Raw genomic sequence first — 55,936 nt, 5'->3', positions numbered from 1 at the left:
CCGCAACCCCGACAGAGGACATCCGCCGGCACCTCGCCAACCAGCTCCCCGAGCACATGGTCCCCACCTACCTCACCATCCTCGACCGACTCCCCCTCACCCCCAACGGCAAAATCGACCGACGCGCCCTCCCCGAACCCGCAACCGTCGTCTCCCAGGGCCGCGCCCCGCGAAGCCAGCTGGAGGAGACCCTGGTCGGCCTCTTCGCCCGCACCTTGGGGACCGAGGAAGCGCTGAGCATCGATGACGACTTCTTCCACCACGGCGGGCACTCCCTCCTGGGCGCCCGCCTCACCAACCACATCGCGGTGTCCCTGGACGTCCGGCTCACCGTCCGCGACATCTTCGAGCACCCGACACCGGCCCGGCTCGCCGAGCACATCACCGCGCTGAAGTCCGCGCCGGCCGCCAAGAAGGCCCGGCCCACCCTCCGCCGTCGCACCGAGACAGAACGGATCAGCTCATGACCTCCGTGTCCCCCGCCCCCGAAGACGTCGTCTGGGACCTCCCCGGTGACGGCCCGCACCGCCTGTCGCTGCTGGTGCTGCCGCACGCCGGGGGCAACGCCCACGCCTACGGCGGCTGGCGCGAGCACCTGCCGGCCGATGTGCGGCTGCTGATCGGCCAGTACCCCGGCCGTGGCGCCCGCTACTGCGAGGACCTGCCGCTGTCCGTGGACGACCTCGCGCAGCCCGTGGTGGACTCGCTGCCCGCCGACACCGGCGAGCTGGTGGTGCTGGGGCACAGCATGGGGTCGCTGGTCGCCTTCGAGGTGGTACGCGCCCTGCGGGCGGCCGGCCGCACCCCCCGGCTGCTGATCGCGTCCGCGTGCCGGGCGCCGGTGCTGCCGAACCAGTGCCCGGTACACCCGGAGCTGCTGGACGACGACGAGCTGGTCGCGGCCATCAAGGAGCGCGGCGGCACCGACGACGGCATCCTCGACGACCCGGAGTTGCGGGAGATCGTCCTGCCGTCCATCCGGGCGGACTTCGCGATCGACGACGCCTACCGGTGCACCGCCCGGGACGCCCGGCTCGACTGCCCGGTCGCCGTGTTCGGCGGGTCCGAGGACCGGATCGTCCCGGTGGACCTGCTCGCCGGCTGGTCGCGGGTGACGGGCCACGAGGTGGTGCCGCAGCTGCTGCCCGGCGACCACTTCTACTTCCAGCAGGACCTGCCGGGCTTCTTCGCCCGCCTGAACCCGGTCCTGGACTCCCTCCGCGACTCCGCCGCCGCGTCCGCGTAACCACCCACCCGACTTCGTCCGAGAAGAGGAACCATCATGACCGCTCTCGCCCAGCCGCCCGCCGCCACCGGGATCACCCCCGTCCGGGAGACCGGCAAGCCGGTGATCGTCCACACCCCGGAGTTCGGCACCATGGCGGAGGCCACCGCGTGGCTGGCCGCCCAGCGGCCCGCGATCCAGGCCGAGTTGCACAGGTCCGGCGCGGTCATGCTGCGCGGCCTGCCCGTACGCGACGCGGCGACGTTCGCCGAGGCGCGGGACGCGCTGGTCGCGAAACGGGCCGGCTACAAGGAGAAGGCCACCCCGCGCACCGACTTCGGTGAGGGCGTGTTCTCGTCCACGGACCTGCCGGCCGTCCAGCCGATCCGGCTGCACAACGAGAACAGCTACACGCTGGACTTCCCCGGTGTGCTGCTCTTCGGCTGCGTCACCGCACCCGAGACCGGCGGAGCGACGACGGTCGGCGACATGCGGGCGGCGCTCGCCAAGCTGCCCGCGGAGCTCACCGCGCGGTTCGCGGAGGCCGGCTGGCTGCTCGTACGCAACTACTCGGACCTGGCGGGCATGCCGTGGCGCAAGGCCTTCTCCTCCGAGGACCCGGCCGGTGCCGAGGAGTACTGCGACGCGCACGCCATCGGCTACGAGTGGCTGGACGAGGAGACCCTGCGCACCCGGCAGCGGCGTTCCGCGATCATCACGCACCCGGTCACCGGTGAGCGGGTCTGGTTCAACCACTTCGCCTTCTGGAACGCCCGCAGCCTGGACGAGGACGTCCGCGAGGTGCTGGTCGACACCTTCGGTGCGGACGGGCTGCCGTTCAACACGTACCTCGGCGACGGCACCGCCCTCACCGACGCGGAGGTGGACGCGATCAACGACGCGTACCAGGCGGTCACCGTACGGGAGACCTGGCAGGCCGGGGACGTGATGCTCGTGGACAACATCCTGTGCGCGCACGGTCGCGAGGCGTTCACCGGCGACCGGAAGATCCTCGTCGCGATGGGCGAGCCGGTGCCGCTGTCCGACTGCTCGCCCGCCTCCGCCCCCTCCACCACCCTGTACGGAAAGTGAGCCCCGCCATGACCGCCGTACTCCCCGAGCGTGCGACCGCCCCGGCCGCCCACCCCGCCGACTGCCCCTGCGAGATGTGCGCCGCCGCCGGGACCGGCGCGGCCGACCTGATGTCCCGGCTCGCGACCGTGCCCGGTGCCCGCACCGCCGTGGTGGCCGGGGGCCGGGAGATGACGTTCCAGCAGCTGCGGGACCGCGCCGCCTCGTTCGCGGCCGGCATCGCCCGGCTGGGTGCCGGCCCTGAGACCGTCATCGCGCTCTGCCTGCCGCGCGGGGCCGACCTGGTCACCGCGATCATCGGCACCCTCACGGCGGGCGCCGCCTACCTGCCCGTCGACCCGGCGCTCCCCGAGGAGCGGCGGCGGCTGCTCCTCGAGGACTCCGGGGCCGGCCTGGTCGTCACCGACGGCACCGCCCCCGCGCTGCCCGGCCCCCGGGCGGTCACGGTCGGCGAACTGACCGCGCTCCCGGGCGGGGCGTTCGCGCCGGTGAAGGTGGGGCCGGGGGCACTCGCGTACGTCATCTACACCTCCGGGTCCACGGGGCGGCCCAAGGGCGTGGAGATCGCGCGCGGTTCGGCCTCGCTGCTGCTGCGGGAGCTGGAGGACGAGGGTGCGGCGAGCGGTGAGATGCGGCGCGTCGGGTGGAACGCGTCGCCGTCGTTCGACGCGTCGGTGCAGCAGTGGGTGCGGCTGTCGCGCGGGGACACGCTGGTGATGACGGACGAGGAGACCCGCCGCGACCCGGCCCTGCTGGCGGCCTTCATCGACGCGCAGAGGCTCACCGATCTCGACATCACCCCGTCACACGCCGAACCGCTCCTGGACCTCCTCACGCGTGACGGCGGTCCGCGCCCGCTGACCCTGCTCATCGGCGGCGAGGCGATCGGCCCGGCACTCTGGGACCGGCTGGCCGGGGCCCACCGGTCGGGCGTGCTGCGCGCGGTGAACGTGTACGGGCCCACCGAGTGCACGGTCGACGCGACGGCCGGCTGGATCGAGGAGCCGGGCGAGCCCCACATCGGTGCCGTGCTCCCCGGGCTGCGGATGCGGCTGCTCGACACGCACCTGGCGCCGGTCGGGCCGGGCGAGGCCGGTGAGCTGTACCTCGCCGGGCCCCGGATCGCTCGCGGCTACCGGCGCAGCCCCCAGCTGACCGCCCAGCGCTTCGTCGCCGACCCGTTCGGCGCGCCGGGCAGCCGGATGTACCGCACCGGGGACCGCTGCCGGCTGCTGCCGGACGGGCGCCTCGTCCACCTCGGCCGGCTCGACGGACAGGTGAAGCTGCGCGGCCACCGCATCGAGGTGCAGGAGATCGAGGTGACTCTGAGCCGGGCCGGCGCCACCGAGGCGGCGGTGGTCCTGGGCGAGGACGCCGGGGGCACACCGTGCCTGATCGCCTATCACCGGGGCGGGGACTCCGACGCGCTGCGTGACGCCGTGGCACGGGCGCTGCCGTCGTACATGACCCCGTCCGTGTTCGTCGCGGTCGACCGGTTCGCGACGACGCCCAGCGGCAAGCTGGACCGGTCCGCGCTGCCGGCCCGGATCGAGGCGGCCGAAGCGGCGCCCGTGCGGGAGACCGGGCTGAACGGGCGGGCCGAGGAGCTGATCGCCCGGGTGTGGGCGCAGGTCCTGGGTGCCGCGTCGATCGGCCCGGACGACAACTTCTTCAAGCTGGGGGGCCATTCACTGCTCGCCATCAAGCTGGTCTCCCGGGTACGTGCCGAACTCTCCGTCGCACTGCCCGTGAAGGCGGTCTACGCCCACCCCAGGCTGCGTGACCTCGCCGCCCACATCGAGGGGCTGACGGCTGCCAAGGATGGCTGACCGCCGCCTCCGCACCGGCCCTTCCTCCCGTCCGCCCCCGTCGTCCCCGAGGAGCAGCAACCGTGATCCCCCTCTCGTACGCCCAGCGCCGGCTGTGGTTCCTGAACCGTCTCGAAGGTCCGTCGGCCGCGTACAACGCGCCCGTCGTGCTGCGTCTGGAGGCCACGCCCGACCGGCGGGCCCTGGAGGCGGCGGTCCGTGACGTGGTGGACCGCCACGAAGTGCTCCGTACGGTCTACAAGGCCGAGGACGGGGAGCCGTACCAGGAGGTCGTCGGCGATCCCGGCGTGTGCCTGGAGGTACGGGAGTGCGGGCCGGGCGACGACGTGGACGCCCTGGTCACCGCCTTCGTGCGGCTGCCGTTCGACGTGACGTGCGATCTGCCGCTGCGGGCCCGGCTGTTCACGGTGCACGGCGGAAGGGCCGTGCTGGTCCTGCTCGTACACCACATCGCGACCGACGGATGGTCCGTCGGCTGCCTGCTCAACGATCTCGACCGCGCCTACACGGCCCGGTGCGAGGGCCGCGCGCCCGGGTGGGAGCCCCTGCCCGTGCAGTACGCGGACTACACGCTGTGGCAGCGGGACATGCTCGGAGACCCCGCCGATCCCGACAGCCTGGCCCACGAACAGCTCGCCCACTGGCGTGCGGCACTGGACGGCGCACCGGCCGCGACCCGGTTGCCCGCCGACCGCCCCCGCCCCGCCGAGCCGAGCCACCGAGGGGCGCTGGTCACCGCCCGTCTCTCCGCCGCCGCCCACAAGGCGCTCGCCGCGACCGCCCGCGCCCACCGCGCGACGTTCTTCATGACCGCCCGGGCCGCCCTGTGCGCCGCGCTGCAGGCGGCGGGGGCGGGACCGGACGTGGTGGTGGGGACGCCCGTGGCGGGCCGGCCCGAGGAGGACCTGCACGACCTCGTCGGCTTCTTCGTCAACTCGCTCGCCCTGCGCGCCGACCTGTCCGACGACCCGGACCTCGGCACGCTGCTCGGCCGGGTCCGCGAACGGGACCTGGCCGCCATGGCCCACGAGGACCTGCCGTTCGACCTGCTCGTCGAGGACCTCGACCCGGAACGGTCCCTCGGCCTGCACCCCTTCTTCCAGGTCATGCTGACCACGCAGACCGCACAGGACACCACCCGCACCCTGGGGGCCGTGTCCGCCACCCTCGACGCCGCGGACCTGGCCACCGCCAAGTTCGACCTGAGCTTCAACTGTGCCGAGACGTACGGCCCCGACGGCGATCCCGCCGGGGTGCTGCTCGGCCTCCAGTACGCGACCGACCTGTACGACGAGGAGACGGCGCGGCTGCTCCTCACCCTGTTCCACCGTGCGCTGACCGCGTATGCCGAACAGCCGGCCGGCACACCCCTCAGCCGCGCCGGCCTGCTCACCGCCTCGGACCGCGAGGCGATCGACCGCCGTCACGAGGCCCTGACCCGGGCCGAACAGCGGACCGCCGCCACCCCGGGCGACCGCGACGGCGAGCACCGGCGCGCCCCCGCCGCCGACCCCCGCGAGGAGATCCTTCGCGGCCTGTTCGCGGAGGTGCTGGGCCGGGAGGAAGTCGGCCCCGACGACAGCTTCTTCAAGCTGGGCGGGCACTCGATGCTCGCCGGAAAGCTCACCAACCGCATCCGCAAGGCGCTCGGCGTCCAGGCCGCCATCCGTGACGTGTTCCTGGCTCCGACGCCCTCCCGGCTGCTGCGCCGGCTCGCCGAGCAGGGCGACGGGCCGGTCCGGCCGCCGCTGCGCCCGGTGCCCGCCGCGCTGCGGCCGAAGCGGCTCCCCCTGTCCGCCGCTCAGCAACGGCTCTGGTTCATCGGCCAGTTGGAGGGGCCGAGCGCGACCTACAACATCCCGGTGGTGACCCGGCTGCGCCGTCCGGTCGAGCCTGCCGCTTTCCGCGCCGCGCTCGCGGATGTCGTACGACGGCACGAGGTGCTGCGCACGGTGCACAGGTCGGCGGACGGGGAGCCCTACCAGGAGGTGCTGGCACACGCCGAGCCCGTGCTCGACGTGGTGCGGACGGGCGGGCCGGACGAGCTGCGGGCGGCCGTGGACGCCGCCGCCGGGTACGTGTTCGACCTCGCCGCGGAGATCCCGTTCCGGGCGTGGCTCCTGGAGGAGGCGGACGGGGGCCAGGTGCTGGTGCTGCTGGTGCACCACATCGCCGGGGACGGCTGGTCCACCGGCTGCCTGCTCACCGACCTGGACCGGGCCTACCGGGCCAGGCGCGGGGCCCGGGAGCCCGGGTGGCAGCCGCTTCCCGTCCAGTACGCCGACTACACCTTGTGGCAGCACGAACTGCTGGACGGGGAACACGGGGTGGCCGGCGAGCAGCTGGCGTACTGGCGTGCCGCGCTCGACGGGATGCCGCCGCTGCTCGCACTGCCCACCGACCGGCCGCGCGGGCCCGAGCCGGACGGGCGCGGCGCGCTCGCGCGGTTCGAGGTGGGCGCCGAGACCCACCGGGCGCTGCTGCGGTGCGCCCGGGAGAACGGCGTCACCCTCTTCATGGTGGTGCAGGCCGCGCTCGCCGCGCTGCTGACGCGGCACGGGGCCGGCGAGGACCTGGCCATCGGCACCACCGTGGCCGGCCGGGGCGACGAGGCACTGCACCCGCTCGTCGGGTTCTTCGTGAACACGCTGGTGCTGCGTACGGACACCTCGGGCGACCCGGCCTTCACGGAGCTGGTGCGCCGGGTGCGCGACGCGGGCCTGGGCGCGTACAGCAACCAGGACCTGCCGTTCGACCGGCTCGTGGAGCACCTGAGCCCGCACCGCTCGTCCGCGCACGCGCCGCTCGTGCAGGTGATGCTCCAGGTGCACGCGGCGAGGGCGGTCGAGGCGGACGCCCCCGCGTCCGCGCTGGACGGCGAGCCGGTGGCGTTCCGGGGCGCGGGCGCCAAGTCGGACCTGACGTTCGCGCTCACCGAGACGGTGGACCCGGACGGGGAGCGGGCCGGGCTGCTGGGCGTCCTCGAATACGCCACGGCCCTCTACGACGAGGAGACCGCCCGGCTGCTGGTCCGGCGCCTCGCGGAAACCCTGGACGCGTGCGCGGCGGACCCCGGGGCGCCGCTCTCCGCGCTGGGCGGCGGGCGGCCCGCGCCGGGCGGCCCGGAGGTGGTGCTCGACGCGCAGGGCCGCCGGGCCCCGGTCCGCGTGCCGGGCGAGGTGCACGCGCCGGGGCCGGACGGCGGGCTGCGGGCCACCGGGCGGCGGGCGTACCGGGGCCCGGACGGGGCGCTGCGGCCGGTGGCCGTCCAGAGCGTGCACGGCTATCCGGTGGAGCCCGGTCAGGTGGAGGGGGTCCTCACCCGTCATCCGGCGGTGACCGGGGCGCGGGTCCTCGTCCGCGACGGGCGGCTGCTGGTCTTCGTCACCTGCGCCCCGGGGACCCCGCCCGCCGAGGGCGCGTTGCGCGCCTGGGCCGCCGAGCGGCTGCCCGAGTACCTGGCGCCGGCCCGGGTGGTGCGGACGGCCTGGCTGCCCGCACCGGGCGAGGACCCGGTGGAGCTGTCCGACGAGGACGCCGCGACAGCCGCGACGCCCGCGCCGACGGCCGGCGGGGACGCGGACGGGCGGCTCATCGGGATCTTCCGGGAGGTGCTGGGCGGGCGGGAGGTCGGCGTGGACGACAACTTCTTCAGGTCCGGCGGGCACTCGCTGCTGGCGGTGCGTCTGCTGAACCGGATTCGGGCGGAGTTCGGCCAGGACCTGACGTTGCGCGATGTGTTCCGCAACCCCACGGCGGCGACGCTCTCCCGGCGGCTGGCCGGGGCCGTGGCCGACGCGGCCGAGCCGGAGGACGCCGGCCCGGTGGCCGCCCCGGCGCTGCGCCGCCGGACCAGGGCGGGTGCGCGGAGGGGGTGATCCGGCCGGGCGGGGGCGGGGGCGGGGGTGCGGAGCGGCAGCTCCGTACCCCCGTTTCTGCCGGTCCGAGCTGCCGGGCGGACTGCCGAGAGGGGCGGCCGGGGGCCTCTAGCGTGAAGGGCACGGAGGCGAGAGGAACCGTTCGCCCCGGTCTCTCGGCGCCTCAGACGGAGGAAACCCCAGGATGCCCCCCATCGGAACGGACGACCTGCTCGACGGCGGCCCTTCTCCCTCGCCCGCCCCGCCGGTGCTCGACCTCATCGCCCACCAGGCGCGTATCCGCCCCGACGCGGTCGCCCTGGTCCACGACACCGCCCGGCTGACCTACGCCCAGCTCGCCGCCGCCGTGCGGGAGCGGGCGGGCGCGCTCGCCGCCGAGGGCGCGGGCCCGGGCCGGCTGGTCGCCCTCCACCGGCCTCGTGGCATCGACGCCGTCGTCGGCCTCCTCGCCGTCCTCGGCACCGGCGCCGCCTATCTGCCGCTCGACATCCAGGCCCCCGACGCACGGAACGCGGCCATCCTGCGCGACAGCTGCGGCGACGCCGCGCCCTCGCCCGCCGAGGTGGCCGCCTCGGGCGAGCTGGTCCTGCCCGGTCCGGGCGCACCGGCCGGGGCGGCCTACGTGATCTACACCTCCGGGTCCACGGGCACCCCGAACGGGGTCGTCGTCGCCCACGACTCGCTCGCGCACTTCATCGCGGGCGCCGTCCCCGCGTACGGCATCGGGCCCGCCTCCCGCGTCCTCCAGTTCTCGCCGCTGCACTTCGACGCGAGCGTGCAGGAGGTGTTCGCGACCCTCGGGGCGGGCGGGACGCTGGTGCTGCGTACGGACGACATGCTGGACGTACGCGATCTGCTCGCCGGCTGCGCACGGCACGGGGTCACGGTGCTCGACCTGCCGGCCGCCTACTGGCACGAGCTGGTCCACGTCCTCGGCAGCGGCGCGGTGCGCCTGCCCGGCTGCCTGGACACGGTGATCATTTACGGGGAGGCGGCGCTCCCGGAGCGGGTCGCCCAGTGGCGGGAGCTGTCCGGCGAGCGGGTGCGGCTGCTGAACGCGTACGGCCCCACGGAGACCACGGTGGTCGCGACCGTCGCCGACCTGACCCGGCACGGGGACGGCCCGGTGCCGATCGGCCGGCCGCTGCCCGGTGTCCGGGCCGCCGTCGTCGGCGGTGAACTGTGGCTGCTCGGGGGCGGGTTGTCACGCGGCTATCTGAACAACCCGGAGCTGAACGCCCGCCGCTTCACCGAGCTCGGCGGGGAGCGCGCCTACCGCACCGGAGACCTCGTCACGATCGGCGGGGACCGCCAGATCCTGTACCACGGGCGGCTGGACGACGAGGTGAAGATCGGCGGGCAGCGCATCGACCCCGCCGCCGTCGACTCGGTCCTGGCCTCCCACCCGAAGGTCCGGGAGGCCGCCGTCGTCGCCCAGCAGGACGCGGACGGGGTCAAGCGGCTCGTCGCGTTCGTCGTCACCGAGGGCGGGGTGGGCGCCGAGGAGCTGCGCGGCCTGGTGCGCGAGCACATGCCGGCCGCGGCCGTGCCCGCCGCCGTGGGGATCGTCGTCGCGCTGCCCCGTACCAGCTCCGGGAAGATCAACCGCAAGGCGCTGCGGGTCACGGACCCGCGTCTGCCGGTCGTCCACGAGGAGCCGCTGCCCGCCGACGACCGGGTGCCGCTCTCGCACGCGCAGCGCCGGCTGTGGCTGCTGGACCAGCTGGACGGCCCGTCCTGCGCGTACAACATGCCGATCGTGCTGGAACTGGACGGGGTGCCCGACCGGGCGGCGCTGGCCGCGGCCGTCACCGATCTCGCCGAGCGGCACGAGGTGCTGCGGACCGTGTTCCTGGCCCCGGAGGACGAGCCGTACCAGCATGTGCTGGCCGCGTCCGCGGTGCGGGCCCGCACGGTCGAGTGCCCGGCCGGTGAGCTGCGGGAGCGCATCGCGGACTTCGTGGCCGAGACGTTCGACCTGGCGCGGGAACTCCCCTTGCGGGTGGCGCTGTTCGTGCCGGAGGGGGACGGGGGCCCGGCCGCGGTGCTGGCGGTGCTGCTGCACCATGTGGCGGGCGACGGCTGGTCGCTGGCACCGCTGATGAACGACCTGGCCGCCGCGTACGCCGCCCGTACCGAGGGGCGTGCGCCGGAGCAGGAGCCGCTCCCCGTCCAGTACGCCGACTACACCCTCTGGCAGCACGACGTCCTCGGGTCGGCCGGCGACCCGGACTCCGCCGTCGCGCGCGGGCTCGCCCACTGGCGCGCCGCACTGGACGGGCTGCCCGCCGTCACCGATCTGCCGTTGGACCGGCCGCGGCCGGCCGTGCCGGATCACCGGGGCGGTGTGGTCTCCACGCGCCTCGGCCCGGACGCGCACACCCGGCTCGCCCTGCTGGCCGACGCACACGGCGCGAGCATGCTGATGGTGGTCCAGGCCGCGCTGGCACTCGCGCTCCGGGCGGCGGGCTGCGGGGAGCGGGTCGCCGTGGGGACGCCGGTCGCGGGGCGGGACGACGAGGCGCTGGGCGTGCTCGTCGGCTTCTTCGTCAACACGCTGGTCCTGCCGACGGACACGTCGGGCGACCCGGCCTTCGCCGCGCTGCTGGAACGGGTACGCGACACGGACCTCGCCGCCTACGAGCACCAGGGCCTCCCCTTCGACCTGCTGGTGGAACACCTGAACCCGCCGCGCACGCCCGGGGTGCACCCGCTCTTCCAGACGATGCTGACCCTGCGCACCGCCGCCCCGGAGGACGCCCCCTTCGCGTTCGGCGCGCTCACCGGCCGATTCCGGGCGGAGGGCCCCGCGACCACCAAGTTCGACCTGACCGCCGCGTGCGTGGAGCACCGCACCGCCGACGGCGCGCCCGCCGGCCTCGAACTCGGCCTGGAGTACGCGTGTGACGTCCTGGACGAGGAGACCGCCCGCCTCCTCCTGGGCGCCCTGGAGCGCGCCCTGCGTACGGCTGCCGAGCGGCCCGGGGCGCCCGTCGCCGACGCCGAGCTGCTGGGCCACGAGGAGCGCCGGGCCCTGGCCGGACGCCGTGAGCGGGTCGCGGCCCTCGCCGCCCGGCAGGCCGCCGACGCCGAGGCGGCCGGGGCGGCGGGCGCTCCGGACGCGGAACACGTGGACACCCTGCGGGAGATGTTCGCCGCGATCCTGGGGCTGGACGAGGTCGGCCCGGACGAGAGGTTCTTCACGATCGGCGGCCACTCGATGAGCGGGGTGCGGCTCGCCAACCGGATCAGGGCCCGCCTGGGCGTCGACGTCCATGTGCGGGACCTGCTGATCGCCCCGACCCCGGCCGCCCTGGCCCGCCGGATCGCGGAGCGCCGGGCCACCGGGGATGAGGAGCCCGCCCTCGCCCGTCGCGCGGAGCGGCCGGAGCGCCTGCCGCTGTCCCGGGCGCAACGCCGGCTCTGGTTCATCGACGCGCTGGAAGGGCCCGGCGCCTCGTACAACATCCCGCTGGTGCTGCGCCCGGCCGAGCCGCTGGACGCCGGTGTCCTGGGCCGTGCCCTGGCCGATCTGGCGGAGCGCCACGAGGTGCTGCGGACCCGCTACCCCTCGGTCGACGGGGAGCCGTACCAGGAGATCGTGGCGGACGCCCGGCCCGTGCTCGACGTGCGTACCGTGCCGGCCGGGCGGTTGCGGGCGGCGGTCGCCTCGGCGGCCGGGCACGTCTTCGACCTCGCCGGGGAACTCCCGCTGCGGGCCGCCCTGCTCACCCCGGACGACGGCGGCGGCCAGGTCCTCGTGGTGCTCGTCCACCACATCGCCGCCGACGGCTGGTCGACGGGCCCGCTGCTCGCGGACCTGGGTGCCGCCTACGCGGCCCGCGCCGAGGGCCGCGCACCGGGCTGGGAGCCGCTTCCCGTCCAGTACGCCGACTACACGCTCTGGCAGCTGGAACTCCTCGACGGGCCGGCGGCGGACGACCACCTCGCCTTCTGGGAACGGACCCTCGCCGGGGCGCCGCCCGTCCTCGAACTGCCCGCCGCCCGGCCCCGCCCCGCCGAGGCCACCCACCGGGGCGGTCACGCGCCGCTCACCGTCGACGCCGCCACCCATGAGGCGCTGGAGGAGCTGGCCCGGCGCCACGGGGCGACGCTCTTCATGGTGCTGCAGGCCGCGCTCGCCGCCGTCCTCACCCGGCACGGGGCCGGCACCGATCTGCCGCTGGCCACCATGACGGCCGGGCGCGACGACGAGGCGCTGAGCGATCTGGTCGGCTTCTTCGTCAACACGCTGGTCCTGCGCACCGACACGTCGGGGGACCCGGCGTTCACCGAGCTGCTGGGGCGGGTACGCGACACCGATCTCGCCGCCTACGCCCATCAGCGGCTCCCCTTCGACCGGGTCGTGGAACACCTCAACCCGTCCCGCTCCACCGCCCACCACCCGCTGGCGCAGTTCGTCGTACAGCTGCACCACGACTACACGGCCGACCGCGCCGAAGGGCCGCTGCCGCGGGCCGAACCCGCCCCGCTGGAAACGCTGTCCACCAAGTTCGACCTGACCCTCTCCCTGTGGGAGCGGAAGGACGAGGCGGGGCGGCCGGCCGGTCTGGCGGGCGGGCTGGAATACGCCGCCGATCTGTTCGACGCCGCCACCGCCGAGCTGCTCGCCGCCCACGTCGGACGACTGCTGCGCGCCGTCGCCGCCGACCCGGGTGTCCGGATCGGGGCGGTGGACCTGCTCACCGGCGCCGAGCGGTTCCGGCTGCTCGCGGAGTACAACGACACGGCCACCGTCACCCGCGACCGGTCCGCCGTCCACGAGGCCGTCGCCCGCCGGGCCGCGCGCACCCCGCAGGCGCCCGCGCTGATCACCGAGGCGGAGACCCTCGGCTACGGCGAGCTCGACGCCCGCGCCGACGCCCTGGCCGCGCGGCTGCGAGCGGCCGGGGTGCGCAGGGGCGACACCGTAGGGGTGCTGCTGGAACGCGGTGCGCCGCTGGTGGTCACCGCGCTCGCGGTCCTCAAGTGCGGGGCCGCCTACGTCCCGCTGGACCCCGCCCTGCCCGGGGCCCGGATCGCGCTGATGGTCCAGGACGCGGGTGTCCGCCTGATCGCGACGGACACGGGGCGGGCGGGCGCGGTGCCGGAGGAGGTCCGCGTACCGGTCCTCCTGGCCGACGCGCCCGCCGAGGGCCCCCCGCAGGCGGACCGCGCGCCCGTGGCGGTCGACGGGGACGACCTGATGTACGTGATGTTCACGTCCGGGTCCACCGGCCGCCCGAAGGGCGTCGGCGTCACCCACCGCAACGTCACCGAGCTCGCCGCCGACCGCGACACCACCTCCGGCGGCCCCCACCGGATGCTGGTCCACTCCGCGACCGGGTTCGACGCCTCGGTGTTCGAGATGTGGGTGCCGCTCCTCAACGGCGGCAGCCTGGTCGTCATGCGCGGGGACGGCACCGACCTCGCGGAGACCGGCCGCGCCGTCCGCGAACACGGGGTCACCGCCGCCTACTTCACCGTCGGCCTGTTCCATGTGATGGCCGACGAGGCGCTGGACACGCTGCGGCTGCTGCGCGAGGTGTGGACGGGCGGCGACGTCGCCTCGCCCACCGCCGTGCAACGGGTGCTGACGCATTGCCCGGACACCGTCCTCGTCCACTCCTACGGCCCCACCGAGACGACGTTCGCCTCGCACAACCAGTGGCTCACCGGCGGACGGGGCTCGCTCGGCGCGGCCGGGCTGCACCTGGGCCGGCCCATGGACAACACCCGCAGCCACGTCCTGGACGCGGCGCTGCGGCCCGTGCCGCCCGGCGTGCCCGGTGAGCTGTACGTCGCCGGGACGCACGTGGCACGCGGGTACATCGGGCGCCCCGGCCTGACGGCCGAGCGGTTCGTGCCCGACCCGTTCGAGGCGGACGGCAGCCGCATGTACCGCACCGGGGACCGGGTCGTCTGGACCCCCGAGGGCGAACTGCGGTTCCTGGGGCGGGCGGACGGCCAGGTCAAGCTGCGCGGGGTCCGGATCGAGCCCGGTGAGGTGGAGCACGCGCTCGCCGCGCACCCCTCGGTCGGGCAGGCACTCGCGGTCGTACGCGAGGACCGGCCGGGCGAACGCGAACTCGTCGGGTACGTGGTGCCGCGCGCCGGGGCGGTGGTCACCGGGGCGGACGTCCTCGCCCTGGCCCGCACCGCGCTGCCCGCCCATCTGGTGCCTTCGGCGGTCGTCGTCCTGGACGCCGTGCCCCTGACCGTCAACGGGAAGCCGGACCGCCGGGCGCTGCCCGCGCCGGACCGGCCCGCCGTGGAGCACCGGGCGCCGCGGAACGCCCGGGAGGAGGTGCTGTGCGGGCTGTTCGCCGAGATCCTGGGCGCGCCCCGGGTCGGCCTGGACGACAACTTCTTCGCACTGGGCGGGCATTCGCTGCTCGGGGTGCGCCTGGTGAGCCGGGTGCGGTCGGTCCTCGGCATCGACCGCACCGTCCGCGACCTGTTCCGCGCCCCCACCCCGGCCGGTCTGCTGGATGCGCGGGACCCGGACGGCACGCCCGGCGCGATGGGCGTGCTGCTGCCGCTGAACACCCGGGGCACCCGCCGTCCGCTGTTCTGCGTGCACCCGGGGACCGGGGTCGGCTGGTCGTACGCGGGCCTCGCCCGGCACCTCGGGGACGACCAGCCGCTGTACGCCCTGCAGGCCCGCTCGCTGAGCGAGCCGGGCCACCTCCCGCGCACCGTCGAGGAGATGGCCGACGACTACCTGGAGCGCATCCGGCAGGTCCAGCCGTGGGGCCCGTACCGGCTGCTCGGCTGGTCCTTCGGCGGGATCGTCGCCCACACCATGGCCGTACGCCTCCGCGCGGCCGGCCAGCGCGTGGAACTGCTCGCGCTGATGGACGTCCACCAGACCGGGCCCGGCAGCGTCTCCGTACTGCCGGAAGGGGAGCGGGAGGCGGCCCCCGGGCAGGACGCGCCGCCGGAGGCGGTGGACCCGGTGCTCGACGGCTTCGACGCCGAGGAGATACGGGCTGTGGCGCGGGCCTCCGAGACCCACGCGGCCCTCATGGCGCGGCACACGCCGGAGGTCGCGGACACCGGCGCGGTCTTCTTCACCGCCCGCCGGCCGGGCGAACCGGAAGGCGCGCTGGCCGCCACCTGGAATCCGTATCTGACGGGCCCGGTCGAGAATCACACCGTGGAATCCACGCATCTTCGGATGGCCGAGGAAGAACCGCTCGCACACATCGGAAAAGTCATCGCGGAGAAACTCTCCGCACTGCAGGAAAACAGCCTGCGGGACAATGAAACGAGGAGTTATTCATGAGCGACATCGCGAACCCCTTCGACGACGCCGAGGGCTCCTTCCACGTCGTGGTGAACGACGAGGGCCAGCACTCCCTGTGGCCGGACTTCGCCGACATCCCGGCAGGCTGGGAAGGTGTCTGGGGGCCCGGCAACCGCTCCGACGCCCTGGAGTACATCACCGCGCACTGGACCGACATCCGCCCCCGGAGCCTGGTCGCCCAGTACACCTGACCGGCCGCCGCGCCCGCGCCGTGCCCCCGCAGCCACTGCGGGGGCACGGCATTTCCGTACGCCCGCCGGCCCCTTTCCGGGAAACCGCGGAAAGCATGACGCAAAGCGGAAACTGCCGCCCGTTACTGCCGCTCGACTTCCGCCTCGACTTCCGCCCGGAAGGGGTCCGGAAAAATAGTATCGAGGCATGAAGATAATCCTGAGCGGAATCGCTTCGGACTCCCATACCTGGAACCTCGTGTATCTCGGGCTGTTCCTGGAGGAGCGGGGGCACGACGTCGTCGCGCTGGGCCCCTGTGTGAGTCCCCGTCTGCTCACGGCCGCCTGTCGCCGGCATGCCCCCGACGCGGTCGTGCTCAGCAGCGTCAACGGCCACGGCTACCGGGACGCGCTCGCCGCCGTGCGCGCGCTGCGGGCCGGACCGGAGCTGGCCGCGCTGCCGGTGGCGGTCGGCGGCAAGCTGGGCACGGCCGGCCACTCCCGGGAGGCCGAGGCGGCCCGGCTGCGCGCGGCGGGCTGCGACGCCGTCCTCGGGGACGGGGCGGGCGACCTGGACGCCCTGTGCGCGTTCCTCGCGGCGCCCGCGCGGGTGGGGGCATGACCGCCGCCGCGCCGCGCCCGTTCGGTGCATTCGTCGCGGCCTCGGCCGCCGCCGGACGGCTGGTGGTCCAGCCCCGCATGGGCTTCGGCGATCCGCACGCCATGCGGGCCGGGCTGGAGCGGACCAGGGCCGCCACGGCCACCACCGTCGGCACGCTCACCATCGACAGCTACACCCGCGTCGGGGACCTCGCGGGCGCCCGGGCCGCGCTCACCGAGGGCGCCGGGCTCAACGGCTACCCGATCGCCACGCACCCGATCGCCGTCACCCGCGCCCTGCTCGACGGGGTGCGCGACGACGGCTTCCCGGTCCAGGTCCGCCACGGCTCCGCCCGCCCGCAGGCCATCGTCCGGGCCCTGCTCGCCGCCGGCCTCGACGCGACCGAGGGCGGGCCGGTCTCCTACTGCCTGCCGTACGGCCGCACCCCGCTGCGCGAATCCGTCGCCGCCTGGGCCGAGGGGTGCGAACTCCTCGCGGAGCACGCCCGCCCCGGTTCCGTGCCGCATCTCGAGAGCTTCGGCGGCTGCCTGCTCGGCCAGCTCTGCCCGCCCGGGCTGCTCGTCGCGACGAGTGTGCTGGAGTGCCTGTTCTTCGCCCAGCACGGGTTGCGCAGCGTCTCGTTGAGTTACGCGCAGCAGACGGACCCGGGCCAGGACGAGGAGGCGGTACGGGCCCTGCGCCGGCTGGCCGGTGAGCTGCTGCCGGCGGGCGTCGACCATCACGTCGTCCTCTACACCTACATGGGCGTCTACCCGCGCACCGACCGCGGAGCGACCCGGCTGCTCGAAGCGTCGGCGCGGCTCGCGGTGCGGGCGGGGGCCGACCGGCTCCTCGTGAAGACGACCGCCGAGTCCCGCCGTATCCCGACCGTCGCCGAGAACGTCCGCGCCCTGGAGACCGCCGCCGCCACCGCCGCGCTGGCCGGTCCGCCGTCGCCGGGCGGCCGGGAGGACTCCGAGGTCTACGCGGAGGCCCGGGCCCTGGTGGAGGCCGTGCTCGGGCTCCACCCCGACCTGGCCCGCGCGCTGCCCGCCGCCTTCGAACGCGGCCTGCTCGACGTGCCGTTCTGCCTCCACCCCGACAACGCGGGCCGTTCCCGCAGCGTCATCGGCGCGGACGGGCGGCTGCGCTGGTCGGACACCGGCGCGATGCCGATCCGCCCCGACGCCCCGCCCGACCTGGCACCGCTCACCGCGAACGGCCTCCTCACCGCCCTCAACCACATGGCCGACCGCTACGACCGGCCGCCGCCCGACCCCGTGACCACGTACCGGCCCCGCACCGCCGCCCCTCACCACCGCCACGAACAGGAGTCCGTCATGGACCACGCCCCGCAGCCCACAGGCACCGCCCTGCCGCCGCCCCTCGGTGAGCACTTGCGCTCCCCGCGGCTGCGCGCCGCCATGCTCGTCCAGCAGGAGGCCCTGCACGCGGCGCGCGAGTACCTGCGCCGGGCCGGCTTCACGGAGCTGCTGCCCCCGCTCGTCGGCCCCGTCACCGACCCGGGCGGCCGGGGCGCCAAGGCCCTGGACGTCGACTACTACGGGCGCCCGTACAAGCTGATGACCAGCGCCATCCTGTACAAGCAGGCGTCGCTGCACGGCTTCCCGAAGCTGTTCTACATCGCGCCCAACGTCCGCGTGGAGCCGGAGGAGACCGCCACCACGGGCCGCCATCTGGTCGAGTTCCACCAGATCGACGTGGAGATCGCCGGCGCGAGCCGCGAGGACGCGCAGGAGGTCGCCGCCGGGCTCCTCACCCATGTCGCCGAGCATGTGTGGACCGCCGTTCCCGGTGTCCTGGCCGGACTGGGGCGCCAGGAAGCCGATTTCGCGGATGTGCGCAGCGGCAAGTACGACGTGTGCACCCACCAGGAGGCCGTCGCCCGGCTCCTGGCCTCGGGGCACCCGCAGAGCGCGGACAGCGAGATCGACTGGACCGGCGAACGGCTCCTCTCGCTGGAGAGCGACCGGCCGTTCTTCATCAACGACTACCCGAAGGGCTCGCGCGGTTTCTACGACCGCGAGGACCCCGAACGCCCCGGTGTCCTGCGGAACTTCGACCTGATCGCCCCGCACGGCTTCGGCGAGCTGGTCTCGGGCAGCGAGCGCGAGTCGGACTACGCGACCATCGTCACCCGGATGCGCGAGAGCGGCGAGAACCCCGCCAAGTACGCCTGGTATCTGAAGGAGGCCCGCGAGGGCATCCCGGCCAGCGCCGGCTTCGGGATGGGGCTTCAGCGCCTCGTCCGCTTCCTCACCGGTCTCGACTCGCTGTGGCAGGTCAGCGCCTACCCGAAGCTCCCCGGGGTGGTGGCCCCGTGAGCGCCCTCACCGCCCCCGGTTTCCCCGAGCGCGAGATCCGCGCCCGCGCCCGGCGCGGCACCGCCGAGGTGTTCCCGGACCCCGGCGCGTACGGTGGCGAGCTCTTCGGCCCCGGGGGTGCGGCCGGTACGGACGCCCTCGACCGGGCCAGGATCGTGCCGCCCGTCTTCATGCCGGAGCGGCTGGAGAAGCTGATCGCCCTCGCCCGCGAGCCGGAGTTCGGTGACGTCGCACTGGCCTGCCGGATCGGCGGGTTCACGTCCTCGTTGCCGCTGTATCTGTCGGCCTTCGGGTCCACCAGGGCGGGCAGCGGCGACCTGGCCGTGCAGGCGTCCCGGCAGGCCGGCCGCCTCGGCATCCCCATGGTCATCGGCGAGAACATGGTCCCCGTGCACGGCTACCGGCGCGGCGGAGACGCCGCCCGCTCCGCGCTCCTCGCGCGCATCGACGCGTACCTCGAAGCGGCGCCCGAAGGGGCCGGCGGGATCGTGGTCCAGCAGTCCACCGAGGACGCCGACTCGGAGGTCTGGAACCTCCTCTACAGCGACCCCGCCACCCGGCCGCTGCTCGCGTCGGGGCGCCTGGCTTTCGAGTTGAAGACCGGCCAGGGCGCCAAGCCCGGACTCGGCGGCATGACCGTCGTCGGGAGCGCGGAGGCGGAACAGCTGGCGGACCGGTTCACGGTCACCGACGCGTTCGGCGCGGGCGGCGGGCTCCGGTTGCGCTGCGCCACGCCCGGCACCTTCACCGACGAGATCCTGCGCCAGCAGCTGCGCTTCATGCGGAACAACTTCCCCAGGGCCCGGACGTGGGTGAAGTTCCACCCGGGCCGCGACATCGCGCACGCCGCCCGCACCGCCTGGGAGGCCGGGGCCGACTCCGTCACCGTGGACGGCGCGGAGGGCGGTACGGGCTGGGCGCCCCGGGTCTTCCTCGACCAGGTCGGGCTGCCGCTCGCCGAGTGCCTGCGCCGGATCGGGCGGCCCGGGGGGTGCCTGCTGACGAGCGGCGGGATGTGGGAGGGCGGACGCGTCCTGCGCGCCCTCGCCCTGGGCGCCACGGGCGTCGGCCTCGGCCGCGCCGCGCTCGTCGCCGTGGACGAGGACCCGGAGCGGGGGCTGGTGCGGCTCGCCGAGAGCATCGCGCTCGAACTGCGGCTGCTGGTCAGCGCGTTGGGCAAGTACGACGTCGGCGCACTGGGCCCCGAGGACCTCTGGTGGCCGGACGGCGGCCCCTTCGGCGCCGGGGCGCCGTTGCCCGGCGACCCGGCGGCCGTCGGAGCGACGCGGTGAACGGGCGGGCGAGGTCCGCGGCCCGGCACGGAGCCGGGGGCCGGTCCTCCCCGCCCGGCCGGCTCCCCGCCGTCACCGGCCGGCACCGCACCGTCCGGGCCAGGTTCGTGCTGCGGGAGGCCCCCGGCGTCACCGTCGGACCCGCCGGCCACGCCGTGCGCCACGCCGGCGGGCGGGACTCCGTGGACGACGCGGCCCTGCTGGCCGTCCAGCGTGCCCTGGCGGAGGCGGGCCGGGGCTACCTCGGTGGCCGCCTGGAACTCCGCGCCCCCGGGCGCACCCGTGCCGCACGCGACCGGCGGGCCCTGCGGCGCGCCGTCGGCCGGGCCGCCGCGCTGGCCGTCGCGGCGACGCTGCGGGGCGACGACACGGGCGTCGACGTCCGCGTCACGCGCCGCTGAACCACTCGCGCGACGAGCCGTACTCCCCTCTCCGCAGATTGCCGACCCAGGAAGCCGAACCCCATGACAACGAATCCCACCGCCCCGCCGTCCGAGGCGGGCCCCGCTCCCGACTGGCGGCGCATCGGCAGCTTCGTCACCGGCCAGGCCGCCGTGCAGTGCGGCAGCTTCGCGCTGATCATCGCCATGAACTGGACGGCCGTGCAGCTCGGCGGCCGGTCCGCGGTCACGCTCGTCATCCTCGCCTCCACGCTGCCGCGTGCCCTGATGCTGCTGTTCGGCGGCGCCCTCGCCGACTCCCTCGGCCCGCGCGCGGTCCTCCTCCGGGCCACCTCCACCCGGCTCGTCGTCCTGGCGGTCGGCGCCCTGGTCACCGCGGGCGCCCACAGCGTCTGGCCGTTGATCGCCGTCGCCGTGGTCGAGGGCTCGCTGCTCGGCCTGACCGGCCCGGCGTCGGGCGTCCTGCTCACCCGGCTGGCCCCCCAGGAGCACCTGGGCCGCGCCAACTCGCTGTTCTCCATGGTGATGCGGCTGGCGCCGATCGCCGGATCACCGCTGGGCGCCTGGCTGGTGGTGGCGGGCAGCCTGTCCGGGGTCATGCTCGTCGCGGCGGCCGGGTGCGCCGTCTGGCTGGTCTGCGCGTTCCACGTCACCCGGGGCATGGCCCGGCCGGAGCACGGCACCGGGCCGCGCCCGTCGTTGTTCCGGCGCTCCGGCGACGGGCTCCTGCTCCTGGGCGCCCACCCCAGGCTGCGCTGGATGTTCATCGCCTGCTTCTGCATGGACTTCGCGTTCCTCTGGCCGGCCGAGGTGGCCCTGCCGCTGCGCGCGTCCGGCGAGGGCTGGGGCATCGGCTCGGTCGCGGCGGCCCTGACCGCGTTCAGCGCGGGCGCCCTGGCTTCGGCGGCGGCCGGTGCCGCTCTCGCCCACCGCATCCCGGTCCCGGTCAAGCTGGTGGTCACCGGCACCGGGCTCGCCGTGGGCATGGGCTCCATGGCCCTGGTGCCCTCGCCGGCCGTCCTCGCGGTCACGGCGTGCGCGGTCGGCCTGTTCTCGGGGCTCAACGGACCCGCCCTGGTCACCGCGTATCAACAGGCCGTCCCCGAGGGGAAGGTGGGCGCCGCGATGTCCACGTTCTCGCTGTCCAGCATCGGGGCCGCGCCCCTTTCCCTGGCCGTCTTCAGCTCGCTCTCCGCGTCCCTGGGCGTGACCGGCACCTGGCTGCTGTGCGCCGGCGTCGCACTGTTCTCGCCGATCGCCGCCACGCTCGCCCTGCGCGCCCCCACGACGCGGAAGGCCCCCGCCACGGCGGAGGTCTCCGCCGCCCCCGAGCCCACCGCCACCGCCGTGTGAGGCAGCCATGTCCCTGCTGGACCCCCGCCCGTCACCCGTCCTCCGATCCGTCCTCCTGCCCACCCCACTCCCCCCGCTGCCCGCCGCGCTGCCCCCGCCGGCCGGGCCGGACCCCGGCCGCCCGCAGCTCTGGCTGGTGGCCACCGCCGCGCACGAGGAGACCGCGAGCCGGTACGCCCCGCTCGTGCTCTGCCCCGCCGAACTGGCCCGGGCCGAGGAGTTCCGCCGCCCCGCCGACCGCGCCACCTATCTGTGCGCCCATGTCGGACTGCGCCGGGTCCTCGGCAACCACCTGGGCGTCGCCCCGCGCACGGTCTCGGTGGCCCGGGCGCCCTGCCCGGGCTGCGGCGAACCGCACGGGCGGCCCGTACTCCCGGACGGGCCCCTGCACTTCTCGCTCTCGCACTGCGAGGGCCTGAGCCTGATCGCCGTCGCCGCCGCTCCGGTCGGGGTGGACGTCGAACCCGTACCGGACCCGGACACCCTCCTGGAGGCGGCCGATGTCGTCCACCCCCTGGAGGCGGCGGAACTCGCCGCGCTGGCGCCCGCGCTGCGGCCGGCCGCGTTCGCCCGGGTGTGGACCAGGAAGGAGGCGTACCTGAAGGGGCTCGGCATCGGCCTGGGCGACGACCCGTCGGCGGAGTACGTGGGCGCCGGGCAGGCACCGGCCGGCCCCGGCGGCTGGCTGCTGGCCGACATCGCCGTCCCGGCCGGCCACCGGGCCGCGGTGGCGCTCCGCCGCGACGAGGCGGGCGGCACCGGTCCGGACTGAGCCACTCCGCCCCGTAACGCCCCCGGTGGGACCACCGCCGGGGGCGTCCCCCTGCCGTACGGGCGGTGCCCGGCACTACGTTGTCCCGAGAACGTCAACCGACTTCCAGTATCCGGAACAACGCGGGGGTCCTCGACGGGCTCGGCCGGGCGGAGGCGGAGGCCCGGTTCGCAGCGGTGCGCGGGCGGGCGACGTTGCTCAGCCGGCCGGCCGACGGGGCCCCCGTGACGCTGGACGCCGACGCCGTCGGGGCCGGGCTCACCGCCCTGGTGGAGCGGGTGGAGGCGGAAGGGGCGGACGTGGTGGTGCTCCTGTGCACCGGGGAATTCCCGGGGCCGCGGACGCGGCGGGCGCGGCTGGTCGAGCCGGACGCGCTGCTCACGGGATACGTGGGCGCGGCGCTGCGGGGCGCCCGCGTCGGGATCGTCGTCCCGCTGCCGGAGCAGGTGGCCGAGGCCCGGACGAAGCGGCGGGCGCTCGGCGGCCCGCGCCCACCTGGACGCGGGGGCGGACGCGCTGGTGCTCGACCGCATGGGCTGCGGGACCCGGCACCGCGAGGCGCTGCGCGCGGCCGGGATCACCGCCCCGGTGCTGACGCCGGGCGCGGTGGTGGGGGCGATGCTGGGGCCGCTGCTCGCCTGAGGGGCGGTCCCGGGCCGGGCCGGGACTATTCGGCCACGTAGCGGAGCCAGTACGGATCGCCGATCCGTTTGCCCACGCGCCGCGCGGCGTCGCGCACCGCCCGTCCGTAGCGGGTTTCGTTCTCGTGGCGCAGTTCGGGGGCGGGCAGGGCGATCCCTATGCCGAAGACCTGGCCCGTGTCGCCGTCCACCACGGCGGCGGAGATCCCGGCGACGTTCGGCACGAACTCGCCGCGCGAGGACTCCCAGCCGTCGGCGCGCACCCGGGCCAGCGAGGAGACCAGTTCACCGGGGGTGCGGGGCGCCGACCCGGTGGCCTGTTCGAGGCGGGCGTCGACCAGCCGCAGCACCTGCGCGTCGTCGAGGCGGGCGAGCAGGGCGCGCCCCATGGAGCTGGCGTAGGCGGGCGCGCGGGTGCCGGCCGGGGTGTACGCCTGGAGGGCGCCGGCGGTGCCGATCCGCATGTGCAGCACCAGCGATTCGGCGCCGTCGAGCACGTCCACGTATCCGGTGTAGCCGATGTCGGCGACCAGCCTGGCCAGCTCCTCCTCCAGGAGCGAGGCGGTGGAGCGGGAGGCGCGGAAGTGGTACGAGGCCTCCATGACGAGTTCGCCGGGCCGGTAGGCGCGGCTCACCGGGTCGCGGTCCAGGAAGCCGTACTCGGCCATCATGCTCAGCGTCCGCGACACGGAGCTCTTCGGCAGGTCCAGGGCGCCCGCCACGTCCGTCACGGTCAGGTCGCGCTGAAGGCGCGCCAGCAGCCGCAGGACGTCCCGCGCGTTGGCGAGTGTGCTCACCGTTCTCCTGCCTCCCCCGGGCCCCGGGGCCCGTGCGTCCGATCGTAAGGGGCGTCCGCATACCGAGACCGCCGCCCACCTCCTTGACGGGCGGGCGCGCCCCCCGGGATGATCCAGCACATCCAGATATTCACACACGGTTCCATATTTTAGAACTCCTGGAGTGGTGGAAACGCCGCCCCGCACGGAAGCACCGGAGATCCATGAGCACCGACGCGACGAGCCGGGCCGCCACCGGCGCCCCGCACCCCGCGCCCGAGGAAGCGCGCCATCCCCGCGCCCTCGCGCCCGGCAATCTGATCCTCACCGTGGTGCTCAGCGTGTTCGGCGCGGTCGTCGGTGTGCAGTTGCTCGCCACCCTCGGCGTCACACCCAGCACCTCGCTGATCGGCGCGCTGGCCGCGATGACGCTGGCCCGCGTGCCGCTCGTCGCCTTCCGCGGCTTCCGCTCGGTCCACGCCCAGAACCTGGCGCAGACGAGCATCTCGTCGGCCACCTTCGGCGCCGCGAACAGCCTGTTCCTGCCGATCGGCATCCCGTTCCTGTTCGGGATGGACGACATGGTCGTCCCGATGCTGGTCGGCGTCTCGGTCGCGATGCTGGTGGACGCCTGGCTGCTGTACCGGATGTACGACACCCCGGCCTTCCCCGCGAAGAACCCGTGGCCGCTCGGGCTGGCCGCCGCCGAGGCGATCCGGGCGGGCGACGAGGGCGGCCGGCGTGCCAAGGTGCTCGGCCTGGGCCTGGTGACCGGTCTGGCGGGCGCGGTGTTCTCGCTGCCGATGTCCGCGTTCGGCGTGGCCCTGATCGGCGGCTTCGGCGCGATGGCCGCGTTCGGCGCCGGCCTGCTCTTCACGCAGTACGCGGACCCGCTGTTCGGGCTCGACCTGAACGGGATGTACCTGCCGCACGGCATGATGATCGGCGCCGGTCTGGTCGCCCTCGTGCAGGTCGGCCGGGCCATCCTCGGTGCCCGGCGGACGAACGCGGCGCGGGCCCGCTCGGCCGGTGCGCCGGAGGGCGCGGAAGAGGGCGCGCGACGGCTGGGGCGTTCGATGCGGCTGGGGTTCGGCGCCTACCTCGTGATCTCGGTCCTGCTGGCCTTCGGGACCGGCGCGGCCACGCACATGAGCCCGGGCATGCTGATCGGCTTCCTGGTGTACGCGTCCGTCGCGGCGTTCCTGCACGAGCTGCTGGTCGGCATCGCCTCCATGCACTCCGGCTGGTTCCCGGCCTTCGCGATCGCCCTGATCACGCTGCTGCTCGGCATCCTCATCGGCTTCCCGCCGGAGGCCCTGGTCGTGCTCTCCGGCTTCACCGCCGCGACCGGTCCCGCGTTCGCGGACATGGGTTACGACCTCAAGACCGGCTACCTGCTGCGCGGTGAGAACGCCGACCCGGCCTTCGAGCTGGAGGGCCGCCGCCAGCAGCTGATCGCCGCGATGATCGGCTTCGGCGTCGCGATCGTCGTCGTCCTCGTCTCGTACCGGATGTTCTTCGACAACGGGCAGACCGCCCCGATCGACGCCGCGTACGTCGCCGCGATCAAGGCGGGCCCGTCCGTCGAGACCGCGGAGCACCTCGCGCTGTGGGCGGTCCCCGGTGCGATCGTGCAGCTCATCGGCGGGTCGAAGCGGCAGCTGGGCATCCTGCTCGCGACCGGGCTGCTGATCACGACCCCGATGGCCGGCTGGATGGTCGCCGCCGGCATCGCGGCCCGCGTCCTCGTCCCGCGTCTGCTCGGCCGGGACGTCAAGGGCGACCTGGAGGTGTTCGCCGGCGGTGCGATCGCCGGGGACGCCCTCTACTCCTTCGGCAACGGCGTGTTCAAGGCCGCCAAGTAGCCGGACCTCCTCTCCACCCTCTCGTCCACCCGCACAGCACCACCCTGGGAGAACCCCGTGAAGCGACAGCTGACCCATGACGACATCCGCGCGGCCGTGTACGGCGGTGCCGTGCTCGGCGGAGGCGGCGGCGGCTTCGTGGAGCGGGGCCTGCGCACCGCCGAGCTGGCCCTCCAGGTCGGCACGCCCGAGCTGTGGAGCGCCGACGAGTTCGCGGACGGCGACCTGACCGCGACCGTGGCCCTGGTCGGCGCCCCCGCCGCGCCCGACCCGCAGGTCCTGCCGACGCACCTGGTGCGCGCGCTGGAACTGCTGCGCCGCGAGCTGCCGGGCGACCTGGTCGCGCTGCACACCAACGAGAACGGCGCCGAGACCACGGTCAACGGCTGGTTCCACTCCGCGCTCACCGGCCTGCCCGTCATCGACCTGGCGTGCAACGGCCGCGCCCACCCCTCCAGCCAGATGGGAGCGATGGGGCTGCACCGCCGCGAGGGCTACCGCTCCAGCCAGGGTTACGCGGGCGGCAAGCCCCACGCCTACGTCGAGGGGGCCGTCTCCGGCGGCCTGGACGCGACGTCGAACGTGGTCCGGCGCGCGTCCGTGGAGGCGGGCGGCTGGGTGGGCGTCGCCCGCAACCCGGTCGAGGTCGGCTACGCCGTCCGCAACGGCGCCCCGGGCGCCATCGGCTTCGCGATCGAGCTGGGGCACCGCTTCCTGGCCGAAGGGCCGGCCGGCGCGGCCCGGCAGCTGGGCGGCGAGATCGCCGCGGCGGGGACCGTGCGCGAGTACCGCTGCGAGCAGCGGGAGGGCCTGGACGTGGGCGTCGCGGTCCTGGACGACGCCGACGGCACCACGCTGCACTTCGTCAACGAGTACATGGCGCTCGACCTGGCCGGCGGCCGGCGGGCCGCGTTCCCGGACCTGATCACGACGTTCGACGAGGCGGGGCAGCCGCTCGCCTCCGCCGACGTCGAGGTGGGGCGGCGGGTCGAGGTCCTGGTCGCCCCGGCGGAGAACCTGCTGCTGTCCCCGACGATGTACATGCCCGAGGTGTACGCCCCCGTCGAGGCGCTGCTCGGCCTGGAGTTCGCGCCCGCCGGGAAGGCGCTCGCCGATGTCTGAGCCGACCGTCGCCGACCCGGGCCCGGTGCGGGAGTTCTGCGACGCGCAGTGGGAGGCCGAGGTCCTGCCGCTGGTCCGGGAACACATCAGGATCCCGGCGGTCAGCCCCGCGTACGACCCGGAGTGGGAGGCCCGCGGGCACCTGGACCGGGCCGTCGGGGCGGCGGCGGACTGGCTGCGCGAGGTGCCGCTGCCGGGCCTGCGCACCGAGGTCCTGCGCGCCCCCGGCCGTACGCCCCTGATCTTCTTCGAGGTCCCCGGCGCGGGCACCCGGTCCGACGAGACGGTCCTCTTCTACGGCCACCTCGACAAGCAGCCCGAGGGCGGGGGATGGACCGGGGGGCGCACCGCGTGGGAGCCGTCCTTCGACGGCACCCGGCTGTTCGGACGCGGCGGCGCCGACGACGGGTACGCGCTGCCCGCGTCGGTGACCGCGATCCGGGCCCTGGCCGAACAGGGCGCCGCCCGGCCCCGGTGTGTCGGGGTGTTCGAGGCCGGGGAGGAGTCGGGGAGCCCGGACCTGGACCACTGGTTCGGAGTGCTGGCGGACCGGATCGGCGAGGTGGGCCTCGTGGTGTGCCTGGACTCCGGCGCGGGCGACTACGAACGGCTGTGGCTGGTCACGTCGTTGCGCGGGGCCTGCGGCGGCACGCTCGACGTGCGGGTCCTGGGCGACGGCGCGCACTCCGGGGACGCCGGGGGCGTGGTGCCGTCGTCGTTCCGGGTGCTGCGGCAGCTGCTCGACCGGGTGGAGGACGGGGCGACGGGCACGCTGCGCCCCGCCGCCCTGCACGGCGTGGTCCCTCCGGAGCGCCGGGAGCAGACCCGGGAGGCGGCGGCGCTGCTCGGCGACGGGGTCCGGGAGCGCTTCGACTGGTACGGAAACACCTCGGCCGTGTCCGACGAGCCCGGGGAGCTGCTGCTCAACCGGGCGTGGCGGCCCAGCCTGGAGGTCACCGGGGCGGACGGGCTTCCGCCGGCCGCCTCGGCCGGCAATGTGCTGCGCCCGCACACCCGGGTGAAGCTGGCGCTGCGGCTGCCGCCGACGGTGGACGGCGCGGCGGCCGTCGCGGAGCTGGGCAGGCTGCTCGAGGCGGACCCGCCGTACGGCGCGACGGTCCGCTTCACGCCCGACCGGGTCCTCGCGGACGGCTGGCACGCGCCCGCCGAGGAGCCGTGGCTGAGCGCCGCGCTCTCCGGGGCGAGCCGGGCCTGCTTCGACGGGGCGGACGTGGCCCGGATCGGGCAGGGCGGCACGATCCCGCTGATGGGGAAGCTGTCCCGGCGGTTCCCCGGGGCCCAGTTCCTCGCCTGCGGAGTGCTGGGCCCGGGGGCGAACGCCCACGGTCCGAACGAGTCGCTGCACGTCCCGTACGCGCGGCGGCTCACCGCGAGCCTGTCCCTGACCCTGAACGCCTTCGCCGTACGGGAGCGGGCCGCCGGGTGAGGGGGCGTCACACCTTTTTCAGTGACGTGAGGTGGGCGAAGACGACGACGTTGGCCGAGTAGCCGGCCTTCTTGTCGAAGCGTCCGCCGCACGTCATCAGGCGGAGCTCCGGCCGGCCGGTGCTGCCGTACACCTTGTCGTCGGGGAACTTGTCCTTGGTGTAGGTCTCGACCGCGTCGACCGTGAAGACGGCTTTCTGCTTGTCGGCCCGGGTGACGGTGACCTTGTCGCCCTTGTGCAGGGCGTTGAGGTTGAGGAAGATCGCCGGTCCGGTCTCCGTGTCTCGGTGACCGACGATCAGCGAGGTGCCCTTCTCGCCGGGCGAGGGCCCGTCGCGGTACCAGCCCACCTCCCTGGGCCTGCTCATGGGCGGGGCCCCGAGGTGCCCCTTCTTGTCGAGTCCGAGGCCGGTGACCGGCGCCTCGATGAAGATCGCGGGTACCGCGACCTTCACCGGCCGCGACGGGGACAGGGGTGCGTGCGAGACCGGCCGGTCGCCGCCGCCCGCGGCGTCGTTGCCGTGGGCGGCGGCGACCGGATCGCCGGACGAGTCGGAGCTCGCCCAGACGATGCCGGTCACCAGCGAGGAGGTCACGCTCAATGTCATCGTGAGACGACATGCCCGGCTCGGGCCCCGTCGGCGTCTTCTGCGCGGGTTATGCCTCGTTGCGGGCACGGCGGCGTGCGGCTCGGCGGACCATGATCAGCCCGGCGGCGCCGGCGGCCCCGGCCGCCAGGGCGGCGGTGGTCGCGACGTTCGAGTCGCTCTCGGAGCTGACGCTCTCCATGTCCGGGACGCCGCCGCCACCGGCGGGGACGCCGCCGGACGGCTGCTCGTAGTCCGCCTCGGTGCCCGAAGCCGCGGAGCCGCGCTCGGCGTGGCTGCTCGACCCGTTGTTACCGGCCGGCTTGGTGCAGTCGACCTTGAACGCCTTGTTCTTCGGGCCGGACGGAACGATCCACACCAGCTGGTACGTGCCCTCGGGGAGCAGGTACTCCTGGCTGCGCGCCGAGCCGTTCACCAGGGGCAGGGTGCTGGAGAGGGTGTCCCCCGGGGGGACGGTCGGGGGCTGCGCGGTGATGGTCCACGGCACGGCCGGCATGTCGCCGAAGTTGCTGGCCTGGAGGACGAACTTGCAGACCTCGTTGCCGTCGCCGCCGCGCGCCGCCCAGCCGCCGGGGCGGACGTCGATGTCGCCGCTGTCGCCGGGGGCGGCGAAGGCGGCCGACGCCCCGCCCAGCGTGGCAGCGGCGGCGGCGACCGCGGCGGCCGCGACGGTGCCCGCGCGGACGCTGCGGGCACGGAGAGAAGCGGACATACGCATGCTGAACTCCTTCGAGCCGGGATGATTGTCGTACTGATCAATCGATCGACCTAAGAGATGCCATGACCCGCGGGATAAAAGCCGCGTAACACTCTGAAAAAGTGCGACAAGTACCCTGAGTAGCCGATAGCGATCCGCCCCGAAGAACCCTTTCGGACACGCGAACGGGGCGCCCGAAGGCGCCCCGTCCCGGTGCCCGCCGCGCGGATCAGGCGGCCACCCCGGCCGCCGCGCGCCGGGGGCGGCCCCTCACACCTCCACCCCGAGCAGTTCCCCGAACGCCGCGCTGCCCTCCGGTGTCACCTTCACCGCGCGGCCCGAGCCGACGCGCCGCACCCACCCGCGCTCCAGGGCCGCCGTGCACAGCGCCGCGCCCAGCGCGCCGGCGAGGTGGGAGCGGCGCTCGGTCCAGTCCAGGCAGGTACGGACGAGGGGGCGCCGGGCCCCGGCGGGCTGCCGGTAGTCCAGGGCGTCGGCCAGCCAGGTGCGGCCCGCCGGGGTGACGGCGATCCCGGAGCCGGTGTCGACCAGGCCGCGCGCGCTCATCGCATCCGCCAGGGCGACGCCGAGCCGGCCCGCGAGATGGTCGTAGCAGGTGCGCGCCCGGGCCTCGGCGTCCTGGCGGACCGAGGCGCGCAGGGTGCGCGGGCGGGAGCTGCCGGGGGCGTACGCGGCAAGCGCCTCGGTCAGCGCGGCGGCTTCCGGGCCCGCGAGCCGGACGTAGCGGTGCCGGCCCTGGCGCTCCTCGGCCAGGAGCCCTCCGGCCACGAGGCGGGAGATCTGCTCACTGGCGGCGGACGCGCTGACGCCCGCGTGCCGGGCCAGCTCGCCGGACGTCCAGGCCCGCCCGTCGAGCAGCGCCTCGCAGAAGGCGGCGCGGGTCCGGTCGGCGAAGAGAGCGGCGGTGTCGGCGAGAGAGGACATGGCTCCATGGTGGCGCAACGACGGTTCGGCGGACGCCGAAGTGTTCCGGGCCTACGGTCGGGGCCATGAGCCACCCCATCACGCACGAGTTCAGCCAGTACGCGCAGATCCGAGCGGCCCTCGCCGACCCCGCGCTCGTCCCTCCGGCACCGGACCCGGCCGACGGCCCGCCCGGCGCGAGCGTCGCCTGGCTGCGGGCCACCGTGGCGAGGTTCGCCTCCGGTGAGCCGCACAAGCGGCGCCGGGCCCTGGTGGAGGCCGAACTCGACCGCCTGGCCCCGGCCGATCTGCACCGGGCGGCGTCGGCGCCCGGCGGGGAGGGCGATCTGCGGACGCGTGTGGTGAGCCGCCTGGCCGCCGCGCTGGACATGCCGCAGCCGGACCGGATCGCCGGGGAGGTGGCGCTGGTGGCGGACGCGTACTTCGGCGAGGACGGCGGGGGCGACGCCGACCGGGCCGTAGCCCGGCTGGTCGCCCTGCTCGCGCCGGAGCCGGCGGACGACGCCGAGCTGGAGGCCGTCGCGAATCGCGTCGGGCTCCTGGCCCAGGCGTGCGCCGCGACCGCCACTCTGGTCGAGTCCGTCGCGGCGGCCGGGGCCGGGGCGCCGGTGGCCCGGGTGCTGCGGGACGATCCGCCGGTGCGGGTCATGCGCCGGGTCGCCGCGCACGCCACCCGGGTCGCCGGACGGGAGATCGCCGAGGGCGACGAGGTGGTCCTCGACCTGGTGGCCGCCCGGCAGGACCACCCCGTGCCGCTCACCTTCGGCGCGCCGCCCCGGGTCTGCCCGGGCCGGGCGCACGCCCTCGCGCTGACCGAGGGGCTGCTCGGGCGGCCGATGACCCCGTTCGCCCGGCTGCACCACCAGGGGCGGGCCCTGCTGCTGCCCAACGCCTGGGACTACGCGTCGGCCGCCGCGCTGGCCGCCGAGGGGTTCGAGGCGGTGGGGACCACCAGCCTGGGCGTGGCGGCGGGGCTCGGGCTGCCGGACGGGGCGGCGGCGACGAAGGAGGCGACCGCGGACCTGGCCCGGCGGCTGGGCCGGGGGCCGTTCCTGTTCAGCGTGGACGCGGAAGGCGGGTTCAGCGACGACCCGGCGGAGGTCGCCGTCTTCGCGCGCCGGCTGTACGAGGCGGGGGCGGCGGGGATCAATCTGGAGGACGGGCGGGCCGACGGCACCCTGGCACCGGTGGAGCTGCACGCCGCGAAGATCGCCGCCGTGAAGGAGGCGGTGCCCGGGCTGTTCGTCAACGCCCGCACGGACACGTACTGGCTGGGGCTCGGACAGGAGCGGACCGCGGCCCGTCTCGCGGTCTACGAGCAGGCCGGTGCGGACGGGGTGTTCGTGCCGGGTCTCTCCGACCGGGCGGGGATCGCCGAGCTGACCGCCGTCCTCTCGGCCCCGCTGAACGTGCTGTACAGCCCGGCCGGTCCCGGCATCGCCGAGCTGAGCGCCCTGGGGGTGCGCCGGGTCAGCCTGGGCTCGCTGCTCTACCGGGAGGCGCTGGCCGGGGCCGTCTCCACGGCTGCCGCGATCCGGGACGGCGGCCCGGTGCGGGGCGGAGCACTCCCGTACGCCGCGGTGCAGGCGCTGGCGCCGGGCGACGGGTCAGGGGGTCGCGGCGGAGACGACGTAGACGACGGGTGACATCGGGTCCGTCATGTCCACGGTGATGTCCTGGGTGGGGCGCGGGTCCTTGTTGGTGTGGGTGGTGCCCGCCCAGGAGACGCCGTCACCGAAGTACCAGCCGGCGATCTTGGTGTCGCGCTTGCTGATGGTGACCTTGCCGGGTTCCAGGGCGGCGCGGCCGGTGCCGATGTCGGTCAGGAAGGCGTCCAGGCCGTTGGACGTCGTGCGGAACTGCACGTACATCCGGCTGGCCTTCCAGTTGTTCGTCTCGTAGTACTGCACACCGGTCGCGTAACCGGGGATCGGGACCTCGAAGATGCGGCGCAGCATCCGGGACGGCCAGCCGGGGCGCAGCCCCTGCGCGGCGGCCTCGGCGGCCTTGTCCTGGCCGGAGCGGCGGCTCTGGCCCGCCGAGATCAGCAGGTAGCCGGCGGGGACGCCGATGAGCAGCACGATGATCGTCGCCGTGATCAGGCGCCGGCGGATCAGATGGCGGCGGGTCTCGGGGGGCGGCCCGTCGCCCTCGTCCGGCGGCGGGGACTGGCGCGGCACGACGGGGTGCTCGGCTGCGGTCATGGGTGTGGGGCCCCTAGGAAGTGCGGGTGTTGCGGTTGCTGCGGAGGGTGCTCGCCGCCTGGTCGTAGATCTGCGCGTACCGCTCGTACCGCTCGACGCGGCGGCGGTTGGTGCGGCGGAAGCGCCGGGCGACCAGCCGGGCGAGGTCCGCCGCGCCGACCATACCGGCCTCCGGGCCGAGCTGCGCCTTGGCGATCCGGGCCTCGGGGCGGTAGCCGCGCCCGGTGAGCTGGCGCTTGAAGGCGTCCCGGGCCGGGCCGATGAGCAGGTCGTCGGCGGCGCTGACCCCGCCGCCGATGACGAAGCAGGAGGGGTCGAGCGCGGCGGCCAGATTGGCGATGCCGACGCCGAGCCACTGGCCGATGTCCTGGAGGAGCTCGACGCACATCGCGTCGCCCTCGCGGGCCAGTTCGGTGATGAGCGGTCCGGTGATGTCCGGGACGTTGCCCTTGACGCGCTCGATGATCCCGTGCGCGACCGGCGAGTCGGCGGCGGCCAGCTCGCGGGCCTCGCGGACCAGGGCGTTGCCGGAGCTGTACTGCTCCCAGCAGCCGCGGTTGCCGCACGGGCAGCGGTGGCCGCCCGGCACCACCTGCATGTGGCCGAACTCACCGGCGACGCCGTACTTGCCGCGCTTGACCTGGCCGTCCTCCAGGATCGCGCCGCCGATGCCGGTGCCGAGGGTGATCATGACGAGGTGGTCCTCGCCGCGCCCCGCGCCGAAGCGCCACTCGGCCCAGGCGGCGGTGTTGGCGTCGTTGTCCACCATGACGGGGACGACGAGCCGGGAGGCGAGGGCGTCGCGCAGGGGCTCGTCACGCCAGGCCAGGTGCGGGGCGAAGAGGACCTTGGAGCGGTCGGCGTCGACCCAGCCGGCCGCGCCGATGCCCACCGCGTGCACGTCGTGCCGGTCGGAGAGGTCGAGGACCAGCTCCACGATGGTGTCCTCGACGACCTTCGGGCTCTTGGACTTGTCCGGGGTCTCGGTGCGCACGGTCTCCAGGATCGTGCCGTCGGCGTCCACGACGCCGGCCATGACCTTGGTGCCGCCGATGTCGATGCCGACCGTGGGGACCCGGGGCGCCGTGAGGTGCGAGCGCCTTTCCCGGGTGCCCACGGTCCGCAGGACGGTCGCGCGGGCGGAGCCGCGGTGTGCGAAGTCGCGGTACGTGCTCATCGTCCCTGAAAGGTCTGGGGTAACCGGGTCAGGAGTGATCCCGGTGGCGGACGGCGCCCGTCTGCCCCGATTCTGCCATTGCCCGGAGGGCCGGGGCGCCGGGCGCCTTCGCTACACGGTGTCGCCGGTCCCCGGTCCGGAGGTGCGCTCCAGCTCGTGGCTCAGCTCCTCCAGCTCGCTGCCGCCCGCCATCTGCCGCGTCAGTTCGTCCAGCGTGACGCCGTCCTTGGTGTGGCTGCCGGCCATGGCGCCCCGCTTCAGGAGGACGAAGCGGTCACCGACGAGGTACGCGTGGTGCGGGTTGTGCGTGATGAGGACCACGCCGAGGCCGGCGTCCCGGGCGGCCGCGATGTACTTCAGGACGACTCCGGACTGCTTGACGCCGAGCGCGGCCGTGGGCTCGTCCAGGACGAGCACCTTGGCGCCGAAGTGGACGGCGCGCGCGATGGCCACGCACTGCCGCTCGCCGCCGGAGAGGGTGCCGATGGGCTGGTCCACGTCGCGCAGGTCGATGCCCATGCGCAGCAGCGCCGAGCGGGTCGTCTCGCGCATCAGCTTCACGTCGAGGCGCTTGAAGGGGCCGGCGCCGGTGGTCGGCTCGGAGCCCAGGAAGAAGTTGCGCCAGACCGGCATCAGGGGGACGACCGCGAGGTCCTGGTAGACGGTGGCGATGCCCCGGTCGAGGGCGTCGCGCGGGTTGGCGAGGGTGGTCTCCTCGCCGTCGATGAGGAACCGCCCGGCGTCGTGCCGGTGCAGCCCCGCGATGATCTTGATGAGGGTGGACTTGCCGGCGCCGTTGTCACCGAGCACGCAGGAGATCTCGCCCGCGTGGACCTCCAGCGAGACGCCTTCCAGCGCCTTGATGTTGCCGTAGTACTTGGCCACGTCGTCCAGCTCGACGAGGGCCTGCCGGCCGGTGTCCTCGGGCCCTTCGGGGGCCTTGGGGGCCTGGGGGGCCGTCATGTCGTCGCCTCCGCGCGCTTGCGTACCCATGCGTTCAGCAGGGTGGCCAGGAGCAGCATCGCTCCCAGGAAGAACTTGAACCAGTCCGGGTTCCACTCCGCGTACACGATGCCCTTGCTGGTCATGCCGAAGATCAGGGCGCCGACCGCCGAGCCGATCGCGGAGCCGTAACCGCCGGTGATCAGGCAGCCGCCGATGACGGCCGCGATGATGTAGATCAGCTCGTTGCCCACGCCCTCGCCGGACTGCACGACGTCGTAGCTGAACAGCAGGTGCTGGCCGGAGACCCAGGCGGCGAAGGCGACGCCCAGGTAGAGCCCGATCTTGGTACGGACGACCGGGACGCCGACCGCGCGGGCCGCGTCCGCGCCGCCCCCGACGGCGAAGATCCAGTTGCCGAAGCGGGTGCGGAGCAGAATCCAGGTGGCGACGGCCACCAGTCCGGCCCACCACAGGAGCGTCACCTTGAGCTCGACGCCGCCGACGGTCCAGTACGAGGCGAAGAGCTTGCGGGCGGAGGGGAAGCCCTCCATGTCGCCGATGCCCTTCGTGGACACGGTGCCGCTGATCAGCTTGGTGAGGCCCAGGTTGAGCCCGGTCAGCATCAGGAACGTGCCCAGCGTGATGATGAAGCTGGGCAGTTTCGTACGGGTCAGCATGAAGCCGTTGAACGCGCCGAAGGCGAGCGTGACCAGCAACGACACGAAGACGCCGACCCAGACGTTGGCCGTCATCTGGTAGCTGAACATCGAGGAGACCAGCGCGGAGCTGGTGACCATCACACCGGCCGACAGGTCGAACTCGCCGCCGATCATCAGGAGCGCGACCGGAGCCGCCATGATCCCGATGGTGGAGGCCGCGTAGAGCACCGTGCCGAAGCTGGTGACGCGCAGGAAGCTGTCGGCGACGACGGCGAAGAAGAGGAAGACGGCGAGCGCGCCGACGACCGAGCCCAGCTCCGGGCGGCCGAGGAGCCTTCGCAGCGGTGAGGTGCGCAGCAGCCGTTCGTCGGTGACGGCGGTCGATCCGGGCCCGGCGGTCATCGGGTGCCCCGGTCGGCGTACTCGGCGAGTGTTCCGGCGTCCTTCGCGGTGATGATCTGCGGGCCGGTGAGGACGGGGCGGCCGCCGCCGAGGACGTTGCGGTTGTAGCGGTAGAGCCAGAGCAGGTCGACGGCCTCGTAGCCCTGGAGGTAGGGCTGCTGGTCGACGGCGAAGCCGAGGGTCTCGGACTTCAGCCCGGCGGCGACGGTGGCGTTGAGGTCGAAGGTGTCGACCTCGGCCTTGCTGCCGGCGGTCTTCTTCGCCTTGACGGCGGCGTCCGCGAAGGGCGCGCCGAGCGTGACGACCGCGTCGATGTCCTTGTCGGACTGGAGCTTCGCCTCGATGGACGCCTGGACGTCGGGCATGTTGGTGCCCTCCACGTACAGGTTCTGCATCTGGCCGTCGAAGGTCTTCTTCGCGCCGGCGCAGCGCTGCTCGTGGCCGACGTTGCCCTGCTCGTGCAGGATGCAGAGGGCCTTCTTGCGGCCGCGCTTGTTCAGCTCGTCGCCGACTGCCTCACCGGCGATGGACTCGTCCTGGCCGATGTGGGTGAGCGCGCCGTACGCCTTGGACTCGGCGGAGCCGGAGTTCACCGTGATCACGGGGATGCCGGCGCGGACGGCCTTGGCGACGACGTCCTTCATGGCGTCGGGCTTGGCGAGCGTGACGATCAGCCCGTCGACCTTCTTGTCGATGGCCGCCTGGACCAGCTGGGCCTGCTGCTGGCCCTCGTCGCTCTTCGAGTACAGGAAGTTGATGTTGTCCTTCTTGGCCGCCATGTCGGCGCCCTTCTGGACGATGTCCCAGAAGGTGTCGCCGTCGCCCGAGTGGGTGACCATGGCGAAGGTCCAGCGGGGCGTGTTCACCGCGGCCCGGCCTTCGGCAGCGGCCTCGGCCGCACGCTCCTCCGCCCGCTTGCCGCCGGTGCTGCTGCATCCCATGAGGGACACCCCCAGCACCGCCGCAAGCACGGCGCCCATCGCACGTACCCCTGTCCGAACCCTTGCCACGACGCCGTGCCCTTCTTGTGCTGCTCGCTGTGCTGCTGCCGGTGGAGCCGGGGCCTGTGGTCCCGGCCCGGCTGGGCAAGTATCCCCGAGCGTGTGCCGCCGCGACCCGGAGGGGCATGCGGAGGGCGGCGGCGCGTCGCTCACCAGCGCACCGGCAGGCGGCGCACCCCCCGGATCAGCGTGCCGGGCAGCCAGTCGAGCGGGGCGGCCTCCGGGTCGGCCTCCAGGCCGGGGCAGCGTTCGAGCAGGGCGCGGATCGCGATGCGGCCCTCCATCCGGGCCAGCGGGGCGCCCAGGCAGAAGTGGATGCCGTGTCCGAAGGCGAGGTGGCCGCGGGTGTCGCGGCGGATGTCGAAGCGGTCGGGCCCTGGGTAGCGGGCCGGGTCCCGGTCGCAGCCGGCGAGGGAGACCAGGATCGCGTCGCCGGTCCCGATGGTCCGGGAGCCCACCTCGACCGGTTCCCGGGCGAAGCGGAGGGTGGCCGTCTCGACGGGTCCGTCGTAGCGCAGCATCTCCTCGACCGCGCCGTCGAGGAGCGAGAGGTCGGCGCGGAGGGCGGCGAGCTGGTCCGGGTGGGCGAGGAGGGCGCGTACGCCGTTGGAGATGAGGTTGACCGTCGTCTCGTGGCCGGCGACGAGCAGCAGGAAGGCCATGCCGACCAGCTCGTCGGGCGAGAGCGCGTCGTCGTCCTCGTGGCGGGTGGCGATCAGGGCGCTGAGCAGGTCGTCGCCGGGTGAGCGGCGCTTCTCCTCGATGAGCTCCGTGAGATAGCCGCCCATGGCGCGGACCGACTCGCCCTCCTCCTCCGCGTTCACGGGGGCGACGACGCCGTTGGACAGCTTGCGGAAGGCGGAGCGGTCCAGGTCGGGGACGCCGAGCAGCTCGCAGATCACGGTCATGGGGAGCGGGAAGGCGAGCGCGTCCACGAGATCGGCGCGGCCTTCGGGGACCATGAGGTCGAGGAGTCCGCCGGTGATCTCCTCGACCCGGGGGCGCAGCGCCTCGATCCGGCGCGGGGTGAACTCGCGGGCGACGAGCTTGCGCAGCCGGGTGTGGTCGGGGGCGTCCGTCTCCAGCATGTTGGCGTTGATCGGGTCGCCGCCGGTCTCACCGGGCAGCGCGCGCCAGTCCTTGCCGAAGCGCTGGTCGGCCAGGACGGCCCGGCCCTCGTCGTATCCGACGACGAGCCAGACGCGGTCGAACTCGCCGGTGCGGACGAGGTGCACGGGTCCGGCCGCGCGCATCCGCTCGTAGTAGGGGTAAGGATGCGCGGTGAAGTCGGCCAACCCGCTGAGATCCACATCGACTTCGGACATGGGCCCGCCCTCCCGGTCGTGTCGTCCCCGCTGCGAGGACCGGCCCGTTCAGCGTATGCGGGGCGCCTGCCGGGAACGCCGGACCTCAGGCCGGATTCGATCCGCTCTCGTCGTCGAGCAGGCCGGCGTCGTGGACGAGCAGGGCGATCTGGACGCGGTTGTTGAAGCCGAACTTGGCGAGGATGCGGGAGACCTGGGTCTTCACCGTGGCGACGCTGAGGTAGAGCGCCGCGGCGATCTCCGCGTTGGACCGGCCCCGTCCCACGGCGACGGCCACCTCGCGTTCCCGGTCGGCGAGCAGCGCGATCCGCTCGCGCGCCCGGGCGGCCCGGTCCACGCGCTCCTCCTGCCCGGCGCCGGCCGCCCGGGCCATGAGCTGCCGGGTGACGGCGGGTGAGAGGACCGGGTCGCCGGCCGCGACCCGGCGCACCGACTCCACGATGCGGGCGGGCGGGGTGTCCTTGAGGACGAAGCCGGCGGCCCCGGCGCGGATGGCACGCAGCACCTGCTCGTCGGCGTGGAAGGTGGTCAGGACGACGACCTCCGGCGCGTCGGGCCGGGCGCGCAGCGCTTCGGTGGCGGTCAGGCCGTCCACGACCGGCATCCGGATGTCCATCAGGACCACGTCGGGCCGCAGCCGGTCGACAAGCTCCGCCGCCTCGCCGCCGTCGGCGCCCTCGCCCACGATGTCGATGTCGTCGGCGCCGCCCAGCATCAGGGTCAGCCCGGCCCGGACGAGCGGGTCGTCGTCGATGATCAGGAGCCGGACAGGCGTGTCGGTCATGACGCCCACGGTAGCCAGGCCCGCACCGCGAACCCGCCGCCGGGGGCGGGCCCGTGGTCGAGGCGGCCCCCGGCGAGGGTGGCCCGTTCGGTGAGGCCGATGAGCCCCTGGCCGGAGCCGGGGACCGGGGTGAAGGGTTCGGTGGGGGCCGGGTTGCGCACGTCCACGGTGATGCCCTCCCCGGGTCCGCCGGTGACGGCGACGGTGACCTCGGTGCCGGGGGCGTGCTTGCGGGCGTTGGTCAGCGCCTCCTGGGCGATGCGGTAGACGGTGCGCCCGGAGGCGGCGGGCACGGCGTCGGGGTCGGCGAGGCGGTTGTCGAGGACGACCTTCATGCCCGCCTCCCGGGACTCGGCGACGAGCGCGTCGAGGGTGGCGAGGGTGGGCTGGGGGCGGTTGCCGTCGGGGTCGCCGTCGCGGGGGCCGCGGAGTACGCCGATGATCTCGCGGAGGTCCTGGAGCGCCTCGTGCGCGCTGTCCCGGATGACCCCGGCGGCGCGGCCGACCTCGGCGGGGGGCGCGTCGGGCCGGAATTCCAGGGCGCCGGCGTGGACGCTGAGCAGGGTCAGCCGGTGGGCGAGCACGTCGTGCATCTCCCGGGCGATCTCCTCGCGGGCGAGCCGCTGGGCCTGCTCGGCGCGGAGGGCCGCCTCGGTCTCGGCGCGGACGGCGCGTTCCCGGAGGGAGACGACGAGCTGGCGCCGGGAGCGCACGATCATGCCCCAGCTGAGGACCAGCAGGATCAGCAGGAGCCCGATGACGGTGGACTCCAGGAACGACGAGTTCGGGTCGGGGCGCAGATACGGCTGTACGGGGGTGACGGCCAGGGCCAGGGCGCCGACCAGGGCGGCCGGGCGGAACGGCCGGTGGACGGCCACGCTGAACAGCGCGACCAGCAGGGCGCCCGCCGCGACCGGCTCGATCGTGGACAGCAGGGTCAGGGCCGCGGCGAGCCCGACCGGCCAGCGGCGCCGGAACCACAGGGCGCAGCAGGCGGCGGCGCCGACGAGCGAGTCGACCAGCACGAAGGCGTTCGGGGTGGTGGGGTCGGCCTCGATCGTGGCGAGCGTCGCCAGGCCGATGCCGGCCGCGCAGAGGAACGCCGTGAGGTCGACGGCCCAGTCCCGCACGGTGCGGCGGGACCGGCCGCGGTCGCCCGGCAGCTCGGGTCCGGCCATCGCCGAGGGCAGCAGCCAGGGGTACTCCGTACGCGTCATGTCGACAAAGCTACGCACGTGGGCGGCGGGTTTTGGGTCTCCGGGGCGCGGGAGCGACCGAAGTCGCGGAGACGGAGACTTTCGGACCCGGCGGGCAGCCCACCGGCCGACGCGGTGGCGGTGCCCCGGCGGCCAGGCTCGGGGCATGAAGAAATTCTGCGAGACGGTGGGCTTCCTGGTCTTCGTCCAGGGGGTCGCCGGGCTGCTGCATGTGTGGCTGGACTGGTTCCGCTTCTTCAACCTGTGGCGGCGGCTGCCGTTCGCCTCGGAGTATCCGCTCTTCGTGTCGATCGTGCTGGTGGTGGCGGGCGCGGCCGTGATGGTCGCGGCGGACGCGATCAAGGAGTGAGCCGGTCAGCGCGCGCCCCGGCCCGCGCTGCGCCGCCCCCAGGCCGTTCCGGCCAGCACCAGCACGGCCCCCGCCGCCCCGGCGAGGCCCGGGCGCTCGCCGCCGATCGCGATGCCGGCGGCGGCGGCCCACAGCGGTTCCGTACCGAGCAGCAGGCTGACCCGGGAGGGCGAGGTGCGGCGTACGGACCACATCTGGACGAAGAACGCGAAGAGCGTGCAGAACACCGAGAGGAAGAGCAGTCCGCCCCACTCGCGGGCCCCGAATCCGGCGGCGACCGTCCAGGGCGCCTCGCCCGTCCCCGGGGCGGCGGCCAGCAGGGCGAAGACGGCGACGGCGCTGCCGAGCTGCACGGTCGTCAGGGACAGCGCGTCCGCGCCCTCGACCGACTTGATCCGGGCCATGAGCAGCACGTGCAGGGTCCGGGCGAGGGCGGCGGCCAGCATGAGCAGGTCACCGGCCGAGGGGCTGGTGAATCCGCCGCTCTGGGTCAGCAGCACCACCCCGGCCACACTGAGCCCGGCGGCGGCCAGGAAGGACCCGGTCGGCCGGGTGCGGGTGACGGCGGCCTCGGCGAGCGGGGTGAAGATCATGGTGAGGCTGATGATGAGCCCGGCGTTGGTCGCCGAGGTGTGCACGATGCCGTACGTCTCCACGAGGAAGATCCCGCTGAGCACCAGGCCCAGCAGCCCGGCGCCCCGCCGCTGCGCGGCGCTCAGCGCGCGCAGCCCGCGCCACCCCGCGACCGCGAGCACGGGCAGCACGACGGCGAACCGCAGCACGAGCACGGCGACGACGGTCCGCGGGGTGGTGATGCCCTTGGCGGCGAGATAGCTGGACCCCCAGACCACCGCGACCAGCAGGACGGGCAGATCGGTGAGCCAGGCCCGGCGCGGCGGGGCCAGGACGGGGGCGGGGACGGCGGCGGAGGACACCTGGGCTCCTGCTCTCTCCACGGGGACGACGTGGAGACGGCACCGGCTCGCACGGGGGAAGGCTCACGCTACCGGGCGGCCGGGGACGATCCGGCGGCCCGGCGCCTCCACGCCTACGCTGGCAGCAAGGCGTGTCCGTAACGGCAGGCGACGAGAAGGGACGATCATGTCCGGTATCCCGGTGCACACCCTGAACGACGGCCATACGATCCCGGCGGTCGGGCTCGGCACCTACCCGCTGGACGACGACGCGGCGGAGAAGGCGGTGTCCGGGGCCCTGGACCTCGGCTACCGGCTCGTGGACACCGCGCTGAACTACGGCAACGAGACCGGTACGGGGCGCGGCGTCGCCCGTAGCGGAGTCCCGCGCGAGGAGGTCTTCGTCACGACCAAGGTGCCCGGCCGGCACCACGGCTACGAGAAGACGCTGGCCTCCTTCGAGGAGTCCCGGAGCAACCTCGGCCTGGACTACGTGGACCTCTATCTCATCCACTGGCCGCTGCCCAGGGTGGGCCTCTACGTGGACACCTGGCGGGCGCTCGTCAAGCTGCGCGAGGACGGGCTCGTCCGGTCGATCGGGGTCTCCAACTTCACCGCCGGGCATCTGAGGCGGCTGGAGGAGGAGACGGGCGTGGTGCCCGCGGTCAACCAGATCGAGCTGCACCCCCGGCTGCCCCAGGAGGAGCTGCGCGCGGCGCACGCCGCGATGGGGATCGTCACGCAGAGCTGGAGCCCGCTGGGGCGCGGCCGGGACCTGCTGGCCGACCCGGAGGTGGTGGCGGTCGCCGAGGCGCACGGCGTCACCCCGGGCCAGGCGGTGCTGCGCTGGCACACCCAGCTCGGGGCCGTACCGATCCCCAAGTCGGCCGATCCGGGGCGGCAGCGGGAGAACCTGGACCTGTTCGGCTTCGAGCTGACGCCCGAGGAGCTGGGGCGGATCTCGAACGGGCGGCGGGAGCGGTTCGGCGGGGACCCCGAGGAGCACGAGGAGTTCTGACGCCCCGGGGCCCCCGGGAGGTCAGCCGCCGTGTTCGGTGTGGCGGGCCGTCATGCTCGGGGGTCCCTCGTCTGGAGGCGGCCGGTGGGTTCGGAGAGGACGCCGTCGGCGGCGATGCGTACGCCGCGCAGCCAGGTGGAGCGCACCACTCCGTGCAGGGTGCGCCCGGCGTAGGCGGTGACCTGGTTGCGGTGGAAGAGCTCGGCCGGGTCGACGGTGAAGGTGGCGTCCGGCGCCAGGACCGCGAAGTCGGCGTCGCGGCCCGCCTCGATGGCGCCCTTGTGGTGCAGCCCGGCCAGGGCGGCGGGGGCGGCGGACATCCAGCGGGCGACGTCGTCCAGGGTGTGGCCGCGCCGGCGGGCCTCGGTCCAGATGGCGGGCAGGCCGAGCTGGAGGGAGGAGATCCCGCCCCAGGCGGAGGCGAAGTCCGGGGTCTTGAGGTCGGTGGTGCACGGCGAGTGGTCGGAGACGATGCAGTCGATGGTGCCGTCCGCGAGCCCCTGCCACAGCGCGTCCTGGTTGACGGCCTCCCGGATGGGCGGGCAGCACTTGAACTCGGTGGCCCCGTCCGGGACCTCCTCGGCGGTGAGGGTGAGGAAGTGCGGGCAGGTCTCGACGGTGAGCCGGACACCCTCGCGCCGGGCGGCGGCGATCAGCGGCAGCGCGTCGCTGGAGGAGAGGTGCAGGACGTGGACGCGGGCGTTCAGCCGGCGGGCGTGGGCGATCAGGCCCTCGATCGCGGTGTTCTCCGCGTCGCGCGGCCGGGACGCCAGGAAGTCGGCGTAGGCGGGGCCGCTCCGCTGCGGCGCGGCGGCCAGGTGGTGGGGGTCCTCGGCGTGCACGATGAGCAGCCCGCCGAAGCCGGCGATCTCAGCCATGGACCGGGCCAGCTGCTCCTGGTCCAGCTCCGGGAACTCCTCGACGCCGGACGGCGACAGGAAGCACTTGAAACCGAACACCCCGGCCTCGTACAGCGGGCGCAGGTCCTTGACGTTCGTCGGGATCGCGCCGCCCCAGAAGCCGGTGTCGACGTGCACCTTGGGCTCGGCGACGCCCTGCTTGATCCGCAGGTTCTCGACCGTGGTGGTGGGCGGCAGCGAGTTGAGCGGCATGTCGAGCAGCGTGGTGATGCCGCCGGCCGCCGCCGCGCGGGTGGCGGTCCAGAAGCCCTCCCACTCGGTGCGGCCGGGGTCGTTCACATGGACGTGGGTGTCCACGAGGCCGGGCAGCAGGACGTCGTCCCCGAAGTCCTCGACGCGGGCACCGGCCGGGGCCCCGGTGTCGTACGGCAGAACGGCGTCGATGGTCCCGCCGGTGACGGCGACCGATGCGGGCCGGGTCCCCTCGGGGGTGACGACGCGCGTCGAGCGCAGTAGCAGCTTCACGTCGGGACCGGCCACCGGTGCTCCTCACTTCGCACTTTTCAACGAACTGTTGAAGGAGTCTTCACTCGGCGGCGCGGCCCGTCAAGACCTCTCCCCGGCAGCCCGCCGGCTCCGGGCCCGCTCTGGAGGTTTCCACAAAGTAGAAGGATGTTTTCGGAGTACGGAACGTAGAATGGGCCAGGCGGTCCGCGGCCGGGGTGCCGCGCGGCCTGCGGACACCCGGACAAACGGGCGCTGACCGGCCATGACGGCTGCCATCGGCTGTGGGCCGGCCGGAAAGGGCCCGGTAGGCTGCTGCCTTGCTCCTCCGCTTCGAAAGGACCGTTGACGTGCCGCCGTCCCACGCCAGCACTTCCGACTCCAAGCCCGCCGGTTCCAGCGGTGGTGTGCAGTCCCTTGAACGCGCCTTCGACCTGTTGGAGCGGATGGCCGACGCGGGGGGCGAGGTCGGCCTGAGCGAGCTCTCCGCGAGCAGCGGACTCCCGCTGCCCACGATCCACCGCCTGATGCGCACGCTGGTCCTGTGCGGTTACGTACGTCAGCAGCCCAACCGGCGTTACGCGCTCGGCCCCCGCCTGATCCGCCTCGGCGAGTCCGCCGCCCGGCTGCTCGGCACCTGGGCCCGCCCCTATCTGGCCCGGCTGGTCGAGGAGACCGGCGAGACGGCCAACATGGCGCTGCTCGACGGCGACGAGATCGTCTACGTGGCGCAGGTGCCGTCCAAGCACTCGATGCGCATGTTCACCGAGGTGGGCCGCCGGGTGTTGCCGCACTCCACGGGCGTCGGCAAGGCGCTGCTCGCGCACACCCCGCCGGACGAGGTGCGCGCCCTGCTCGCCCGCACCGGGATGCCCGCCGCCACCGAGAAGACGATCACCACGCCGGACGGTTTCCTGGAGGCGCTGGAGCAGGTGCGCCGGGTGGGTTACGCGGTGGACGACAACGAACAGGAGATAGGGGTCCGGTGCCTGGCGGTCTCGGTGCCCGACTCCCCCACCGCCGCCGCGATCTCGATCTCCGGCCCGGCGGGCCGGGTCACCGAGGCGGCCACCGAGCGGATCGTGCCGATCCTCCAGCAGGCGGCCAGGGAGCTGTCGGACGCGCTGGCGAGCAGCGGGGCGGCGGGCTGAGCGGCCGTGCGGCGGGCCCGCCGCCGTTCCGGGCCGGCGCCGGCTCAGGCCGGTGCCGGTGCCGGTGCCGTCAGGCGGCCGTCGCGCATCGTGACCGTCCGGTCCGCCCGGTCCAGGTGGGCGCGGTCGTGCGTGACCAGGACCGTCGCCGTGGACCGCTGCCGGGTGAGCGTCACCAGCAGGTCCAGGACGGCCGCGCCGCGCTCGTGGTCCAGGGCGCTGGTCGGCTCGTCCACGAGCAGCAGGGCCGGGTCGTTCATCAGGGCCCGGGCGATGTTGATCCGCTGGCGCTGCCCGCCGGAGAGCTGGTGGGGCCTGCGGCCGGCCTGCCCGGCGAGACCGACCGCTTCCAGCAGGTCCAGCGCCCGGGCCCGGGCGGCCCCGGCCCGGCGGCCCGACAGATGGGTCATGACCTGGAGCTGTTCGACGGCGGTGAGGGACGGGAGCAGGTTGGGCTGCTGGAAGACGACGCCGACGCGCTCCCGGCGCAGCGCCGCCTTCTCCGCGCGCCCGAGCCCCGTGGTGGCCGTGCCGGCGACGACGACCGCCCCGTCGTCCGGGGCGACCAGGGTGGCCGCCACCGCGAGAAGGCTCGACTTGCCGGAGCCGGACGGGCCGACGACGGCGGTGAGGGTGCCGGCGGGCACGTCGAGCGCGACGCGGTCCAGCGCGGTGAGCCGCCCGTCGCCGTCCGGGTAGGTGAGGGTGACATCGGTGAGCGTGAGGGTCATCGGGCACTCCCGAGCGCGGTGAGCGGGTCGACGGCGGTGATCCGCCGGATGGACAGGGCCGCCCCGGCCGCGCCGAGGGCGATCATCACGGCGGCCGGGACGAGGACCGTCGCCGCGTCCAGGACGAACGGCACGGCCCCGCCGGAGACCAGGGCGCCGATGCCGGAGGCGAGGAGGGTGCCCAGGCCCGTACCGACGACGAGCATCACGACGGCCTGGCCGAGCGCGTCCCGCAGGAGATACGGCGTCGAGGCCCCCAGCGCCTTGAGCACGGCGACGTCACCGCTGCGCTGGATCGTCCAGACGGTGAAGAACGCGCCGATGACCAGGGCGGAGATGGCGAAGAGGAAGCCGCGCATCAGCTGGAGGGAGCCGTTCTCCGCCTGATAGGAGCCGATGGCGGTCAGCGAGTCGTCCAGCGAGAGCGTGCGGGTGCCGGCCGCCCGGTCACCGGCGGCCAGGTCGGCGCCATCGGTGGACAGGGCGATCACGGTCGCGCGCCCGTCCCCGTCCCCGCTCGCGGACCGCCGCCAGTCGGCGAGGTCGGTCCAGACGACCGGGGTGTGGCTGTACGAGGCGTCGCCCGCGACGGCGGCCACGGTGACCGCCCGCCCGCCGAGGGCCAGCCGGTCGCCGGGGCGCACGCCCAGCTCGTCGGCGCCCCCGCGCGAGAGCACGACCTCGCCCGGGCCGATCCGGGCGGGCGCCAGGCCGCTGCCGGGCTCGACGCCGAACGCGGAGACGGCGGCGGTGCGCTTCCCATCGGCGGTGGCGTGCAGGGTGCGGATGCCGAGCGGGTGCGCGGCGGCCACTCCGGGCTGCCCGGCCCATGCGCGTACGGCGTCCTCGCCGACGGACGAGTCGGTGAAGGACACCGCCCGGCCGTCCGGCGGGGCGGCGAACGCCAGGTGGTCGGCGTCCAGCCCGGTGACGGCCGAGGTGTTCTCCCGGGCCAGCCCGGCGGTCAGGCCGGACAGCAGGCCCACGAGCAGGGTGATCAGCACGATCACCGTGCCCATCAGGGCGAACCGGCCCTTGGCGAACCGTAGGTCTCTCCATGCGACGAACATGGACCCAGCGTCGTTTCCGCCCGCTCCGGAAACATCGCCCCCGGGCTGGTGACGACATCAACCTTTCGGTTGACCGGCCCCGGGCGGCCTGCGCCTACGCTGAATTCATCATGGAAACGCGTGTCCATCCCCCGGTCGCCGCCGCGCTGCGGCTGTGCCTGCACGGGCTGATGCTCGGCCTGCTGGCGCTCACCGCCGTCAAGGCGTTCTCCGACGGCGGTGCGCGCCCCGGCGCGGTCACCGCCGTCGCCGGGGTGCTGGCGGCGGTGTACGCGGCGGGCGCGGCGGCCGGGGCCGTGCGGCCGGGGACCCGGGCGGGCGCCGAGTGGCTCGCGGTGCTCGGGGGGCTGTGGGCGGCGCTGCTGGTGCTGTCGCCGGACGCGCTGTGGGTGGCCTTCCCGCTCTACTTCCTCCAGTTGCACCTGCTGCCGACGCGCTGGGGCCTGCCCGCGGTGGCGGTGACGGCGGGCGCCGCCATCGCGGGCTTCCTGCTGCACGGGCGGGCGGTCACGCCCGGCACCTTCATCGGCCCGCTGCTCGGCGCGGCCGTCGCCGTCGCCACGGTCCTCGGCTACGAGGCGCTGTTCCGGGAGAGCGAGCGGCGCCGTGAGCTCATCGAGGAGCTGGTCGCGACGCGTGCGGAGCTGGCCGGGGCGGAGCGCGCCGCCGGCACCCTCGCGGAGCGCGAACGGCTGGCCCGGGAGATCCACGACACCCTCGCCCAGGGCCTGTCCTCCATCCAGCTGCTGCTGCGCGCGGCCGAACGGGTGCTGCCCGAGGACGCCCCGGCCGCCGCCCATGTGCACCGGGCGCGCGAGGCGGCGCAGGACAACCTCGCCGAGGCCCGTCGCTTCGTCCGCGCGCTGACCCCGCCGGACCTGGAGAACGGCTCGCTGACGGCCGCCCTGGAACGGCTGTCGGTCCGCTCCACGACACCCGCGCTCACCGTGCGGTTCGCGGTCAGCGGCACGCCGGTGGAGCTGCCCACGCCGTACGAGGTGGCGTTGCTGCGGGCCGCCCAGTCGGCGCTGGCCAACACCGTGCGGCACGCCGGGGCGGGGCGGGCGGAGATCACGCTGAGCTTCATGGAGACCTCGGTGTCGCTGGACGTGGTGGACGACGGACGCGGCTTCGCGCAGGATGCCCCGGCGGCCGGCGCCACGGAGTCCGGCGGCTTCGGGCTGCCCGCGATGCGCGCCCGGGCCCGGTCGCTCGGCGGCACCCTGAGCGTCGAGTCGGCGCCCGGCCAGGGCACCGCCGTCGCGCTGACGCTGCCGCTGGACCGGACCGGGCGGGAGGCGGCGTGAGCGCGACGCCCGTCCGGCTGCTGCTCGCCGACGACCACCCGGTGGTACGGGCGGGGCTGCGGGCCGTCCTGGACACCGAGCCGGACTTCCGGGTCGTCGCGGAGGCCGCCACCGCCGAGGAGGCGGTCGCCCGGGCGGCGGCGGGCGGGCTGGACGTCGTGCTGATGGACCTCCAGTTCGGCGCCGGGATGCACGGCGCGCAGGCGACCGCCGCGATCACGGCGGCGCCGGACGCGCCCCGGGTGCTGATCCTGACGACCTACGACAGCGACGCGGACATCCTGGCGGCGGTCGAGGCGGGGGCGGCGGGCTATCTGCTGAAGGACGCGCCGCCCGAGGAGCTGGCGGCGGCGGTCCGTACGGCGGCCGCCGGGCGTTCGGCGCTGGCCCCGGCCGTCGCGCACCGCCTGATGGACCGCATGCGCACCCCCGCCCAGGCGCTCACCAAGCGCGAGCTGGAGGTGCTGCGGCTGGTCGGCGAGGGCCTGTCGAACGCGGAGATCAGCAAGCGGCTGTTCCTGAGCCAGGCGACCGTGAAGTCGCACCTGGTGCACGTCTACGCGAAGCTGGGCGTCGACTCGCGCACGGCGGCGGTGGCGGCGGCGACGGCCCGCCGGCTCATCCGCCGCTGAGCGGGCCGGCCCGGCCCTGGTCAGCGCTGCGGCGGCTCGCCGAAGAGGTCGACGGCGACCCGGACGTCCCGCAGGGCGGCGGCCAGCGCGCTGACCGAGCCGATCGCCCCCGCGATCAGCAGCAGCGAGCGGCGCAACCGGGGGATCTCGGGCGCCCCGCCGCGCGCCATCGCGTCCAGCGCCGCGAGCTCGTCCTCGGCGACGGCCCGGTCGGGGAACTGCCCGGGATACCCGGCCAGGGCCCGCCGGAGCCGGGAGACCGCGGTACGCAACTCCACCACTCTGGGGTCCTCACCGCTGCCGGTCACCCGCTCCTGCCCGACGCTCTTCAACAAAGCTCCCCCTCGCACGTCCTCGTGCCGTGTCGTTCCGACCAGTCCCCGGACCATGGTCAAGTGTCCCGGTATGCGGGCAAGTTAACGCCATAAAAGGTGCCGGGCGCCACTCCGTGTACGTAACACACCCCGTAGCGGCACGAGGCGGTGGGCGGGAGCGGCCGCCGTGGGGTATCCAGGCGGCATGACACATGCGCAGATCGCCGGACTGCTGCTCGCCGCGGGCGGGGGCCGCCGGCTCGGCGGACGCCCGAAAGCCCTGTTGGAACACCGCGGCGGACTGCTCGTCGAGCACGCGGTGCGCACGCTCCGCGAGGGCGGCTGCGGCCCGGTCCACGTGGTGCTCGGCGCCTCGGCCGGCGAGGTGCGCGCCCGGGCGGCGCTGGACGGCTGCGCCGTGAGCGTCAACCCGGAGTGGACCGAGGGCATGGGCTCCTCGCTGCGGACGGGACTGGGCGCGCTCGCGGGGACGGGCGCGGACGCGGCGCTCGTGCTGCTGGTGGACCAGCCGGGCATCGGGGCGGAGGCGGTGGCCCGGGTGGGTGCGGCGTACCGGGACCGGATGAGCCTGGCGGCGGCCTCGTACGCGGGGGAACGCGGCCATCCGGTGCTGTTCGGCGCGGACCGGTGGGCGGACATCGCCGCGGGCGCGGTGGGCGACCAGGGGGCGCGGGCCCATCTGCGGGCGCACCGGGCGGCGCTGACGCTGGTGGAGTGCGGGGACGTGGCACAGGCGTACGACATCGACACTCCGGCGGACCTTTCGCACCTGGAGTGAACGGCCTGGCACTCTGCGCCGAGGCCCCGGCCGTTCTGTCGACCCGAAGAATCTCGACATCAACAAACCATTGAACTTCCACCATGAGGAAACTACTATCCACTGATCAGAAGCCCTCTGCACCTCAGACGGCGGCCACAGCCGTATCCCGGAGCCCTGGCACGCCGTGCCGAATCGGGCGGCCCGGCGGCCGTGACGCCGTCCGCACCGCCCGCTGAAGGAGTGACAGCTCATGTCCGCACCAGCGCCGTCCCCGCTGGCCATCGTCGATGCCGAGCCCCTGCCCCGGCAGGACGAGGTCCTCACCCCTGCGGCCCTCGCGTTCGTGGCCGAGCTGCACCGGCGGTTCACGCCCCGGCGCGACGAGCTGCTCGCCCGCCGCGGGGAACGCCGCGCCGAGATCGCCCGCACCTCCACGCTGGACTTCCTCCCGGAGACCGAGGCGATCCGTGCGGACGACTCCTGGAAGGTCGCCCCGGCCCCGGCCGCGCTGAACGACCGCCGGGTGGAGATCACCGGTCCGACCGACCGCAAGATGACCATCAACGCCCTGAACTCCGGCGCGAGGGTCTGGCTCGCCGACTTCGAGGACGCCTCCGCCCCCACCTGGGAGAACGTCGTCCTCGGCCAGCTCAACCTGATGGACGCGTACAACCGCTCCATCGACTTCACCGACCCGAGGTCCGGCAAGTCGTACGCGCTGAAGCCGGCCGAGGAGCTGGCGACGGTCGTCACCCGCCCGCGCGGCTGGCACCTGGACGAGCGCCACCTCCAGCTCGACGGCACCCCCGTGCCCGGCGCGCTGGTCGACTTCGGCCTGTACTTCTTCCACAACGCCCAGCGCCTGATCGACCTCGGCAAGGGCCCGTACTTCTACCTCCCGAAGACGGAGTCGCACCTGGAGGCCCGCCTCTGGAACGACATCTTCGTCTTCGCGCAGGACGAGCTGGGCATCCCGCGGGGCACCGTCCGCGCCACGGTCCTGATCGAGACGATCACCGCCGCGTACGAGATGGAGGAGATCCTGTACGAGCTGCGCGACCACGCCTCCGGGCTGAACGCGGGCCGCTGGGACTACCTCTTCTCCATCGTGAAGAACTTCCGCGACGGCGGCGCCAAGTTCGTCCTGCCGGACCGCAACGCGGTGACGATGACCGCCCCGTTCATGCGGGCGTACACCGAACTCCTCGTCCGCACCTGCCACAAGCGCGGCGCGCACGCGATCGGCGGCATGGCGGCCTTCATCCCGTCCCGCCGCGACGCCGAGGTCAACAAGGTCGCCTTCGAGAAGGTCAAGGCCGACAAGGACCGCGAGGCGAACGACGGCTTCGACGGCTCCTGGGTGGCCCACCCGGACCTCGTCCCGATCGCCATGGCCTCCTTCGACGCGGTCCTCGGCGACAGGCCGAACCAGAAGGAGCGGCTGCGCGAGGACGTCTCGGTGGCGGCCGGCGACCTGATCGCCATCGACACCCTGCACGCCAAGCCCACGTACGAGGGCCTGCGCAACGCCGTCGCCGTCGGCATCCGCTACATCGAGGCGTGGCTGCGCGGCATGGGCGCGGTCGCCATCTTCAACCTGATGGAGGACGCGGCCACCGCCGAGATCTCGCGCTCGCAGATCTGGCAGTGGATCAACGCGGACGTGGTCTTCGAGAACGGCGAGCACGCCACGGCGGACCTGGCCCGCAAGGTCGCCGCCGAGGAACTGGCCGCGATCCGCGCGGAGATCGGCGACGAGGCGTTCGCCGCCGGCCAGTGGCAGGAGGCCCACGACCTCCTCCTCCAGGTCTCCCTGGACCAGGACTACGCGGACTTCCTGACCCTGCCGGCGTACGAGCGGCTGCGCTGACGGCCCGTACCGCTGCGCGAAAGCCCCACCCCTGGCGTACGCCTCCGGGGGCGGGGTTTCCGCGTTCAGCCGGCGCGGATCGCGGTCACCTCGTGGACCATGGCCGCGCTCGTCGCCGGGCCGTTGCAGGTGAGTTGACGCGGTGCGGCGCGGTGGGCGGTGACCTCCACGTCGTAGGCGGTGGCGCGGGGCGGGGGGCCGGTGAGGCGGATCAGCCAGTGGGGGCCGGCCCGGGAAGTGCCGGTGACCGTGTAGTCGTGGCGGCCCGCCGGGCCGTAGCGGGCGAGCACCGCCGCGACCGCCGCCTGCTGGGCCGGGAAGAGGTCGGTGTATCCGCGCAGGTGCGCGGCGTGGACGCGGCCGGCGAGGTGCTGGCCGACGACCGTGACGGACGAAGTGGCGTCCAGGCCGCCGTAGTACACGCCGTCGGGGGCGACGAGCACGTTCGCGGCGAAGCGGTCGCCGCCCACGTGGGTGCACTCCCACACCTGGTCCGGCCACCGCTCGGCCAGCGCGCGGGCCGCCGGACGCCCCCGCAGGGCGCAGCAGGTGTCGTGCCGGCCATGGGCGCAGACGAGGACGACCGGCGGCTGTCCGGGCTCCCCGGGCGTGCCGAGCGCGGCGGCGGCGAGTGCCAGGTCCTCGTCGCGCTCCCAGGTCCCCCACTGCTGGCGGTGCGCGCCGCTGGCGTCGTATTCGAGGACGGCCCAGCGCCGGGGGCCGGCGTCCTCGGGGCGGCGGCCGTGGCGGCGGATCAGGAGGATGCGGGCGCGCACCGCCCGGGCCGCCTCGTAGAGCAGGGCCTTGGTCACGGGTTCGACCGCGAGGCCGTCGTAGCCGTTGGCCGGCCAGGGCGCGTGCTGCTCGACGAGGACCCACACCAGCCCGTACGGGGCGGTTCCCGGGAGCGCGTCGCCGCGGGCCCGGGCGGCGTCGGCGCAGAAGAAGCGTTCCGCTGTCACCGGAGGCGTTCCGCGCTCACCGGGCGGTTGGGACTCACCGGACGGCCGGGGCTCACCGGGCGGCCGGGACGAGGACGCCGGCGCGCAGCAGCCTGCCCGCGCAGGCGAGGCCGAGGTCGCCGGCGGTGCGCACCTCGCCGGCGAGCAGCCGGGCCAGGGCCGGGAGGTCCGCCTCCGGGAAGTCGAGCCAGCCGACCCGGGTGACCAGGCGGCGGCCCTCCAGGCGGGCTTCCAGCGCGGCCCGCAGGCGGACCGGGGTGCCAGGGCCGAGTCCGTCGACGGCGGCGAGCTGGGCGAGCGGGCCGAGCGGTGCGGGGCGGGCCTGGGCGCGCCGCGCGCGGTGGAAGTGCGGGGCGGGGTCGGTGCCGGCCAGGGCCGCGATGAGTCGTTCGCGTACCGGAGGGGCTTCCTCGTCCGGGCCGGCCACGCCCAGCGGCAGGGAGCCGCGCGCCCAGGGGTCGTCGCGCAGCTCGGCGAGCGCGGCGCGCATCAGCTGTTCGGCGAGGGCGTACCGGGTCCAGGTGTGGACGCCGAGCGTCAGGTGGATGGCGACCTCGCCCTGGGCCTCGGCGGCGTGCAGCCACCCGCGCGGCAGGTAGAGGACGTCGCCGGGTGCGAGCACGGCGTCGAGGTGCGGTTCGCCCCCGGCGGCCTCGGCCACGGCGCCTCGGTGGTCGGTCCAGGGCTGGTCGCGCAGCGGGTCGGGATGCACGGGGCGGTGGACGGTCCAGCGCTTGGTGCCCTCGATCTGGAGCACGAAGACGTCGTGGACGTCGTAGTGCGCGTCGAAGCCGCGGTTCTGCGGCGGGGTGACGTAGGCGTTGGCCTGGACCGGGTGGCTCAGTTCGGCGGCGAGCGCGTCGGTGAGCTCGCCGACCGGGGCCCAGGTGCGGTGGAGCGCCTGCAGGACCAGCGTGGCGCCGTCCGCGAACTCCCGCCACAGCGCGGTGTCGTCGGCCTGGTCGCCGATCGTGGCGCCGACCCCGGCGGGCGAGGTGAACGAGGCGTCGGGCAGCGTGGCGCCGTTCTTGGCGACGCGGAGGAAGGGCGTACGCAGGCCGCGCCGCGAGACGAGTTCGTCCACGGCGGCGGCGGAGAAGAGGTCCGAGAAGTCACCGGCCCGGCGGGTGAGCAGGGCCTCGCGGCCCCAGAAGTCGCGGGCGAACGCGGCCCGGCCCGTGCCGGGGGTCAGGCGCGACTCCAGGACCCCGGGGGCCGCCTTCGCGGCCAGGGGGTCCTGGGTGCCGGCCGGTGATGTGCTCAAGAACGGTCCGCGCCGCCGTCTGCCCCGCCGTCCTGGACGCCGGGCGTGCCCGCCGCGCCACCGTCGGCCGGACCCTCGGCGCCACCGTCCGCGCCGCCGTCATGGACCCCCGGCGTGCCCGCCGCGCCACCGTCGGCCGGACCCTCGGCGCCACCGTCCGCGCCGCCGTCATGCACTCCCGGCGTGCCCGCCGCGCCACCGTCCGCAGGGCCCTCGGCCCCTCCGTCCGCGCCGCCGTCGTGGACGCCCGGCGTCCCGGCCGCGCCACCGTCCGCGGGGCCTTCCTGCTGGTTGGGGTCCTGCTCGGGGCTGGTCATGGTTCCTCCCGCGCGTCGAACGGCTGGGGCCGGACCCGTGACCGGGTCCGGTGGTGAGGCACGGCGGTGCCACGGGGGCACCGCCGCGACCAGCCTACCGCTATGGGCGGTAAGTCTCGATTTGGGGAGAATCAACCGATGGCGGGCTATTTCAGCCCGTTGTCGAGGGCGCCCATCAGCGTGCCCTGGGTGGTGTCGCCCGACATCTCCCAGACCATGACGCCGAGCAGCCCCTTGTCCTTCACGTAGTCCGTCTTCTTGCCGATGGACCAGGTGTCGTCGAAGGACCACCACTGGCTGCCGGTGTAGCCGTACGTGGAGATGGACTGCTCGTCGTGATGGACCGTCATCGTCGGATAGGCGCCGATGAGGTTCGAGTAGCCCCGGGTGCCGGCCTCCTCGGCGAACTGACCGGGGGCGGCCCCGCCCGCCGGCTGCCACTCGCCCGCGGCGCCACCGTCGGTGACACCCTGCCAGCCCCGGCCGTAGAACGGGATGCCGAGGGTCAGTTTGCGGGGTTCGACGCCCGCGTCGGTGTAGGCCTTGATGGCGCTGTCCGCGCTGAAGTGGAAGTCGTACGGGTCCTGGGCGTCGTTGTAGAGGTTGGCCTGGTGGCCGGTGCGGTTCGGCTCCCAGGAGTTGTCGCTGCCGGAGCCGTGGAAGTCGTAGCCCTGGACGTTGGCGACGTCGAGGGAGTCGAAGACCTTGGACAGGTCCCAACCCTCGTCGATCTTCTGCGGGTCGGCGGGGGTGAAGGCGGTGAGGAGCCGGTGGCCGCCGCCCAGCGCGTCGAGCTGCCTGCGGAACTCGGCGAGCAGCAGGGTGAGGTTGTCCTTGTCGTCGGGCGAGTAGTGGTTGCCGGGGTGCCCGGTGCCGGTGCCCGGCCACTCCCAGTCGATGTCGAAGCCGTCGAAGATGCCGGCCGCGCTGCCCGGGCCGCCCGCGCCGTTGTACTCGGGCAGGTTGCCCTTGATGTACATGTCGATGCAGGAGGAGACGAACTTCTTGCGGGCGGCGTCGGTGGCGGCGACGTCGGAGAAGTACTTGGAGTACGTCCAGCCGCCGAGCGAGACCACGATCTTCAGGTCGGGGTGGAGCTTCTTCAGCTTCTTGAGCTGGTTGAAGTTGCCGCGCAGCTTGGCCCAGCCGTCGTCCGCGACCCCGTCCACGGACTGGGCGGCGCTGAACGGGCGGGCGTAGTCGGCGTCCGCGTCACCCGCGCCGGTGCCCTGCTCGGGGTCCTGGGGGTCGGCGGTGGTGCCCTTGGTGACGCCGTTGAGGCAGGTGAGGTTGTTGGGGTCGATGTTGGCGAAGGCGTAGTTGATGATGTCGAGCTTGTCGGCGGCGCCGGAGGTCTCCAGGTTCTTGACGAAGTACTGGCGCCCGTAGATGCCCCACTGGACGAAGTAGCCGACCTTGGCGTAGTTGCCGGCGCCGACGATGTCGTCGGTCTTCACGGTGAGGGTGTTGCTCGCCGGGGAGGCGTTGTCGGCGGCGTCGCGGGCCTTCACGGTGAAGGTGTACGAGGTGGAGGGCGAGAGGCCGCCGACCGTGGCGGTGGTCGTGGTGCCGGAGACCGTGGTGGCCAGGGCGGAGCCCCGGTAGATGTCGTACGCGGCGACGCGCTGGTTGTCCGTCGCGGCGTTCCAGGCCAGGGTCACGGAGGAGGAGTCGGTGGCGGTGGTGCGCAGGGCGCCGGGGGCCGTCGGGGCCGAGGTGTCGGTGGCCGGGTCGACGGTCGTGACGGTCAGCGGGGCGCTCTCGGCGGAGACGTTGCCCCGGGTGTCCTTGGCCCGGACGGTGAAGGCGTA

The 55,936-nt window shown here is 74.5% G+C and carries 46 protein-coding genes and 1 pseudogene (1 of these 47 cut by a window edge); 27 read left to right on the top strand and 20 right to left on the bottom strand.

What is annotated here, in order from left to right; all coding sequences use genetic code 11:
- From FKN01_RS09325 to FKN01_RS33050, 15 genes and pseudogenes are all read left to right on the top strand, one after another.
- On the top strand, window positions 1-467 hold a 467-nt coding region (locus tag FKN01_RS09325), incomplete at its 5' end, for a phosphopantetheine-binding protein (RefSeq protein ID WP_143618412.1).
- Window positions 464-1,246: a thioesterase II family protein gene (locus FKN01_RS09320; protein WP_143618410.1), complete on the top strand. Its 783-nt coding sequence runs from the start codon at window positions 464-466 to the stop codon at window positions 1,244-1,246. The genes FKN01_RS09325 and FKN01_RS09320, both read left to right, overlap by 4 nt.
- A 36-nt stretch (window positions 1,247-1,282) precedes the next feature.
- Entirely contained in the window at window positions 1,283-2,317 is a 1,035-nt protein-coding gene (locus tag FKN01_RS09315) for a TauD/TfdA family dioxygenase (RefSeq protein WP_143618408.1), read from the top strand.
- Between the two features lie 8 nt (window positions 2,318-2,325).
- Window positions 2,326-4,146 (top strand): non-ribosomal peptide synthetase, encoded by a 1,821-nt coding sequence (locus tag FKN01_RS09310; protein ID WP_143618405.1) that lies wholly within the window; start codon window positions 2,326-2,328, stop codon window positions 4,144-4,146.
- Between the two features lie 62 nt (window positions 4,147-4,208).
- On the top strand, window positions 4,209-8,024 hold the full coding sequence (locus FKN01_RS09305) for a condensation domain-containing protein (RefSeq protein WP_143618403.1): 3,816 nt from the start codon (window positions 4,209-4,211) through the stop codon (window positions 8,022-8,024).
- Window positions 8,025-8,208: 184 nt separating this feature from the next.
- Window positions 8,209-15,312: a non-ribosomal peptide synthetase gene (locus FKN01_RS09300; protein WP_143618401.1), complete on the top strand. Its 7,104-nt coding sequence runs from the start codon at window positions 8,209-8,211 to the stop codon at window positions 15,310-15,312.
- Complete coding sequence (locus FKN01_RS09295; protein ID WP_143618398.1) at window positions 15,309-15,524, top strand: MbtH family protein; 216 nt, start codon at window positions 15,309-15,311, stop codon at window positions 15,522-15,524. The genes FKN01_RS09300 and FKN01_RS09295 overlap by 4 nt, the downstream gene beginning before the upstream one ends.
- A 187-nt stretch (window positions 15,525-15,711) precedes the next feature.
- The gene (locus tag FKN01_RS09290) at window positions 15,712-16,125 is read left to right on the top strand and encodes a cobalamin-dependent protein (protein ID WP_143618396.1); all 414 of its coding nucleotides are present in this window, start codon (window positions 15,712-15,714) and stop codon (window positions 16,123-16,125) included.
- On the top strand, window positions 16,122-18,449 hold the full coding sequence (locus FKN01_RS33530; RefSeq protein WP_143618394.1) for an amino acid--tRNA ligase-related protein: 2,328 nt from the start codon (window positions 16,122-16,124) through the stop codon (window positions 18,447-18,449). The genes FKN01_RS09290 and FKN01_RS33530 overlap by 4 nt, the downstream gene beginning before the upstream one ends.
- The gene (locus FKN01_RS09280) at window positions 18,446-19,741 is read left to right on the top strand and encodes a glutamate synthase-related protein (protein WP_143618392.1); all 1,296 of its coding nucleotides are present in this window, start codon (window positions 18,446-18,448) and stop codon (window positions 19,739-19,741) included. Before FKN01_RS33530 ends, FKN01_RS09280 begins: the two co-directional genes overlap by 4 nt.
- Window positions 19,738-20,142: a hypothetical protein gene (locus FKN01_RS09275; RefSeq protein ID WP_143618390.1), complete on the top strand. Its 405-nt coding sequence runs from the start codon at window positions 19,738-19,740 to the stop codon at window positions 20,140-20,142. Before FKN01_RS09280 ends, FKN01_RS09275 begins: the two co-directional genes overlap by 4 nt.
- 63 nt (window positions 20,143-20,205) lie before the next feature.
- On the top strand, window positions 20,206-21,495 hold the full coding sequence (locus FKN01_RS09270) for an MFS transporter (RefSeq protein ID WP_143618388.1): 1,290 nt from the start codon (window positions 20,206-20,208) through the stop codon (window positions 21,493-21,495).
- 7 nt (window positions 21,496-21,502) lie between these two features.
- Window positions 21,503-22,267 (top strand): 4'-phosphopantetheinyl transferase superfamily protein, encoded by a 765-nt coding sequence (locus FKN01_RS09265; protein ID WP_143618386.1) that lies wholly within the window; start codon window positions 21,503-21,505, stop codon window positions 22,265-22,267.
- 65 nt (window positions 22,268-22,332) lie between these two features.
- Window positions 22,333-22,674 (top strand): annotated as a pseudogene (locus FKN01_RS33055) (AroM family protein); the annotation flags it as partial.
- A 112-nt stretch (window positions 22,675-22,786) separates the two neighbouring features.
- Window positions 22,787-22,909, top strand: a complete 123-nt coding sequence (locus FKN01_RS33050; RefSeq protein ID WP_260696830.1) for a hypothetical protein — start codon at window positions 22,787-22,789, stop codon at window positions 22,907-22,909.
- A 25-nt stretch (window positions 22,910-22,934) separates the two neighbouring features.
- Here FKN01_RS33050 and FKN01_RS09255 read toward each other — a convergent pair whose 3' ends face one another.
- On the bottom strand, window positions 22,935-23,705 hold the full coding sequence (locus FKN01_RS09255; RefSeq protein ID WP_143618384.1) for an IclR family transcriptional regulator: 771 nt from the start codon (window positions 23,703-23,705) through the stop codon (window positions 22,935-22,937).
- Between the two features lie 203 nt (window positions 23,706-23,908).
- Between FKN01_RS09255 and FKN01_RS09250 the strand changes: the two genes are divergently transcribed.
- The 3 genes from FKN01_RS09250 to FKN01_RS09240 are packed head-to-tail and all read left to right on the top strand — an operon-like array spanning window position 23,909 to window position 28,118.
- Window positions 23,909-25,549: an OPT/YSL family transporter gene (locus FKN01_RS09250; RefSeq protein WP_143618382.1), complete on the top strand. Its 1,641-nt coding sequence runs from the start codon at window positions 23,909-23,911 to the stop codon at window positions 25,547-25,549.
- A 57-nt stretch (window positions 25,550-25,606) separates the two neighbouring features.
- The gene (locus tag FKN01_RS09245; RefSeq protein ID WP_143618380.1) at window positions 25,607-26,671 is read left to right on the top strand and encodes a DUF917 family protein; all 1,065 of its coding nucleotides are present in this window, start codon (window positions 25,607-25,609) and stop codon (window positions 26,669-26,671) included.
- Window positions 26,664-28,118, top strand: coding sequence for a M20/M25/M40 family metallo-hydrolase (locus FKN01_RS09240; protein ID WP_143618377.1), 1,455 nt, complete (start codon window positions 26,664-26,666; stop codon window positions 28,116-28,118). The genes FKN01_RS09245 and FKN01_RS09240 overlap by 8 nt, the downstream gene beginning before the upstream one ends.
- Before the next feature lie 7 nt (window positions 28,119-28,125).
- Here FKN01_RS09240 and FKN01_RS09235 read toward each other — a convergent pair whose 3' ends face one another.
- The 3 genes from FKN01_RS09235 to FKN01_RS09225 form a co-directional block, all read right to left on the bottom strand.
- The gene (locus tag FKN01_RS09235; RefSeq protein ID WP_143618375.1) at window positions 28,126-28,725 is read right to left on the bottom strand and encodes a class F sortase; all 600 of its coding nucleotides are present in this window, start codon (window positions 28,723-28,725) and stop codon (window positions 28,126-28,128) included.
- Window positions 28,726-28,774: 49 nt separating this feature from the next.
- On the bottom strand, window positions 28,775-29,443 hold the full coding sequence (locus FKN01_RS09230) for a hypothetical protein (protein WP_143618373.1): 669 nt from the start codon (window positions 29,441-29,443) through the stop codon (window positions 28,775-28,777).
- Window positions 29,444-29,692: 249 nt separating this feature from the next.
- The gene (locus FKN01_RS09225; protein WP_143618372.1) at window positions 29,693-30,367 is read right to left on the bottom strand and encodes a helix-turn-helix transcriptional regulator; all 675 of its coding nucleotides are present in this window, start codon (window positions 30,365-30,367) and stop codon (window positions 29,693-29,695) included.
- Between the two features lie 65 nt (window positions 30,368-30,432).
- On the opposite strand from FKN01_RS09225, the gene FKN01_RS09220 reads away from it, so the two are divergent.
- Window positions 30,433-32,013, top strand: coding sequence for an isocitrate lyase/phosphoenolpyruvate mutase family protein (locus tag FKN01_RS09220; protein WP_143618370.1), 1,581 nt, complete (start codon window positions 30,433-30,435; stop codon window positions 32,011-32,013).
- Here the strand turns inward: FKN01_RS09220 and FKN01_RS09215 are convergent.
- The 8 genes from FKN01_RS09215 to FKN01_RS09180 all read right to left on the bottom strand — a co-directional run bounded on the left by FKN01_RS09215 (window position 31,975) and on the right by FKN01_RS09180 (window position 40,081).
- Window positions 31,975-32,571 carry a hypothetical protein gene (locus tag FKN01_RS09215; protein WP_143618368.1) on the bottom strand — a complete coding sequence of 199 codons (597 nt, stop codon included), beginning with the start codon at window positions 32,569-32,571 and terminating at the stop codon, window positions 31,975-31,977. The two genes, FKN01_RS09220 and FKN01_RS09215, sit on opposite strands and share 39 nt — an antisense overlap.
- A 13-nt stretch (window positions 32,572-32,584) precedes the next feature.
- Window positions 32,585-33,748, bottom strand: a complete 1,164-nt coding sequence (locus FKN01_RS09210) for an ROK family glucokinase (RefSeq protein WP_143618366.1) — start codon at window positions 33,746-33,748, stop codon at window positions 32,585-32,587.
- Between the two features lie 111 nt (window positions 33,749-33,859).
- The gene (locus FKN01_RS09205) at window positions 33,860-34,711 is read right to left on the bottom strand and encodes an ATP-binding cassette domain-containing protein (RefSeq protein ID WP_143618364.1); all 852 of its coding nucleotides are present in this window, start codon (window positions 34,709-34,711) and stop codon (window positions 33,860-33,862) included.
- On the bottom strand, window positions 34,708-35,754 hold the full coding sequence (locus tag FKN01_RS09200) for an ABC transporter permease (protein WP_143618362.1): 1,047 nt from the start codon (window positions 35,752-35,754) through the stop codon (window positions 34,708-34,710). The genes FKN01_RS09205 and FKN01_RS09200 overlap by 4 nt, the downstream gene beginning before the upstream one ends.
- Window positions 35,751-36,734: a sugar ABC transporter substrate-binding protein gene (locus FKN01_RS09195; protein WP_143618360.1), complete on the bottom strand. Its 984-nt coding sequence runs from the start codon at window positions 36,732-36,734 to the stop codon at window positions 35,751-35,753. The genes FKN01_RS09200 and FKN01_RS09195 overlap by 4 nt, the downstream gene beginning before the upstream one ends.
- A 170-nt stretch (window positions 36,735-36,904) precedes the next feature.
- Window positions 36,905-38,080: a cytochrome P450 gene (locus FKN01_RS09190; RefSeq protein WP_143618358.1), complete on the bottom strand. Its 1,176-nt coding sequence runs from the start codon at window positions 38,078-38,080 to the stop codon at window positions 36,905-36,907.
- A gap of 85 nt (window positions 38,081-38,165) precedes the next feature.
- Window positions 38,166-38,864 (bottom strand): response regulator transcription factor, encoded by a 699-nt coding sequence (locus FKN01_RS09185; RefSeq protein WP_143618356.1) that lies wholly within the window; start codon window positions 38,862-38,864, stop codon window positions 38,166-38,168.
- On the bottom strand, window positions 38,861-40,081 hold the full coding sequence (locus FKN01_RS09180) for a sensor histidine kinase (protein WP_143618354.1): 1,221 nt from the start codon (window positions 40,079-40,081) through the stop codon (window positions 38,861-38,863). Before FKN01_RS09180 ends, FKN01_RS09185 begins: the two co-directional genes overlap by 4 nt.
- A gap of 145 nt (window positions 40,082-40,226) precedes the next feature.
- Here FKN01_RS09180 and FKN01_RS09175 point away from each other — a divergent pair, with 145 nt between their 5' ends.
- A complete protein-coding gene (locus FKN01_RS09175) occupies window positions 40,227-40,430 on the top strand; it encodes a hypothetical protein (protein ID WP_143618352.1) in 204 nt (67 codons plus the stop codon).
- Window positions 40,431-40,435: 5 nt separating this feature from the next.
- On the opposite strand, the gene FKN01_RS09170 is transcribed toward FKN01_RS09175, so the two are convergent.
- Window positions 40,436-41,365 carry a DMT family transporter gene (locus tag FKN01_RS09170; protein WP_143618350.1) on the bottom strand — a complete coding sequence of 310 codons (930 nt, stop codon included), beginning with the start codon at window positions 41,363-41,365 and terminating at the stop codon, window positions 40,436-40,438.
- Window positions 41,366-41,531: 166 nt separating this feature from the next.
- Here FKN01_RS09170 and FKN01_RS09165 point away from each other — a divergent pair, with 166 nt between their 5' ends.
- On the top strand, window positions 41,532-42,362 hold the full coding sequence (locus FKN01_RS09165; protein ID WP_143618348.1) for an aldo/keto reductase: 831 nt from the start codon (window positions 41,532-41,534) through the stop codon (window positions 42,360-42,362).
- A 50-nt stretch (window positions 42,363-42,412) separates the two neighbouring features.
- Here the strand turns inward: FKN01_RS09165 and allB are convergent, their stop codons facing one another.
- On the bottom strand, window positions 42,413-43,762 hold the full coding sequence (gene allB / locus FKN01_RS09160; RefSeq protein WP_143618346.1) for an allantoinase AllB: 1,350 nt from the start codon (window positions 43,760-43,762) through the stop codon (window positions 42,413-42,415).
- 314 nt (window positions 43,763-44,076) lie between these two features.
- Between allB and FKN01_RS09155 the strand changes: the two genes are divergently transcribed.
- A complete protein-coding gene (locus FKN01_RS09155; RefSeq protein WP_143618344.1) occupies window positions 44,077-44,877 on the top strand; it encodes an IclR family transcriptional regulator in 801 nt (266 codons plus the stop codon).
- Window positions 44,878-44,921: 44 nt separating this feature from the next.
- On the opposite strand, the gene FKN01_RS09150 is transcribed toward FKN01_RS09155, so the two are convergent.
- Window positions 44,922-45,608 carry an ABC transporter ATP-binding protein gene (locus FKN01_RS09150; protein ID WP_143618342.1) on the bottom strand — a complete coding sequence of 229 codons (687 nt, stop codon included), beginning with the start codon at window positions 45,606-45,608 and terminating at the stop codon, window positions 44,922-44,924.
- Window positions 45,605-46,678: an ABC transporter permease gene (locus tag FKN01_RS09145; RefSeq protein WP_143618340.1), complete on the bottom strand. Its 1,074-nt coding sequence runs from the start codon at window positions 46,676-46,678 to the stop codon at window positions 45,605-45,607. The genes FKN01_RS09150 and FKN01_RS09145 overlap by 4 nt, the downstream gene beginning before the upstream one ends.
- Window positions 46,679-46,788: 110 nt before the next feature.
- Here FKN01_RS09145 and FKN01_RS09140 point away from each other — a divergent pair, with 110 nt between their 5' ends.
- Together FKN01_RS09140 and FKN01_RS09135 are read left to right on the top strand one after the other, a co-directional pair.
- Window positions 46,789-47,985 (top strand): sensor histidine kinase, encoded by a 1,197-nt coding sequence (locus FKN01_RS09140; RefSeq protein ID WP_143618338.1) that lies wholly within the window; start codon window positions 46,789-46,791, stop codon window positions 47,983-47,985.
- Entirely contained in the window at window positions 47,982-48,617 is a 636-nt protein-coding gene (locus tag FKN01_RS09135; RefSeq protein WP_143618336.1) for a response regulator transcription factor, read from the top strand. The genes FKN01_RS09140 and FKN01_RS09135 overlap by 4 nt, the downstream gene beginning before the upstream one ends.
- Before the next feature lie 20 nt (window positions 48,618-48,637).
- Here FKN01_RS09135 and FKN01_RS09130 read toward each other — a convergent pair whose 3' ends face one another.
- Window positions 48,638-48,952, bottom strand: coding sequence for a DUF5955 family protein (locus tag FKN01_RS09130; RefSeq protein ID WP_185992798.1), 315 nt, complete (start codon window positions 48,950-48,952; stop codon window positions 48,638-48,640).
- 184 nt (window positions 48,953-49,136) lie between these two features.
- On the opposite strand from FKN01_RS09130, the gene FKN01_RS09125 reads away from it, so the two are divergent.
- Both FKN01_RS09125 and aceB read left to right on the top strand, forming a co-directional pair.
- Entirely contained in the window at window positions 49,137-49,730 is a 594-nt protein-coding gene (locus tag FKN01_RS09125; protein ID WP_143618332.1) for an NTP transferase domain-containing protein, read from the top strand.
- Between the two features lie 232 nt (window positions 49,731-49,962).
- Window positions 49,963-51,582, top strand: coding sequence for a malate synthase A (gene aceB / locus FKN01_RS09120; RefSeq protein WP_143618330.1), 1,620 nt, complete (start codon window positions 49,963-49,965; stop codon window positions 51,580-51,582).
- Between the two features lie 65 nt (window positions 51,583-51,647).
- Here the strand turns inward: aceB and FKN01_RS09115 are convergent, their stop codons facing one another.
- Together FKN01_RS09115 and FKN01_RS09110 are read right to left on the bottom strand one after the other, a co-directional pair.
- Window positions 51,648-52,544 (bottom strand): sucrase ferredoxin, encoded by an 897-nt coding sequence (locus tag FKN01_RS09115; RefSeq protein ID WP_143618328.1) that lies wholly within the window; start codon window positions 52,542-52,544, stop codon window positions 51,648-51,650.
- Window positions 52,545-52,596: 52 nt separating this feature from the next.
- Window positions 52,597-53,808 (bottom strand): cupin domain-containing protein, encoded by a 1,212-nt coding sequence (locus tag FKN01_RS09110; protein ID WP_143618326.1) that lies wholly within the window; start codon window positions 53,806-53,808, stop codon window positions 52,597-52,599.
- Between FKN01_RS09110 and FKN01_RS32835 the strand changes: the two genes are divergently transcribed.
- Window positions 53,799-54,182, top strand: a complete 384-nt coding sequence (locus tag FKN01_RS32835) for a hypothetical protein (RefSeq protein WP_221939360.1) — start codon at window positions 53,799-53,801, stop codon at window positions 54,180-54,182. The genes FKN01_RS09110 and FKN01_RS32835 overlap by 10 nt on opposite strands.
- 89 nt (window positions 54,183-54,271) lie before the next feature.
- On the opposite strand, the gene FKN01_RS09100 is transcribed toward FKN01_RS32835, so the two are convergent.
- On the bottom strand, window positions 54,272-55,936 hold the 3' portion of the coding sequence (locus tag FKN01_RS09100) for a glycosyl hydrolase family 18 protein (RefSeq protein ID WP_143618310.1). 624 nt of this gene lie beyond the right edge of the window; only the last 1,665 of its 2,289 coding nucleotides appear in the window; the start codon falls outside the window, past its right edge; the stop codon is at window positions 54,272-54,274.

The sequence above is a fragment of the Streptomyces sp. 130 genome (assembly GCF_007096885.1).
Taxonomy (GTDB): domain Bacteria; phylum Actinomycetota; class Actinomycetes; order Streptomycetales; family Streptomycetaceae; genus Streptomyces.
This window is presented reverse-complemented; position numbering and strand designations above follow the sequence as displayed.

Excerpts from the sequence above, each read along its gene's own strand:
- FKN01_RS09320 (WP_143618410.1), top strand. The coding sequence starts at position 464 with ATGACCTCCGTGTCCCCCGCCCCCGAAGACGTCGTCTGGGACCTCCCC.
- FKN01_RS09315 (WP_143618408.1), top strand. The coding sequence starts at position 1,283 with ATGACCGCTCTCGCCCAGCCGCCCGCCGCCACCGGGATCACCCCCGTC.
- FKN01_RS09310 (WP_143618405.1), top strand. The coding sequence starts at position 2,326 with ATGACCGCCGTACTCCCCGAGCGTGCGACCGCCCCGGCCGCCCACCCC.
- FKN01_RS09300 (WP_143618401.1), top strand. The coding sequence starts at position 8,209 with ATGCCCCCCATCGGAACGGACGACCTGCTCGACGGCGGCCCTTCTCCC.
- FKN01_RS09295 (WP_143618398.1), top strand. The coding sequence starts at position 15,309 with ATGAGCGACATCGCGAACCCCTTCGACGACGCCGAGGGCTCCTTCCAC.
- FKN01_RS09290 (WP_143618396.1), top strand. The coding sequence starts at position 15,712 with ATGAAGATAATCCTGAGCGGAATCGCTTCGGACTCCCATACCTGGAAC.
- FKN01_RS33530 (WP_143618394.1), top strand. The coding sequence starts at position 16,122 with ATGACCGCCGCCGCGCCGCGCCCGTTCGGTGCATTCGTCGCGGCCTCG.
- FKN01_RS09270 (WP_143618388.1), top strand. The coding sequence starts at position 20,206 with ATGACAACGAATCCCACCGCCCCGCCGTCCGAGGCGGGCCCCGCTCCC.
- FKN01_RS09265 (WP_143618386.1), top strand. The coding sequence starts at position 21,503 with ATGTCCCTGCTGGACCCCCGCCCGTCACCCGTCCTCCGATCCGTCCTC.
- FKN01_RS09250 (WP_143618382.1), top strand. The coding sequence starts at position 23,909 with ATGAGCACCGACGCGACGAGCCGGGCCGCCACCGGCGCCCCGCACCCC.
- FKN01_RS09240 (WP_143618377.1), top strand. The coding sequence starts at position 26,664 with ATGTCTGAGCCGACCGTCGCCGACCCGGGCCCGGTGCGGGAGTTCTGC.
- FKN01_RS09235 (WP_143618375.1), bottom strand. The coding sequence starts at position 28,725 with ATGACATTGAGCGTGACCTCCTCGCTGGTGACCGGCATCGTCTGGGCG.
- FKN01_RS09230 (WP_143618373.1), bottom strand. The coding sequence starts at position 29,443 with ATGCGTATGTCCGCTTCTCTCCGTGCCCGCAGCGTCCGCGCGGGCACC.
- FKN01_RS09225 (WP_143618372.1), bottom strand. The coding sequence starts at position 30,367 with ATGTCCTCTCTCGCCGACACCGCCGCTCTCTTCGCCGACCGGACCCGC.
- FKN01_RS09220 (WP_143618370.1), top strand. The coding sequence starts at position 30,433 with ATGAGCCACCCCATCACGCACGAGTTCAGCCAGTACGCGCAGATCCGA.
- FKN01_RS09215 (WP_143618368.1), bottom strand. The coding sequence starts at position 32,571 with ATGACCGCAGCCGAGCACCCCGTCGTGCCGCGCCAGTCCCCGCCGCCG.
- FKN01_RS09210 (WP_143618366.1), bottom strand. The coding sequence starts at position 33,748 with ATGAGCACGTACCGCGACTTCGCACACCGCGGCTCCGCCCGCGCGACC.
- FKN01_RS09205 (WP_143618364.1), bottom strand. The coding sequence starts at position 34,711 with ATGACGGCCCCCCAGGCCCCCAAGGCCCCCGAAGGGCCCGAGGACACC.
- FKN01_RS09200 (WP_143618362.1), bottom strand. The coding sequence starts at position 35,754 with ATGACCGCCGGGCCCGGATCGACCGCCGTCACCGACGAACGGCTGCTG.
- FKN01_RS09195 (WP_143618360.1), bottom strand. The coding sequence starts at position 36,734 with ATGGGCGCCGTGCTTGCGGCGGTGCTGGGGGTGTCCCTCATGGGATGC.
- FKN01_RS09190 (WP_143618358.1), bottom strand. The coding sequence starts at position 38,080 with ATGTCCGAAGTCGATGTGGATCTCAGCGGGTTGGCCGACTTCACCGCG.
- FKN01_RS09185 (WP_143618356.1), bottom strand. The coding sequence starts at position 38,864 with ATGACCGACACGCCTGTCCGGCTCCTGATCATCGACGACGACCCGCTC.
- FKN01_RS09180 (WP_143618354.1), bottom strand. The coding sequence starts at position 40,081 with ATGACGCGTACGGAGTACCCCTGGCTGCTGCCCTCGGCGATGGCCGGA.
- FKN01_RS09175 (WP_143618352.1), top strand. The coding sequence starts at position 40,227 with ATGAAGAAATTCTGCGAGACGGTGGGCTTCCTGGTCTTCGTCCAGGGG.
- FKN01_RS09165 (WP_143618348.1), top strand. The coding sequence starts at position 41,532 with ATGTCCGGTATCCCGGTGCACACCCTGAACGACGGCCATACGATCCCG.
- FKN01_RS09150 (WP_143618342.1), bottom strand. The coding sequence starts at position 45,608 with ATGACCCTCACGCTCACCGATGTCACCCTCACCTACCCGGACGGCGAC.
- FKN01_RS09145 (WP_143618340.1), bottom strand. The coding sequence starts at position 46,678 with ATGTTCGTCGCATGGAGAGACCTACGGTTCGCCAAGGGCCGGTTCGCC.
- FKN01_RS09140 (WP_143618338.1), top strand. The coding sequence starts at position 46,789 with ATGGAAACGCGTGTCCATCCCCCGGTCGCCGCCGCGCTGCGGCTGTGC.
- FKN01_RS09125 (WP_143618332.1), top strand. The coding sequence starts at position 49,137 with ATGACACATGCGCAGATCGCCGGACTGCTGCTCGCCGCGGGCGGGGGC.
- aceB (WP_143618330.1), top strand. The coding sequence starts at position 49,963 with ATGTCCGCACCAGCGCCGTCCCCGCTGGCCATCGTCGATGCCGAGCCC.
- FKN01_RS32835 (WP_221939360.1), top strand. The coding sequence starts at position 53,799 with ATGTGCTCAAGAACGGTCCGCGCCGCCGTCTGCCCCGCCGTCCTGGAC.